The organism is Enterobacter sp. ECC-219, assembly GCF_043966805.1.
GTDB classification, from domain to species: Bacteria; Pseudomonadota; Gammaproteobacteria; order Enterobacterales; family Enterobacteriaceae; genus Enterobacter; species Enterobacter cloacae_N.
Genome location: NZ_CP143680.1, coordinates 2,687,981 through 2,745,107, shown reverse-complemented (window position 1 = coordinate 2,745,107; position 57,127 = coordinate 2,687,981). Strand labels below are relative to the sequence as shown.

Annotated in this window: 55 protein-coding genes, 1 other RNA gene and 1 other annotated feature (2 of these 57 cut by a window edge); of the genes, 23 read left to right on the top strand and 33 right to left on the bottom strand. The window is 56.4% G+C overall.

What is annotated here, in order from left to right:
- Together pykF and lpp are read left to right on the top strand one after the other, a co-directional pair.
- Positions 1–205, top strand: partial view of a pyruvate kinase PykF gene (gene pykF / locus V1603_RS13035; protein WP_045284943.1) — the 3' end only. 1,208 nt of this gene lie to the left of the window's left edge; only the last 205 of its 1,413 coding nucleotides appear in the window; its start codon lies beyond the left edge, outside the window; the stop codon is at positions 203–205.
- A 309-nt stretch (positions 206–514) separates the two neighbouring features.
- Positions 515–751: a murein lipoprotein Lpp gene (gene lpp, locus V1603_RS13030; protein WP_001082307.1), complete on the top strand. Its 237-nt coding sequence runs from the start codon at positions 515–517 to the stop codon at positions 749–751.
- 60 nt (positions 752–811) lie between these two features.
- On the opposite strand, the gene V1603_RS13025 is transcribed toward lpp, so the two are convergent.
- The 9 genes from V1603_RS13025 to V1603_RS12985 form a co-directional block, all read right to left on the bottom strand.
- Complete coding sequence (locus tag V1603_RS13025) at positions 812–1,825, bottom strand: L,D-transpeptidase family protein (protein ID WP_395312734.1); 1,014 nt, start codon at positions 1,823–1,825, stop codon at positions 812–814.
- 97 nt (positions 1,826–1,922) lie between these two features.
- Positions 1,923–2,339: a cysteine desulfuration protein SufE gene (gene sufE / locus V1603_RS13020; protein WP_028012869.1), complete on the bottom strand. Its 417-nt coding sequence runs from the start codon at positions 2,337–2,339 to the stop codon at positions 1,923–1,925.
- A gap of 14 nt (positions 2,340–2,353) precedes the next feature.
- A complete protein-coding gene (sufS, locus tag V1603_RS13015) occupies positions 2,354–3,574 on the bottom strand; it encodes a cysteine desulfurase SufS (RefSeq protein WP_395312733.1) in 1,221 nt (406 codons plus the stop codon).
- On the bottom strand, positions 3,571–4,842 hold the full coding sequence (gene sufD / locus V1603_RS13010; RefSeq protein WP_395312732.1) for a Fe-S cluster assembly protein SufD: 1,272 nt from the start codon (positions 4,840–4,842) through the stop codon (positions 3,571–3,573). The genes sufS and sufD overlap by 4 nt, the downstream gene beginning before the upstream one ends.
- Complete coding sequence (gene sufC, locus V1603_RS13005) at positions 4,817–5,563, bottom strand: Fe-S cluster assembly ATPase SufC (RefSeq protein ID WP_116340441.1); 747 nt, start codon at positions 5,561–5,563, stop codon at positions 4,817–4,819. Before sufC ends, sufD begins: the two co-directional genes overlap by 26 nt.
- Positions 5,564–5,572: 9 nt before the next feature.
- Positions 5,573–7,063, bottom strand: a complete 1,491-nt coding sequence (gene sufB, locus V1603_RS13000) for a Fe-S cluster assembly protein SufB (protein ID WP_032657798.1) — start codon at positions 7,061–7,063, stop codon at positions 5,573–5,575.
- 8 nt (positions 7,064–7,071) lie between these two features.
- A complete protein-coding gene (sufA, locus tag V1603_RS12995; protein ID WP_116340443.1) occupies positions 7,072–7,440 on the bottom strand; it encodes a Fe-S cluster assembly scaffold SufA in 369 nt (122 codons plus the stop codon).
- A gap of 310 nt (positions 7,441–7,750) precedes the next feature.
- Positions 7,751–8,482 (bottom strand): MerR family transcriptional regulator, encoded by a 732-nt coding sequence (locus V1603_RS12990; protein ID WP_192981576.1) that lies wholly within the window; start codon positions 8,480–8,482, stop codon positions 7,751–7,753.
- Positions 8,483–8,670: 188 nt separating this feature from the next.
- Complete coding sequence (locus tag V1603_RS12985; protein WP_395312731.1) at positions 8,671–9,891, bottom strand: diguanylate phosphodiesterase; 1,221 nt, start codon at positions 9,889–9,891, stop codon at positions 8,671–8,673.
- A 338-nt stretch (positions 9,892–10,229) separates the two neighbouring features.
- Between V1603_RS12985 and ycgZ the strand changes: the two genes are divergently transcribed.
- From ycgZ to fdhF, 4 genes are all read left to right on the top strand, one after another.
- Positions 10,230–10,469 (top strand): regulatory protein YcgZ, encoded by a 240-nt coding sequence (ycgZ, locus tag V1603_RS12980; protein WP_163328985.1) that lies wholly within the window; start codon positions 10,230–10,232, stop codon positions 10,467–10,469.
- 4 nt (positions 10,470–10,473) lie between these two features.
- On the top strand, positions 10,474–10,794 hold the full coding sequence (locus V1603_RS12975; RefSeq protein WP_116340451.1) for a hypothetical protein: 321 nt from the start codon (positions 10,474–10,476) through the stop codon (positions 10,792–10,794).
- 29 nt (positions 10,795–10,823) lie between these two features.
- A complete protein-coding gene (locus V1603_RS12970) occupies positions 10,824–11,102 on the top strand; it encodes a biofilm development regulator YmgB/AriR family protein (protein WP_116340453.1) in 279 nt (92 codons plus the stop codon).
- Positions 11,103–11,286: 184 nt separating this feature from the next.
- Positions 11,287–13,437, top strand: a complete 2,151-nt coding sequence (fdhF, locus tag V1603_RS12965; protein ID WP_395312730.1) for a formate dehydrogenase subunit alpha — start codon at positions 11,287–11,289, stop codon at positions 13,435–13,437.
- Between the two features lie 52 nt (positions 13,438–13,489).
- Here the strand turns inward: fdhF and V1603_RS12960 are convergent, their stop codons facing one another.
- The 6 genes from V1603_RS12960 to V1603_RS12935 form a co-directional block, all read right to left on the bottom strand.
- Complete coding sequence (locus V1603_RS12960) at positions 13,490–14,137, bottom strand: LuxR C-terminal-related transcriptional regulator (protein WP_116340457.1); 648 nt, start codon at positions 14,135–14,137, stop codon at positions 13,490–13,492.
- Between the two features lie 48 nt (positions 14,138–14,185).
- Positions 14,186–14,698, bottom strand: coding sequence for a fimbrial protein (locus V1603_RS12955; protein WP_395312729.1), 513 nt, complete (start codon positions 14,696–14,698; stop codon positions 14,186–14,188).
- Between the two features lie 11 nt (positions 14,699–14,709).
- A complete protein-coding gene (locus tag V1603_RS12950) occupies positions 14,710–15,672 on the bottom strand; it encodes a fimbrial protein (RefSeq protein ID WP_395312728.1) in 963 nt (320 codons plus the stop codon).
- A gap of 9 nt (positions 15,673–15,681) precedes the next feature.
- Positions 15,682–18,207, bottom strand: a complete 2,526-nt coding sequence (locus tag V1603_RS12945; protein WP_395313982.1) for a fimbria/pilus outer membrane usher protein — start codon at positions 18,205–18,207, stop codon at positions 15,682–15,684.
- Between the two features lie 51 nt (positions 18,208–18,258).
- On the bottom strand, positions 18,259–18,936 hold the full coding sequence (locus tag V1603_RS12940) for a molecular chaperone (protein WP_395312727.1): 678 nt from the start codon (positions 18,934–18,936) through the stop codon (positions 18,259–18,261).
- 61 nt (positions 18,937–18,997) lie between these two features.
- A complete protein-coding gene (locus V1603_RS12935; RefSeq protein WP_395312726.1) occupies positions 18,998–19,528 on the bottom strand; it encodes a fimbrial protein in 531 nt (176 codons plus the stop codon).
- A 406-nt stretch (positions 19,529–19,934) separates the two neighbouring features.
- Here V1603_RS12935 and V1603_RS12930 point away from each other — a divergent pair, with 406 nt between their 5' ends.
- Together V1603_RS12930 and V1603_RS12925 are read left to right on the top strand one after the other, a co-directional pair.
- Entirely contained in the window at positions 19,935–20,594 is a 660-nt protein-coding gene (locus V1603_RS12930) for a helix-turn-helix domain-containing protein (RefSeq protein WP_116340465.1), read from the top strand.
- A 69-nt stretch (positions 20,595–20,663) separates the two neighbouring features.
- Positions 20,664–21,293 carry a helix-turn-helix domain-containing protein gene (locus V1603_RS12925; RefSeq protein ID WP_233002401.1) on the top strand — a complete coding sequence of 210 codons (630 nt, stop codon included), beginning with the start codon at positions 20,664–20,666 and terminating at the stop codon, positions 21,291–21,293.
- 50 nt (positions 21,294–21,343) lie between these two features.
- Here the strand turns inward: V1603_RS12925 and V1603_RS12920 are convergent, their stop codons facing one another.
- From V1603_RS12920 to V1603_RS12910, 3 genes are all read right to left on the bottom strand, one after another.
- The gene (locus V1603_RS12920) at positions 21,344–21,538 is read right to left on the bottom strand and encodes a YdiH family protein (RefSeq protein WP_003857766.1); all 195 of its coding nucleotides are present in this window, start codon (positions 21,536–21,538) and stop codon (positions 21,344–21,346) included.
- Positions 21,539–21,623: 85 nt separating this feature from the next.
- Positions 21,624–22,034 carry a 1,4-dihydroxy-2-naphthoyl-CoA hydrolase gene (menI, locus tag V1603_RS12915; protein WP_028012841.1) on the bottom strand — a complete coding sequence of 137 codons (411 nt, stop codon included), beginning with the start codon at positions 22,032–22,034 and terminating at the stop codon, positions 21,624–21,626.
- Complete coding sequence (locus V1603_RS12910; protein ID WP_166710851.1) at positions 22,031–25,087, bottom strand: FAD-binding and (Fe-S)-binding domain-containing protein; 3,057 nt, start codon at positions 25,085–25,087, stop codon at positions 22,031–22,033. Before V1603_RS12910 ends, menI begins: the two co-directional genes overlap by 4 nt.
- Positions 25,088–25,285: 198 nt before the next feature.
- Here V1603_RS12910 and ydiK point away from each other — a divergent pair, with 198 nt between their 5' ends.
- Both ydiK and rprA read left to right on the top strand, forming a co-directional pair.
- A complete protein-coding gene (ydiK, locus tag V1603_RS12905; RefSeq protein WP_116340471.1) occupies positions 25,286–26,401 on the top strand; it encodes an AI-2E family transporter YdiK in 1,116 nt (371 codons plus the stop codon).
- A 209-nt stretch (positions 26,402–26,610) separates the two neighbouring features.
- An RNA gene (gene rprA, locus V1603_RS12900) (antisense sRNA RprA) lies at positions 26,611–26,718 on the top strand.
- 5 nt (positions 26,719–26,723) lie between these two features.
- Here the strand turns inward: rprA and V1603_RS12895 are convergent.
- The 3 genes from V1603_RS12895 to ppsA form a co-directional block, all read right to left on the bottom strand.
- Positions 26,724–29,099, bottom strand: a complete 2,376-nt coding sequence (locus V1603_RS12895; protein ID WP_395312725.1) for a glycoside hydrolase family 3 N-terminal domain-containing protein — start codon at positions 29,097–29,099, stop codon at positions 26,724–26,726.
- Between the two features lie 3 nt (positions 29,100–29,102).
- Positions 29,103–30,503, bottom strand: a complete 1,401-nt coding sequence (locus V1603_RS12890; RefSeq protein WP_116340475.1) for an MFS transporter — start codon at positions 30,501–30,503, stop codon at positions 29,103–29,105.
- A 234-nt stretch (positions 30,504–30,737) separates the two neighbouring features.
- Positions 30,738–33,116, bottom strand: a complete 2,379-nt coding sequence (ppsA, locus tag V1603_RS12885; RefSeq protein WP_023311316.1) for a phosphoenolpyruvate synthase — start codon at positions 33,114–33,116, stop codon at positions 30,738–30,740.
- Between the two features lie 335 nt (positions 33,117–33,451).
- Between ppsA and ppsR the strand changes: the two genes are divergently transcribed.
- The 8 genes from ppsR to V1603_RS12845 all read left to right on the top strand — a co-directional run bounded on the left by ppsR (position 33,452) and on the right by V1603_RS12845 (position 41,558).
- Positions 33,452–34,285 (top strand): posphoenolpyruvate synthetase regulatory kinase/phosphorylase PpsR, encoded by an 834-nt coding sequence (gene ppsR, locus V1603_RS12880; protein ID WP_014883510.1) that lies wholly within the window; start codon positions 33,452–33,454, stop codon positions 34,283–34,285.
- Positions 34,286–34,437: 152 nt separating this feature from the next.
- Positions 34,438–35,484: a 3-deoxy-7-phosphoheptulonate synthase AroH gene (gene aroH, locus V1603_RS12875; protein ID WP_116340477.1), complete on the top strand. Its 1,047-nt coding sequence runs from the start codon at positions 34,438–34,440 to the stop codon at positions 35,482–35,484.
- A gap of 184 nt (positions 35,485–35,668) precedes the next feature.
- The gene (hemP, locus tag V1603_RS12870; protein WP_116341154.1) at positions 35,669–35,857 is read left to right on the top strand and encodes a hemin uptake protein HemP; all 189 of its coding nucleotides are present in this window, start codon (positions 35,669–35,671) and stop codon (positions 35,855–35,857) included.
- A 72-nt stretch (positions 35,858–35,929) separates the two neighbouring features.
- Positions 35,930–37,912, top strand: a complete 1,983-nt coding sequence (locus V1603_RS12865; protein WP_395312724.1) for a TonB-dependent hemoglobin/transferrin/lactoferrin family receptor — start codon at positions 35,930–35,932, stop codon at positions 37,910–37,912.
- A gap of 35 nt (positions 37,913–37,947) precedes the next feature.
- Positions 37,948–38,976: a hematinate-forming heme oxygenase ChuS gene (gene chuS / locus V1603_RS12860; protein WP_395312723.1), complete on the top strand. Its 1,029-nt coding sequence runs from the start codon at positions 37,948–37,950 to the stop codon at positions 38,974–38,976.
- Positions 38,973–39,794, top strand: coding sequence for a hemin ABC transporter substrate-binding protein (locus V1603_RS12855; protein WP_395312722.1), 822 nt, complete (start codon positions 38,973–38,975; stop codon positions 39,792–39,794). The genes chuS and V1603_RS12855 overlap by 4 nt, the downstream gene beginning before the upstream one ends.
- Positions 39,794–40,786, top strand: coding sequence for an iron ABC transporter permease (locus V1603_RS12850; protein WP_116340485.1), 993 nt, complete (start codon positions 39,794–39,796; stop codon positions 40,784–40,786). Before V1603_RS12855 ends, V1603_RS12850 begins: the two co-directional genes overlap by 1 nt.
- A complete protein-coding gene (locus tag V1603_RS12845; RefSeq protein ID WP_163328955.1) occupies positions 40,779–41,558 on the top strand; it encodes a heme ABC transporter ATP-binding protein in 780 nt (259 codons plus the stop codon). Before V1603_RS12850 ends, V1603_RS12845 begins: the two co-directional genes overlap by 8 nt.
- Here V1603_RS12845 and V1603_RS12840 read toward each other — a convergent pair.
- The gene (locus tag V1603_RS12840; RefSeq protein WP_395312721.1) at positions 41,525–42,448 is read right to left on the bottom strand and encodes a LysR family transcriptional regulator; all 924 of its coding nucleotides are present in this window, start codon (positions 42,446–42,448) and stop codon (positions 41,525–41,527) included. The two genes, V1603_RS12845 and V1603_RS12840, sit on opposite strands and share 34 nt — an antisense overlap.
- A gap of 140 nt (positions 42,449–42,588) precedes the next feature.
- Between V1603_RS12840 and V1603_RS12835 the strand changes: the two genes are divergently transcribed.
- Genes V1603_RS12835 through V1603_RS12815 form a run of 5 tightly spaced genes read left to right on the top strand, consistent with a single transcriptional unit; the run spans position 42,589 to position 47,363 of the window.
- Positions 42,589–43,296, top strand: coding sequence for a CoA transferase subunit A (locus V1603_RS12835; protein ID WP_395312720.1), 708 nt, complete (start codon positions 42,589–42,591; stop codon positions 43,294–43,296).
- A gap of 2 nt (positions 43,297–43,298) precedes the next feature.
- On the top strand, positions 43,299–43,955 hold the full coding sequence (locus V1603_RS12830; protein WP_395312719.1) for a CoA transferase subunit B: 657 nt from the start codon (positions 43,299–43,301) through the stop codon (positions 43,953–43,955).
- A gap of 9 nt (positions 43,956–43,964) precedes the next feature.
- Positions 43,965–45,146, top strand: coding sequence for an acetyl-CoA C-acetyltransferase (locus V1603_RS12825; protein ID WP_395312718.1), 1,182 nt, complete (start codon positions 43,965–43,967; stop codon positions 45,144–45,146).
- A gap of 44 nt (positions 45,147–45,190) precedes the next feature.
- Positions 45,191–46,582 carry a GntP family permease gene (locus V1603_RS12820; protein WP_116340494.1) on the top strand — a complete coding sequence of 464 codons (1,392 nt, stop codon included), beginning with the start codon at positions 45,191–45,193 and terminating at the stop codon, positions 46,580–46,582.
- Between the two features lie 10 nt (positions 46,583–46,592).
- Positions 46,593–47,363, top strand: a complete 771-nt coding sequence (locus V1603_RS12815; protein ID WP_395312717.1) for a 3-hydroxybutyrate dehydrogenase — start codon at positions 46,593–46,595, stop codon at positions 47,361–47,363.
- Between the two features lie 43 nt (positions 47,364–47,406).
- On the opposite strand, the gene selO is transcribed toward V1603_RS12815, so the two are convergent.
- The 11 genes from selO to rplT all read right to left on the bottom strand — a co-directional run.
- Positions 47,407–48,849, bottom strand: coding sequence for a protein adenylyltransferase SelO (gene selO, locus V1603_RS12810; RefSeq protein WP_163328947.1), 1,443 nt, complete (start codon positions 48,847–48,849; stop codon positions 47,407–47,409).
- A 61-nt stretch (positions 48,850–48,910) separates the two neighbouring features.
- Positions 48,911–49,627, bottom strand: a complete 717-nt coding sequence (locus tag V1603_RS12805) for an EAL domain-containing protein (RefSeq protein WP_116340500.1) — start codon at positions 49,625–49,627, stop codon at positions 48,911–48,913.
- A 292-nt stretch (positions 49,628–49,919) separates the two neighbouring features.
- Entirely contained in the window at positions 49,920–50,384 is a 465-nt protein-coding gene (locus V1603_RS12800; protein WP_061098488.1) for an NlpC/P60 family protein, read from the bottom strand.
- A 74-nt stretch (positions 50,385–50,458) separates the two neighbouring features.
- Positions 50,459–51,214, bottom strand: coding sequence for a vitamin B12 ABC transporter ATP-binding protein BtuD (btuD, locus tag V1603_RS12795; RefSeq protein ID WP_166710837.1), 756 nt, complete (start codon positions 51,212–51,214; stop codon positions 50,459–50,461).
- Positions 51,214–51,765, bottom strand: coding sequence for a glutathione peroxidase (locus tag V1603_RS12790; RefSeq protein ID WP_163328943.1), 552 nt, complete (start codon positions 51,763–51,765; stop codon positions 51,214–51,216). The genes btuD and V1603_RS12790 overlap by 1 nt, the downstream gene beginning before the upstream one ends.
- A gap of 32 nt (positions 51,766–51,797) precedes the next feature.
- Complete coding sequence (gene btuC / locus V1603_RS12785; protein ID WP_116340506.1) at positions 51,798–52,778, bottom strand: vitamin B12 ABC transporter permease BtuC; 981 nt, start codon at positions 52,776–52,778, stop codon at positions 51,798–51,800.
- Positions 52,779–52,880: 102 nt separating this feature from the next.
- Entirely contained in the window at positions 52,881–53,180 is a 300-nt protein-coding gene (gene ihfA, locus V1603_RS12780; protein WP_003857805.1) for an integration host factor subunit alpha, read from the bottom strand.
- Positions 53,181–53,184: 4 nt separating this feature from the next.
- On the bottom strand, positions 53,185–55,572 hold the full coding sequence (gene pheT / locus V1603_RS12775) for a phenylalanine--tRNA ligase subunit beta (RefSeq protein WP_395312716.1): 2,388 nt from the start codon (positions 55,570–55,572) through the stop codon (positions 53,185–53,187).
- A 15-nt stretch (positions 55,573–55,587) separates the two neighbouring features.
- Positions 55,588–56,571, bottom strand: a complete 984-nt coding sequence (gene pheS / locus V1603_RS12770; RefSeq protein ID WP_020884406.1) for a phenylalanine--tRNA ligase subunit alpha — start codon at positions 56,569–56,571, stop codon at positions 55,588–55,590.
- A 62-nt stretch (positions 56,572–56,633) separates the two neighbouring features.
- Positions 56,634–56,758, bottom strand: a sequence feature (Phe leader region).
- The gene (gene pheM / locus V1603_RS12765) at positions 56,709–56,753 is read right to left on the bottom strand and encodes a pheST operon leader peptide PheM (protein WP_001386830.1); all 45 of its coding nucleotides are present in this window, start codon (positions 56,751–56,753) and stop codon (positions 56,709–56,711) included. (Overlaps the previous feature by 45 nt.)
- A gap of 116 nt (positions 56,759–56,874) precedes the next feature.
- Positions 56,875–57,127, bottom strand: partial view of a 50S ribosomal protein L20 gene (gene rplT, locus V1603_RS12760; RefSeq protein ID WP_000124850.1) — the 3' portion only. The gene runs 104 nt beyond the window's last position; the window shows 253 of its 357 coding nt (coding positions 105–357); its start codon lies off the right edge, out of view — the gene reads right to left on this strand; its stop codon occupies positions 56,875–56,877.

The window sequence follows — 57,127 nt, the reverse complement described above, 5'->3', positions numbered from 1 at the left end:
AACCACCGCACGTCAGCTGGTGCTGAGCAAAGGCGTGGTTGCGCACCTGGTCAAAGAGATCGCCTCTACTGACGATTTCTACATTCAGGGTAAAGCACTGGCTCTGGAAAGCGGTCTGGCGCAGAAAGGCGACGTTGTTGTGATGGTTTCTGGTGCGCTGGTACCAAGCGGAACGACCAATACGGCCTCCGTTCACGTGCTGTAGTAATTCAGGAACGAATTAGTTTTGATAAAAAGCGCCCAATGGGCGCTTTTTTTATTACCGTCATTAGCCAAATTCATTCAAAAAGCAAATCGGGTTTTTCTATTTAATTGCGAATTATCTAAGATGAATCCGATGAAAAATGCCTTTTTTTACATAGCTTTTTACTCAAAAAGGGCTGATTCGATGCTTCTTTGAGCGAACGATCAAAAATAGGCGTATTCCCATCAAAAAAATATTCTCAACCCAAAAAAGTTTGTGTAATACTTGTAACGCTACATGGAGATTAACTCAATCTAGAGGGTATTAATAATGAATCGTACTAAACTGGTACTGGGCGCGGTAATCCTGGGTTCTACTCTGCTGGCTGGTTGCTCCAGCAACGCTAAAATCGATCAGCTGTCTTCTGACGTTCAGACTCTGAACGCTAAAGTTGACCAGCTGAGCAACGACGTGAACGCAATGCGTTCCGACGTTCAGGCTGCTAAAGACGACGCAGCTCGCGCTAACCAGCGTCTGGACAACCAGGCTACTAAATACCGTAAGTAATAGTACCTGTTAATAAAATGGCGCACATTGTGCGCCATTTTTTTTGCCTGCGTCAAACGACTACTGCGTTACCTTCTCCCCTTCCTCTTCAGCTACCGCAGCCGACACCCGACTGTTCTGTACCGACAGCACGCTATTGCTGGCCGACGGGCCGCTACCCGCGGATACGTCAACCGGGATCCCCGCGCGGCGTGCCAGCGCTTTATCAATAAGCGCTTTGTCGCTTCCGGCTTGAGACACAAAGGTCGCAAAGTCTGCGGAGTGGTTAATGGGCGAAATCTGCGGGTTCTCGCCCTCCACCTGCGCCAGCGGACGGTGAACCTCAATATAACGCTTCCCGTCCGGCTCAACCGAGAACTTCACCGGCTCATTGATAATTTGTACCCGCGTGCCAACCCGTACCTGTTCGAACAGGGCTTTAATATCCGGGGCGTTCATGCGCATGCAGCCTGAACTGACGCGCAGGCCTACGCTGTCCGGCGCGCTGGTGCCGTGAATAAGATATTCCCCATTACCAATACCCAAACGCAGCGCGTAGCGCCCCAGCGGGTTATTTGGCCCGGCCGGGACGACCGGAGGCAATTTAATACCCTGTGCCAGCGAACGGGCTCTGATGCCCGCCGTAGGCGTCCAGGTTGGATTAGGGATTTTTTGACTTACGCGGGTGGTGCTCACCGGCGTTTCCAGCCCCAACTGTCCGATGCCGAGCGGGAATACCTGGACAATATTTTCTCCCGGCGGGAAGTAGTAGAGCCGGAGCTCAGCCAGATTCACCACAATGCCCTCGCGCGGGGTATCCGGCAGCAGCATCTGCGACGGAATCGTGATAACGGTACCCGGTGCCGGGTTCACCGGCGCAATGGTATTGTTCGTTTCAAGGATCACCTGCGCCGCCGTATTAAACCGACGGGCGATGGTCTGAAGCTTATTATCCCCTTCCTGTATCGTGTAGGTTTGATTTTGCCCAATCAGGCGACTGCCTGCGGGCGGCAACGGATAGTCCATCGCGCGGGCCGAATTAAACGTACCGAGCGAACTGACGAGTAATAGAGTTATTAGAGACGCGCGCTTCATGCTGAGATTCCTTATTCACTGGCAGGACGCCAGAAAGCTGAAAAACCAGCGAGGCGGGAACCACCTCGCGAAACAGAATGAATGCTGTTCTGTAAGTCTAGCTAAGGATTGCAGCTTTGGCGCGAATGGCGCGAATCATCGCTTCCAGCCCCTGGGAACGGGACGGGGTGAGGTGTTGGGTCAGGGCCATTTTTTCAAACCACGGGCGGACATCGAACGCAACGATATCCTGCGCCGACATCCGGTGGTAAAGAATAAAGACCACCGCAATCAGCCCTTTTACAATGGCCGCATCGCTGTCGCCGTGCAGTGCGATAGTGCCGTCGTCAGACTGCTCCATCACAATCCACACCTGGCTCTGGCAGCCCTGAATAATGTTTTCCGGGTTATGCGCCTCTTCGCCGAGCGGCGGCAGACGCTGCCCCAGCTCGATGATATAAAGGTACTTCTCTTCCCAGTTTGCGCAGCGCCCAAAGTTGCGCAGCAATTTATCTCTGTCCGGCAGTTCTGCCATCTTTTGCCTCTTCGTTAGCCCAGCAGCTGGTGAATGCGCTTAAGCCCCGCCACCAGCCTGTCGACCTCTTCCATTGTGTTATACATCACCAGCGACGCGCGGCACATTGCCGGTACCTGGTAAAAGGCCATCAGCGGCATGGCGCAGTGGTGCCCGGTACGGACGGCCACGCCGTAGTTATCAAGGAAGCTGCCCACGTCATAGGCGTGGTGTTTCCCAAGGTTAAACGCAATCACGCCCTGGCGGTCGGCCGGGCCATACAGGGTAAGATCCGGCACGCTGGCAAGCTCCTGCAGCGCGTAGTGCATCAGCAGCTGTTCGTACTCCTGGATGGCGTCCAGGCCGATTGCGGAAACGTAAGACACCGCCTCCCCCAGGCCGATAATCCCGCCGGTGTTGGGAGTACCCGCCTCAAAACGCCACGGCGCACGGGCATAGGTTGTCCCTTCCGAAAGGCTTACGGTGGCAATCATCGATCCGCCGCCTTCCCACGGCGGCATCGCCTGCAGAATGTCCTCTTTCACATACAGCACGCCGATGCCGGTTGGACCATAGAGCTTATGCCCGGAGAATACGTAGAAATCGCAGTCCAGCGCCTGCACATCCACCGCGTGGTGCATTACCGCCTGCGCGCCGTCAATCAACACCTTCGCACCGGCCTGATGGGCTTTTGCGATAATCTCTGCCACCGGGTTTTCGGTGCCCAGCACGTTAGAGACCTGTGTAACCGCCACCAGCCGCGTTTTATCGTCCAGCAGGGCGTCAAGCTGCTCAAGCTGCAGCGTGCCGTCCTCATTCATCGGAATGACCCGCAGCTGTGCGCCGACACGCTCGCAGAGCATCTGCCACGGCACAATATTGGCGTGGTGCTCCATCTGGGTGATGAGGATGTTATCCCCCGCGTGGACCTGCGCGTTGCCCCAGCTGTTCGCGACAAGGTTGATCCCTTCAGTGGTTCCGCGCACGAAGACCAGCTCTTCAGGCGAACGTGCATTGAGGAAAGCGGACACCTGCGTGCGCACGTTTTCCATGCGCTGGGTCGCTTCGGCGCTCAGGGTATGGATACCCCGATGCACCGCAGCATAACCATGGCGGTAGAACTCGGCTTCCGCATCCACCACTTGATTCGGTTTCTGCGCGCTGGCCGCGCTGTCGAGATAGGCCAGCGGCAGACCGTTCACTTCACGGGTCAGAACCGGGAAGTCGGCCCGCACTTTCTCTACGGGAAAACTCATGCTTCGCCTCCGGGCAGACGCTGACCAATGCGGGCCAGCACCTGCTGCTTCAATACGCCATCGTGTAGCGCTTCCGTAAGCTCCGCCGCAAAGGCGTAGATAATCATTTTCTGCGCCGCCTGCCGGTCGATGCCGCGGGAACGCAGGTAAAACATCTGTTCGTCGTCAATCCGCCCGACCGTCGCGCCGTGACTGCATTTCACGTCATCGGCGTAGATCTCCAGCTGCGGTTTGGTGTCCACCTCCGCCAGGCGCCCCAACAGCAGATTGTTGTTGGTCATCTGCCCGTCAGTTTTAATGGCGTGCTGGGCCACGTTAATCAGGCCGTTAAACACCGCCCGCCCTTTATCGCTGACGATGGTTTTATGCAGCTGGCGGCTGTTGCAGTAGCCCTTGTTGTGCTCAAGCCAGGTGCGCGTGTCGCACACTTCTGATTTGACCGGCATCGCCAGGCTGTTGATGCGCAGCGTGGTGTTTTCACCGTTAAGCTGCGTGCTGGTGTTGTGGCGCAGCACCGCGCCGCCGAGCAGAAAGCTGTGGCTGTACGCCGCGGCATCCTGACCCAGCGCTATATCGTTATGGGCAAAATGGTGGCTCTGCGGATTCTCAGACGCCAGCTTAATGTGGTGAAGCTGCGCATTTGCGGCGACGTTCATCGTCAGCCGCGACCCGGTAAAGTGGCGGGTCTCGTTGAGGCTGACGTAATGTTCGATTACCGTGGCCTCCGCTCCCTCCGCCAGATCAAGGTGATGGCGATAGTGCGCGGTGTTGATCTCATCGCCCTCCACGCCCTGCGTGATGTGCATCAGAAGCAGCGGTTTGGCCGGGCGCTGGTTACGCTTAACCTGAATATGCGTCACGCTGCGGGCCAGGCTCTCGGTCAGGTGGAGAAACACTTCCGGCTGAACCGGGGCGCTCAGGCTCTGGCGGTCGTCGCTAATCACGATATCGAACCCGCTCCCCTGAACGTCGTCGCTCAGTTCAGGGCGCCAGACGCCGTCGACAAAGACCAGACGCACCGCATCCACCGTCAGCGCCAGGCCGTCACGCCGGGCCGGGTCGATCTCCGCCAGGCGCGTCACAAACTCGCCGTTCAGCAGGCCGTCGAGCGGGGTGTATTTCCAGTTCTCATGCTTGCGCGTCGGCAGGCCGAGACGCAGCATCTGCTGGAGATGCTGCTGCGCCTGCTCGGAGCGCGTATTACCCTGCGCCTCAAACAGCCTGTGCCACTGCTGGAGTGCATTACTGCTGTTCGGTAAGCCAGCCATAACCCTGCTCCTCCAGTTGTTTAACCAGCGTAAAATCACCGGATTTCACAATGCGTCCCTGGTAAAGCACGTGCACGTAGTCCGGCTTGATATAGTCCAGAATGCGCTGGTAGTGGGTGACGATTATGAATGAACGCTTGCCGTCGCGCAGGGCGTTCACCCCGTCGGCGACAATCTTCAGGGCGTCGATATCCAGACCGGAGTCGGTCTCATCCAGAATGCACAGCTCGGGCTCCAGCACCGCCATCTGCAGGATGTCGTTACGCTTTTTCTCGCCGCCGGAAAAGCCAACGTTGACCGAGCGGGTCAGCAGGTCTTCCGGCATTTTCAGCAGCTTGATCTTCTCTTCCATCAGATCCTGGAAGTCGAAGCGATCCAGTGCCTCCTGGCCGCGATACTTGCGCACCGCATTCAGCGCCGTCTGGAGGAAAAACTGGTTGCTGACGCCCGGAATTTCCACCGGGTACTGGAAGGCCATAAAGATGCCCTCACCCGCGCGGTCTTCCGGCGACATCTCCAGCAGATCTTTGCCGTTAAATTCGACCGAACCGCCAGTCACTTCGTAATCTTCGCGTCCCGCCAGCGTTGCAGAAAGCGTACTTTTCCCGGAGCCGTTCGGCCCCATAATGGCGTGAACTTCACCCGGCTTGACGTCAAAATTGAGACCGCGCAGGATGTCTTTCTCTTCCACGCTAACCTGTAAATCTTTAATGCTTAACATGTGCTTTCCTTAACCGACGCTGTGTTCAAGACTAATGGCGAGGAGTTTTTGTGCTTCAACGGCAAATTCCAGCGGCAGTTCAGAGAACACGTCCTTACAGAAGCCGTTCACAATCATCGAAATGGCATCTTCTTCGCTGATGCCGCGCTGCAGACAGTAGAAGAGCTGATCTTCCCCAATGCGCGACGTGGTCGCCTCGTGCTCCAGCTGGGCCGTGTTGTTACGACACTCAACGTAAGGGAAGGTATGCGCCCCGCAGTCTGCGCCAATCAGCATTGAGTCACACTGGGTGAAGTTACGCGCGTTGGTGGCCGTCGGCATGATTTTCACCAGCCCGCGATAGCTGTTCTGGGAATGCCCGGCAGAGATCCCTTTCGAAATGATGGTAGATTTCGTGTTTTTACCGATGTGGATCATCTTGGTGCCGGTATCGGCCTGCTGATGCCCGCTGGTGAGCGCCACCGAGTAAAACTCACCAATGGAGTTATCCCCACGCAGGATGCAGCTCGGGTACTTCCAGGTAATAGCAGAGCCGGTTTCCGACTGCGTCCAGGACATTTTGCTGTTTTCACCTTCGCACAGCGCGCGCTTGGTGACGAAGTTCAGGATACCGCCGGTGTTGCCGTCGCCGGGGAACCAGTTCTGCACCGTGGAGTATTTCACCTCCGCGTCTTTATGAATGATGACCTCGACCACCGCAGCGTGCAGCTGATAGCTGTCGCGCACCGGTGCAGAACACCCTTCGATATAGCTGACGTAGCTGCCTTCGTCCGCAACCAGAATGGTGCGTTCGAACTGGCCGGTTTTTTCGGCGTTAATGCGGAAATAGGTGGAGAGCTCCATCGGACAGCGCACGCCTTTCGGCACGTAGATAAAGGTGCCGTCAGAGGCTACCGCGGCATTTAGCGCGGCGAAGAAGTTATCGTTACTCGGTACCACGGTGCCGATGTACTTCTTCACCAGCTCGGGATGGTCATGAATCGCTTCGCCAAAGGAGCAGAAAATAATCCCCTGCTCGGCCAGCTTTTCGCGATAGGTGGTCGCCACCGAGACGGAGTCGAAAATGGCGTCCACCGCCACCTCTTTGCCCTCGCGAACCGGGACGCCAAGCTGATTAAAGGCCTCTTCCACCTCTTTACTCAGGAAGCTGTTCTCGGCACCGGTCTGCTGTACCGCGCCGGGCTGCGAAGCGCAGGTATCGTCACAGCTGCCGCAGGAGGGCGCGGAGTAGTAGCTGTAATCCTGATAGTTCAGTTTGTCGTAATGGGCTTTCAGCCAGTGCGGCTCTTCCATCTCCAGCCAGGCGCGGAAAGCGCTCAGGCGAAATTCGAGCATCCACTCGGGCTCGTTACGTTTGGCCGAGATGGCGCGCACGACATCTTCATTAATCCCTTTCGCCAGCTCGTCGGTCTGCAGCTGCGTGAAAAAACCCTCTTTATAGTTGAGGTGTCCGCCGCTCCAGGTGTTTACATCACTCGTTGCTTCAGTATTACGAGACATAGTACCGCCTATACCCCAAAGCTTTCACCGCAGCCGCATTCGTTCTGGGCTTTCGGGTTATGAAATTTGAATAACTGGTTTAAACCTTCCCGTACGTAGTCCACCTCTGTACCGTCGATAAACGGCATAGCCTGAAGCGCGACGTACAGCTTTGCGCCATCGGTTTCAAACACCAGGTCATCTTTTTCCGGTGCGGTGACAGTATCCAGCACGTAGCCAAAGCCCGCGCAGCCGGTCTGCTTAACGCCTAAGCGTACGCCGAGGATCTCGGGCTTTTTCGCCACCAGCTCGTGGATATGCGCTGCCGCCGCAGGCGTGAGCGTTAAACCACGCCAGGCAAAATCGGCAGGATTGAAGGTTTCTGAATGCAGTTCCATAGGTCCACCTCATCTGATTAGCCATCAGGGCATAACACCATGTTAGTGATAACGATTATCACTTCAACCCTCTGTCAGCAGGGGCATTCGGCTAAACCGCCCTTTTTGTCTACTTTTATTAAGCATAGACCCTGTCAGGAGATGCGGGCGGGATGGATTTAATTGTTCAATACTTTGAAAATTAATGGATTATTGAACGGAGGAAACAGCGACGAAAGGAAAAGTAAAATATGCATCGGAAATGCCTATTTTTGAGATAGCTTTTGTTCAGGAAGGGACCAAAACAAAAAAAGGCCCTCAAGGCCTCTGATTATGAGTGATGAAATGAAACGGTAAAACCCTGTTCACGCCAGTGATCGAGCTGTTCCTGCTGACGCAGTGTTGGCGCTTTTCCCGTCCAGACGAAGATTTTTTGCCCCGGGAAGAGCTCAGGACGCGGGGAATCAATCGGCTCGGCCAGAACATCAATGTGCCAGCCCTTGTGCGATAAGCGCGCGGCTTCCAGCCACAGGTGGGTCCGGTCATCGCATTCCCAGCCGATAAGCAACGCATCGTTACCCGCTTTCTTGCGCGACTCCGCCAGGCTTGCAATCGCGAATTCAATCAGAACACCGTCAAGCATGCTCGCCATGTGGCGTACGGTATTTTGATCCTGATTCATTCGCTGGCGGACGGGGGAAATGATGTTATCGATCAGCGCATCCATCGCGTGGTCGCGGCGAAATTCGCCGATTTTGGCACGCAGCTTTGCCGGGCTGGCGTAGCGCAGAACGGTCATCATCTCTTCCTGGAACGAGGCCCAGTTACCCTGGGTCAGAACTTCTTTGTTTTCCAGCAGGGCTTTGACTTTTCCGACCGAAACGCCGCTTTTCATCAGGCGCTTGATCTCTTCGATACGCAGGATATCTTCATCGTCGAACTGACGATGACCCCCTTCGCTGCGCTGCGGCTTCAACAATCCATAACGGCGCTGCCAGGCACGCAGCGTAACGGGGTTGATACCGCATCGTTCGGCTACTTCGCCGATACTGTAATAGGCCATTAACTCCCTCACGCTCAGAACTTCCATACCTAACTGCACCAACCTTATCAGATTGTACAAACCATTTGTATAACTAAGACCGTATTTTGCCCAGGTGAATGGGGCATTCCACCATCCACCTGTTAATACATTGTTGTACAAAATTTGCCATTCGTACAGCCAGACCGACTCAATTGCGCCCGGCTTTATCAAAAGTCGAATTTTTTCTCTGGCCATGCAATGGCCGGAATACCGCCGTGCCGGGGGCTGGCAAAAAGATGTCCCTGGAACTGCGAAATCCCCGCAGACTCCAACCACATCCACTCTTCCGCCTTCTCCACGCCGACCGCGCAGAACTGAATTTCCAGCGAAGAACAGCATTTGATAATCGCCTGAATAATAGCCTGACGCGGACCACTTTTGTGCACGTTCGCTACCAGATCACGATTAATCTTAATTCTGTCCGGCTGGAACTGGGCCAGCAGCTGTAGCCCGGCAAAACCGGCACCAAAGTGATCGATCGTTACGCTGATCCCCGCACTTTTTAACTGCCTGACCGAGTCTGTGAACTCATCGAAACGGGAAATGGCTTCGCTCTCGGTGAACTCGACCATAATTTGCTCGGGCACAAAACCATTTGCTTCGATGGCGGTAAGCAGAAAGTCCACGGCGTTGGGGAGATTGACCAGCGTCATAGGCAGCAGGTTAAGAGACAACGTCTGGTCCTGTAACCCCAGCGCGCTGGCCATTGAGAGCGCTACCTGCTTGCTTTGCAAATCAGAGGTATACACGTCCTCGCGCGAGCGGTTGGCGAAGTAGACCCCCGGCGAGTCGCCGGACGGGGTGCGGAGAAGCGCCTCCCAGGAGACGACCCGCTGCATAAACGGATCGACTATCGGTTGAAAGGCAAAGCTACAATCCGCCCCTTTCGCGACCACCTCAGGTTGTGCAGATAAGTGCGTGTCTTCAGGAACAAAATCCCATGAATCTGCAGGAGGCAGTTCAAAATAGTTCGCTTTTTCTGTGGCCTCAACAAAGGTCCGAAAAAACTGCAGCGGGCGGTCATTATACGTCAGCTGGTAGCGCGTCGTGCCTCTGTTGAGCACCTGCTGCAGCACCTCATCCCTGTCGAACTGGCGTAAATCAAAAAGCTCCATGCCCACCTTGCCAAAACGCCGGACAGGCCCGTGATCCCGCATCAGCTCTACCACGTTATGGTGGCGGGTGTCGTTGCAGATCTGCTCATAAATAGCAGAAACATGATCCGCTGGCCCCTCAAGCAACTGGAAAAAATGTGTGCCGTTAAACAGCAAGATCCCCGTGACATTGGATTGCCGGTTTTTACTATTTGCAGCAGCGACCATTGTTTCCAGCGCTTTCACTGGAACGTCTTCGCAGATATGACTGCGGTAAATGATGGTTGTAAGCATGCTATTCCTGGGGGTTAGGGTTTTGGCCACAATAAAGGTGGGTAAGGATCATTTATAGCACATTAATTGGCTGACAAATAATTTACATCTCAACCATTTACGGCTTTTAATGAGACCTTTTTCCGTGCTGTACAACTTAACTGCAACGCACAGCTTTGTACAATATATCCTGTGATTTCACCGATGCACCACACCATCTTAACCACATGAATAAAAAGCACTTTATAAAATATATCATACTAAATTTAAAAAATTGTACATTTTTAATGTACAGATTTATAAATTGTGTATACCTTAAATGTAACGTTACTGATTACAAAATTTTACAGGAGCGAAACATGCAGCAGAAAGGTCACGTCGCAGATTCCGCAGCAGCAATCGCACAGTACTTCGAAAAAGCCTCTCTTCCTACCCAGCAAGAAACGCTCGGTCAGGTGGTTGTTGAGATCCTTAGCGACGGGCGGAACCTCAATCGTAAATCGCTCTGTACCAAACTATTAAGCCGCCTCGAAAGAGCCGATGGCCCGGAAGAGGAGCAGCATTACCACATGCTGCTTGGTCTTCTCTTCGAACGATAATGTTATGAAAAGCAGTGACGCAGACACGCTGACTGACCAGCTGATTGGACAAGCCGTTCTTTCACTTTTGAAGGAGCACGGTCCCGTTACAACGGAAGCGCTGGTTCTGCGTCTGCGGGATATGAAAGCACATGAAAAGGATCCCCGGCGGCGGGAGACACTTGCGAGGGTGATTGCCGATATCGGATCAAAAAGCCTCGGATTAAAACGTCGCAGAGCCGCACAAGGACGAATGAACAGAGAGGGACCTCTCAGTTATCAAAGAGACAATGTAGTGCCGTTATTTGGAAAGGGAAAACCGTCCGATCCCAAAAAAATACATTGACTGCAATTTAACAGCTACGGTGAGAACAAATGAGACAAAATATTCAGCTGCAACCCGAATACCATTCTGCTTTTTTAGAAAGCGCGCTGTCGGAGTATTTCCGTCATGCAGGCGATCGTTTTGCTGAAGAGTCTGCTGTTTTTTCTACTGCAGTACGCTGTGTTCTGGCTTCTGAAGGACATCTGTCCAATAAAGCCATCATTCTCTGGCTCATTCAGACGCTGGAAGCGACCAACGACGTTGTTCAGGCGGATGTTATTCGTAAGACGCTTGAAATCGTGGTGGGCTACACCATGGATGACGTTTAAGCACCCTGCCATTCCGCAATCGTGTCATCGTCAAAACTGACGAACGTTCTGACGATGACACGCTTTCTCTTCATAATCCCCTGTTAAATAAGCGCTATAAAGATGGCATGGTTTCTGCTTACTCCCTTTTACGGGACTGGGCTTACCAGTCATTTTGCTTCATTTCTTAACAGGTCTGTTATTGATGAAAAAAATCGCCAGCGTCTGCCCTTACTGTGGTGCAGGCTGCAAATTAAACCTTGTCGTTGAGAATAACCGTATCATCCGTGCCGAAGCGGCAGAAGGGGTGACAAACCAGGGCACTTTATGCCTGAAAGGATTTTACGGCTGGGACTTCCTCAACGATACCCGCCTCCTCACCCCACGCCTGACCCAGCCAATGATCCGCTACCGTAAAGGCGAAGCATTCACTCCCGTGACCTGGGAGGAGGCTATCCGATACACCGCCCAGAAGCTCAGCAGCATTAAAGCGCAACACGGGCCGCGGTCAATCATGACTACCGGTTCATCACGCGGAACCGGCAATGAAACCAACTACGTCATGCAAAAATTTGCCCGTGCGGTGCTGCACACCAACAACGTCGACTGCTGCGCGCGCGTCTGTCACGGTCCTTCCGTGGCAGGGTTACAGGAGACCCTCGGCAACGGTGCGATGAGTAATTCCATCAACGATATTGAGCACTCTAAATGTCTGCTGGTATTCGGCTATAACTGCGCAGACTCTCACCCTATCGTCGCCCGCCGCGTGCTTAAAGCCCGTGAAAACGGCGCGAAAATCATCGTCTGCGATCCGCGCCGCATCGAAACGGCGCGCATTGCCGATCAGCACCTGCAGCTGAAAAACGGCAGCAACATGGCGCTGGTGAACGCCTTTGGCTATGTGCTGCTGGAAGAGGAGCTGTACGACAAAAACTATGTCGCGCGGTTTACGGAAGGGCTTGAGGCCTATCGTCAAACGGTGAAAGACTATGCGCCGGAGAAGGTCGAGCATCTTACCGGCATTCCCGCCCGAGACGTACGTCAGGCAATGCGCACCTTCGCGGCGGCTCCTTCCGCCACCGTAATGTGGGGAATGGGCGTGACCCAGTTTGGTCAGGCCGTCGATGTCGTCAAAGGGCTTTCCAGCCTTGCACTGCTGACCGGCAACCTGGGCCGTCCTGCCGTCGGCGTCGGCCCCGTACGCGGACAAAACAATGTTCAGGGTGCCTGTGATATGGGCGTTCTGCCGAATATGTTCCCCGGCTATCAGGATGTGACCGATCCGGCGGTCAGGCAGAAGTTCGCCGATGCCTGGGGGATTGACGTCAATAAAATGGACGATCGGGTCGGGACGCGCATTACCGAGGTGCCTCATCTGGCGCTGGAAGGCAAGGTCAAGGCCTACTACATCATGGGGGAAGATCCGCTTCAGACGGAAGCCGATCTCGGTCTCGTCCGCAGCGGTTTTGACGCCCTCGATTTTGTGGTGGTTCAGGACATCTTTATGACCAAAACGGCGGAAGTGGCGGACGTTCTGCTCCCTGCCACTTCCTGGGGCGAACACGGCGGCGTCTTTACCTGCGCCGACCGGGGTTTCCAGCGTTTTGGCAAAGCCATTGAGGCCAGCGGCAACGTGAAGCGCGACTGGGAGATCATCAGCCTGCTCGCCACCGAGATGGGCTACCCGATGCATTATGACTCCAACCAGCAGATCTGGGACGAGATGCGCGAGCTGTGCCCTCTCTTCTATGGCGTGACGTATGAAAAAATGGGCGAGATGGGGCACGTGCAGTGGCCGTGCCCGACGCTCGATCATCCGGGAACGCCGTACCTGTACAAAAACAATCAGTTCGACACGCCAACAGGCAAGGGTCAACTGTTTGCCGCGCCGTGGCGCGCGCCGGCGGAAACCCCGGATGCAGATTTCCCGCTGGTGCTGTGTACGGTACGTGAAGTGGGACACTACTCCTGCCGCTCGATGACCGGGAACTGCGCCGCGCTGCAGAGCCTGGCCGATGAGCCGGGTCGGGTGCAAATGAATCCTGCCGATGCGGACAAACTGGGCATTACCGACGGACAGCTGGTCTGGGTACGTTCACGTCGCGGCAAGGTGATTACCCGCGCCAGCATCAGCGAGCGCATCAACGCCGGGGCGGTCTATATGACCTATCAGTGGTGGATTGGCGCCTGCAACGAGCTAACCCAGGATAACCTCGATCCCATCTCCAAAACCCCGGAAACGAAGTACTGCGCGGTGCAACTGGAGGCGATTGAGGACCAGCGCTGGGCGGAGGATTATGCGGCGTCGTCTTACCAGACGATGAAAACGCGGTTGATTAACGCAGTGAATGTCTGATGCATCTGCCGGGTGGCATCAGCACCACACCACCCGGCAACTACACCACGCGTTAGCTTTGCAGCTGATTATCAATTAGATAGTCACGCAACCGGTTCGGACAGGTATTCTTCTCTACCATCCGGTGGATCAAGGCCATGAGTTCAAAATCACTACGCAGGTCGAATTTCTGCATCAGCAGATATTTATGGGTAAAAATGGTTTTATCACTGGTGTTAAGCTTATCCGCAATCTGCCCTACCGATAATCCTCTGTAAAAATGCACCATAACGCGAATTTGCTGCAGCGATAATATCTTGTGCTGGCATTCATCGCAGCTTTTATTTTTCCAGCGAAAGCTGGGTAATTGGGTGCGATACCATGCGATAAACAGCGTCTCGGTCATTCTGTCAAGCGAGGTGCGCCGAGAGAGAAATATCATATCCTGATAACAGGACGGACATGCCGAGAAACGGTGCTCATCCTCGACCAGACCAACCACAATTCCTTTTTTGCGCGCCAGTAATTCAGGATAGCAGGTCAGGGTTTCCCCCTGACATAACGCGAGAAAAATAATATCGGCGGCACTAACATGTTCATGAGAAAGTTCAACGTCAAAATGGAGCGAATGCCTGAAATTATGGGTGAAGAAATCCACAAGAAAACGCTGCAATCCGTCTCTAAAAAATAAATCAGTCTCTTTAATGAGAATATTCAGCATAGCAGTTACCGCCAGCAGTCAATCATCACCATTATCTCCACGTAGCGATCAGTTGTACTGCATCGTCATGACAACAACTGCGCTGATGTTCCCCGGCGTCGCCCCGCCGGTAAAGGATGTCACCGCGGCCTGCATGGCCATCGTTGCGGTTCTGTCTGCTGCGATCGTCTGCGTAATGCTTGTCCCCGTCCCCTTTAACGCACCGGTTGCCGCCTCACTCATTGCTATCGCGACATTAGTGGCAGAACCGCTGTTCATGTAGTAATCCGCCCCCGCGACAGGATCGGGGTTACCGGTAAATGAGACCGTTACGCTGCCAGTGCCAGCCGGACACTGGGTAAACATCAGGTTAAACGGCACAGGATCGGAAGATGACCCCGGCGTAGACATGTTTGATGCCTGAATATTGCCGAGGTTAATATCCATATTGTCATTCCCTCCGTTAAATATGCAGGGCGAGGCAATAATATTTCCGGTAACGCTGACGTTAACAGCGTCCCCTGCAAAGGTATTGCAGCTTATTAACGTGGCGGCAAGCGCTGCCGCGTGCAAAATATTCATCGCGTTATCCATTACTGATACGTTAAGTCAAGGGTGGCTGATGCGTTGGCCTTGCCTGTTGAAACACTCGCCTGAGTCTGATAATAACGGGCGGTTATCGGGAACGTTTCCTGGCCACCCGCGGATTGTTTCAAAACAATTCGGTTATTTAACGCTAAAGGCGCCCCATTATATAGCAATTGTACGCCGACCCCCTTCGCCACGTCCGCGTTCCCTTGCCCAGTCAAGGCTAATACGCTGTCAGTGCTGACGTCCGGGTTTTGCATCCCCTGCAGCATGACGTTAATATTCGCATCGGCATCGCAATCAAGGCCCAGATTCTGCGTGCTTTGAGCACCAGAAGGAATGGTGCCGACAGTATTACCAAAAGCCGATGCCGATATATCACCGATAGGAAAAGTTAAATTAGGCGTTGTTATTGCGCATGCTAATTGCGTCACTTTATTGCCAGCATAGTTAACCGTTAACGATTGAACATTATCATCACCATGAGCCGTTGCCAGTAATCCAGAGCCGATCACGCCTGACGTAATATCCCCTGTCTTTATTAAAGTAACCTCCAGAGGATAAACAACGATTTTGGTCGGTACCGAATATGAATACTGTCTGACTTTGGAAAAGAACCAGTCTGTAGTAACAAATTGCAAACTAAGACCCACGCCTGGAACATTTGTATTATAATAATTAGTTATTGACGAAGGTGTACTGAACATACTCATTTCATAAGTAATCGTCCCCGGACCTATACAAAGATCCATATCACCACTGCCATTGGTAATGAAGCTGCTTATTACTGTGCCAACGGGAGCATCACGCTGAACCGTCACGGCGGGCTGCTGTATGTTAAACGGTTGTACTGGGTTAAATCCACCGCCCCCGAACGTACAGTCTGCTTCAGCACGTAGTGAGCATAACCATAACAGTGCCAGAAAAATGAATTGCCCATACGGCCGATATTTATTTGCTAAATACATAACGCTTCCTCAACGACAATCGTAAACAACGGCAGGGATACTGTCTGACCTGTCTTTTTCAGTAATCGCATAGTTGACCTGACATTGTTCTGAATTATCACTACCCCATTTAACCCATAACGTTCCGTTCGGACTCAAGCCGGTCAAATAAACCTGACCTTTATCCCCAACAATAAAACTGTTCCCGCTCTGCCCTTTGACAGTGGCAATAGCGCCAAACGGGACCGGCTGGCCATTACGGTATTGAAGCGTCATCAATACCCGCATGCCGACATTTGCCACATAATCCGCCCTGACCACCGCACCGCGGGTTGGTATCACCGTCTTGTTGGTCAGCTCCAGCTCCACGTCATCCGGTAGCGTCTCGGTCATCAGCGCCACGTCGTTCTTGCGATACGGCATTAAATTGCTCACCGCGGTGTAGCCACGCCAGTCGGTTTTTGCGCCGCTCTGATTCTGGATACTCACCCCTTTCGCGCCGGGTGCTTTTATCAGCACGTTGGTTTCACCTAGTGGCTGCGAGAAAGTCACCCCGTCGGCGTGGGCAAGGATCCCCCCCTGCAATCCATAGTTCAGACGATCGCTGCCCTTGTCATAACCGTACCCCGCATAGACTTCACCATACGTGCCTTTAAAATCAGCGCTGGCATTGCCGGTATATCCCACGGAATCCGTTCCGTAACCTTGCTGTACGTTCCAGCTGAGCGCGTTGTTTTCCAGCGCGGTGCCGTTAAGGCCGACGCTGTGCGTCGTGCCGTTGTTCTTGCTGGCGTTCATGCTGTAATTAGCCCAGGTACGCGGCAAGAAAGCCTCTAACGGCACGCTGACGTTCAGTGCAATCTGCTGATCCTTACCGTTGCGGGATGAACCACTGTTGCCGTCAGTACTGCCGTTTTCACTGTAGGTATAGGTGATCCCATAGCTCACGCTTTTCCAGGCGTTGTTGTACCCGGCGCTGTAAGACGCTGTGGTCCTGCCTGAATTCCAGTAATCTTCACGTACGGCGCTGAGCATGAGCGATCCCAGGTTCTGACCGATGTTCTGACTCATCGTCAGCTCGGCCCGGTTACGACGACGGTTCTGCAGCGCGCTGCTGTCGCCATAGGAATCCAGCACCTCCTGCATTCCGTAGTAGCCGCTGGTTGAATAGCGGTAGCCGGCAATGGCGAAGTTGGTTCCCGTCTCAACAAAGTTCTTGCTGTAGCGAATGCGCCAGGACTGACCGCTACTTCCCGGCAGATTTTGTGGGGTTGACCACGCCTGAGTAACATCCGTCGAGAAGGCGCCAAAGTCGCCCATGTTTTTACCGAACCCTGCTGCCAGAGACTGATACTTGCTCGATTCCTGGAAACCGCCGTAGAGCGTCAGGCCATGCGGCAGGCCGTAGATCCCGGTCAACTGTGCGAACGGGGTTTTATCAACTTCGCTGCTATAGGATCGGTACTGGCCTGTGGTTACCGCATACTTAAAACGCTCTTCACGCTGTAATACCGGCAGTGAAGCAAAGGCTACGGTGAAGTGCTGCTCGCTGCCGTCGCTCTCTTTCACGGTAACGTCGAGGTCACCCGCGCCGCCAGTGGGGTATATATCCGTAATTTCAAACGCCCCCGGCGCCACATCGCTCTGAGCAATCTGGTAGCCATTTTGACGAATGATGACCTGTGCATTGGTGCGGGCAATACCGCGCACCACCGGAGCATAGCCTTTCAACGAGTCAGGCATCATGTCATCGTCAGAGGCCAGCTGCGCCCCCCGGAATGGAATACTGTCAAATACGTCAGCCGGAGAGGCGCTGTCGCCGGTCGTGAGCTGAGCCTTCAGCGGCACGATCGCCCGCTGTACGTAGGTGTAGACCGTATCCCATTTGTCTTTACCGCTGCCGTCGCGGCTCCAGGTGGAATAGTTGCGGATCCGCCATGGACCGACGTTAATGCCCGGACGCAGGTTGGCATACTGGCTGTTCATGTTACTGCTGTTGCCGTCACGTCCCCAGCTGTTTGAGCCGCTCAGACTGTAGTTGAGCAGCGCGGCGGTGATCCCCTCGTCCCACATTTCTGGCGGCACATATCCGCGAGCCTGCGGTGACAGCGCCGCCTGTGGAATCGTAATCTCAAGGTGCTGGGCACTGAAAATAAACGCGGTAGACGCCTGCGGGATCGCCGAGAGCTTCGCACATTCGCCGCCTGAATCCAGGTCAGGGAATAGCTCGGTTTTTACCCCCCAGCTTTTAAGCTGCGCCACGCTCAGGCAGGGCTGCAAGGACGTCTCGCCTTCCGCGTTTTTTACCGCGTCAAATCTGATCTCGCGCGTGTCAACAACCTGCCCGCCGATGAGCACATCAACGCGATAGGTGCCGGGCAGTTGCGAACCGGATTCAAACGCCGAAAGATCGGCGCCTTTCATGCCAGGGTTGTCCAGTTCAATCAGCTCAGGGTTAAAATACTCACCTGCATAAGCGGTCTCGGTAACCGAACCGAGTACGACAGCGATTAACAGTGCCGGATTAAATAAAACCGCCTGCTTATTATGACTAATCACGACGTTACTCCATACCGAGAATAAAGAGGGCCTCTGGCACAATACGAATTACAGGGTGGCGTTATGCACATTTCCGGTACCACCGTAATCATTAATTAACCTGAACGTTACCGAACCGCCGGTAATACCTTTCGGCAAATCAAACCGTGCGCTAGCCCCGGGAAGTACATAAGTTACATCCTCGAGCTTTTTACCATTCACGCGGATTTCATTGAAATTCATTACCACGTTAGTTGGGTTAGTGACCTGAATCTGATCCCCGCTACGCTGCCAGGTTAATTTATATGCCAGCTCTTCAGGAATGACCCCTTTCAGAGCTGCTGGACGATAGATTAATTTAATGCGGGTTTTTACCGCAATTTGCAGCGTATTGTCTTTTCGCGATGCCGCAGGAATAGACTTAATATTTAGCCAGTAGAGCGACTCTTTATCCTGGGCAACCGAACCTGCTAATACAATACGTTCCACGTTCTGCTGGCCTTTATCCAGGCGGTAGAGTGGTGGCGTGATAATAAAAGGTGTTTTCTCAGCACTTCCGTTTTGCGACTCTACCCACGACTGAATTAAATACGGTGCCGTGTCTGGGTTCGTGACGCTAATAGAAGACTCTTTTTTATTGCCATCATAAATAACGCGCGTCCCGCCAATGACCACACCCGCAGTGGCTTGAGAAATACCGGCTGATAGAAACACGCAGGCAAGTAAAGTTTTACTCAGAAAATACATTTTATACCTCAATAACAAAGGGGCCAACAGACGGCCCCCCAATGGTTTCCGTCAAGAAAAATCAGTTATAGACAACGGAGAAATTAGCCACGGAATTTGCAGGACCGGCGGTTACCGTTGCTTCAGTGGAAATATACTGCGCGTAAAAATTCAGCGTATTATCCGTTGTACTACTGAGCACATAGGAATAATTATTGCTGCTGTGTAACGGCAGATCGGCCTTATCCGCTGACATCAGGTTAATCGCCACCCCTGTTGCCGCCCCTGCCACCGACGAATCAATTGCCAGCAGGTTGGCATTGGTTGGATCCGGCGTGCCGTCGAAACGGACTTTTGCGCTGGTAACCGTAACCGGACAGTTTTTCAGTACAATATCAAATCGTGTTGCAGCCGTTCTGGAACCCGTAACCGGGAATTCCGTTTTATTATAATCGCCCAGCACCACCACCTGGTTCTGAGAAGCCACATCTACATCGCAGGCAGAATCAAGAATATTACCGTTAAAATTAACGGTACCTGCCGCTGCGAATACATTTGTTATGGTCAGTACAGAACTGGCTGCAAACATTGCCATTATTAATTGCTTTTTCATAATGCTCTACCCTGTATCACTTTATTTATTACTGAGATTCATGCAGTAGAAAGCCGATAAAAAACCTGAAGGTTTTTATTCTCCAATAAACGGCTTAAGTATTTTCTTACTGCCTGGTTAAAATTTATATAATTCTTTTCACCAGGACAACGGTTATATGGTCTAGCTGTAGACTCAGATTTAACAAAAAAGAAACATTCGTTTTTTGAAAATTCTTATCACGTATTGCTTCAGGTCTATTAATAGACTTAAATAAATTCTCTCTAGCATTCAAACAGTTAGATAGAAAAAGCTCCCCGGTCTACTTTTAGACCTCTGCAGAATGTTCCCTGACTTATTAATTTTTAAGATAATTCTCTTCGCAGATCAAAAAATGATCACACAAGCAGTCGATGTGAGGTATCTTATGAATACACGTTTAACCACCCCGCTGAATAATCAGCCGTCATCCGCTCTGGATTTAAAACCGTTATTCCATATAGACACGCTGATTAACCATGTGGTCCCGGCAGCGAAGAGAATGATCATCGCCCGGGGTGAAACGGTTCATTATTATAAAGATGATGTTCGGCAGTGCTTTTTGCTTATCCAGGGCAGCGTGGCGCTTCATCGCCGCGGTGACGGTATTGTATTAAACTCTGAATCAGCGCCTTTTATTCTGGGCGTGAGCAGTCAATTCTCCTCTGAGCATCTTTACGTCAGGGCGCTGGAAACCGCGGAAATCGCCCGTGTGCCCCTGGAAAGCTTTAACCAGATTGTGTCGCAGCATGATTTATGGGAGCACTTTTCAAAGCTGCTTATTTATACCGCCTCGCGGGTATACGAACATTGCGCGCAAATATCGCAAATGTCTGCCTACGATATCATCCGGTTCCAGCTTGTTGAGCTGATGCAGGAGCCGGACGCCATACGGCACAATACGACGGCGGCAGCCTACATCAAAAGCCGGACGTATCTTTCACGTAGCGGAATTATGCGTATTCTGTCGGAACTGCGGACCGGCAAGTACATCACCATGGAGCGCGGTGTGCTGCGTGAAATTCACCATCTGCCACGCAAATATTGATTGCCACCGTGCCTGTATCAGCGAGAGACGCTATAATTAGCCAGGTTATTCTTAAGGTTACCGGCTACCATGTCCCTTCCAGAAACGTCTCACCGCGGCTCACCTTACGCACAAGAGCTTATTTCACACTTACTGCCTGATTGCACAACGCGACGCACCGCTCGCGGCGAGCGGCTTGACCTCCAGATCAACGGTCAGGGAATGTGCTATTTAATTCTTGAGGGGACGGTCGCCATCTACAGAAGAAGCGATGACATGATGCTGTCTACGGCCCGCAGCCCCGCCGTGTTCGGCCTCGCTAACCTCACCGATATCTATTTTAATGATTATATCAAGACGGTTAGCCCGTGCCTGATTGGCACGCTCACCACCGCGCGGGTGAATGAGATTATTAAAGATAAGGCGCTGTGGGGACTACTCTCGAAGCAACTCATGTTTGTGTATAGCCGTCTTTATAACAATGTAATGCCACAGGGCGCCCCGACGGCGTATGAGATGATTCGCCAGCAGCTGATAAAGCTGATGGAGGAAGATGAGAGCTATCGCAGCAGCGTGACGGCGGAAAGGTATATCCGGGAGAAAACCCAGCTCTCCCGCAGCGGCGTAATGCGTATTCTGGCGGATTTAAAAACCGGCGGATTTATCGAAATCGAAGAAGGCCGACTCATCAGGATCAACAAGCTTCCTGCCCGATACTGAATTCCGGGCACAAAAAAGGCCGCAGTCGCGGCCTTTTCAACAACACTCGCTCAATGGACGTGAACGCCCAACCGCCAGGCAAAGTAGATCTCTTCTTTCAGCTCATTCGAAGAGAGCGCCAGCAAATCCGTGAACTCCAGCTCAAGCTGTTTCAGCTTTTTAAGGTACTGCGCCGGAGACAGGTTGCTCTTATCGCGACGTAAATATTCAATTGCCAGCTGTGTTGGGGTTATTTCAGTATCCATGATGTCCTCGCTTATGTACAAATCCTGACCAGTATATCACAACATCCTGGCTAGTTTTTGACCAAAGCCAATTCATCTGAAAACTTTACACGACCGCCGTCGTCAGCCGCGACGAGCAGCACAGGCGATCCTGCTCATCAAGAATATCAATCTGCCACACCTGGTGGCGGCTACCTGCGTGCAGCGCGCGGCAAATACCGCGCACGCGTCCGCTGCGCACCGAGCGAATATGGTTGGCATTCACCTCAAGCCCGACCACCTTCTGCTCGCCTTCGGTGCAGAGATACCCCGCGACAGAGCCCAGGGTTTCCGCCAGCACGACGGAGGCCCCGCCGTGCAACAGACCAAACGGCTGGTGGGTGCGGCTATCGACAGGCATCGTCGCCTCCAGATCGTCTTCCCCGATGCGGGTGAACTGGATATCCAGCAGCCCCACCATATTCCCCTCGCCCATGGCGTTCAGCGCCTGCAGCGTCACGGCACGTTTCCAGATCATCCAATTATCTCCAGTAAAGCCTGCAATGGGTGGCGTACGCCGTTACCCTCTACCCGTTTGACCTGGCTGCGGCAGGAGTAGCCCGTCGCCAGGCAGCGGTTGCGCGGTAAACGCTGCATCGCCTGATGCCAGGACAACTCATAGATGCCGAGCGAGTTGGCGTGATTTTTCACTTCGTGGCCGTAGGTGCCGGCCATCCCGCAGCAGCCCACGCTGACGCTCTCCAGCTTCGCGCCGAAACGCGCAAAAATAGCGGCCCACTGCGCCGGGGCCCCCGGCAGCGCCGTCACTTCGGTACAGTGGCCGAACAGATACCACGGTTCACCGCCAGCCTCCTGAACGGTCTTCTCTTCCAGGGCCGACGGCAGCCACTCGTGCACCAGCATCACGTGGAAATCGCCCCGCTTCTCACCCAGCGTCTGTTTGTATTCATCGCGATAGCAAAGCACCAGCGCCGGATCGACGCCGACCATCGGTATTCCGAGTTGCGCCACGCGATTCAGGAAGTCAGACGTTTTCTGCGCTGTCTTCGCAAATCGGTTCAGGAAACCCTTGATGTGCTGCGCCTTGCCGTTAGGCGAGAACGGCAGCACCACCGGCTGGTAACCCACTTTCTCCGCCAGACGGACGAAATCGGCCACGACCTGGGCGTCGTAGTAACTGGTAAACGGATCCTGGACCACCAGCACCACGTTCGCTTTTTGCTCAGGGGTAAGCGCTTCGAGCTGCTCCAGGGTCATGTTTGCCGAGCGATGGCCGACGAGCTGGCGCTGCAGAGACGGCACCGACAGCGGCGGCAGATCGACCATGCCGATGTGTTTTTCGGAGAGCTTGCGCACCAGCGGCTGGTTGATAAAGAAGTTGAAGGTCTTCGGCGCGCGCGCCATCAGCGGCGCATAGCTTTCCACCGTCGCCACCAGATGGTCGCGCACCGGGCGCAGGTAGCGGGTGTGGTAAAGCTGCAGGAAGCGCGAGCGGAATTCCGGCACGTCGATTTTAATCGGGCACTGGGTAGAGCAGGCTTTACAGGCCAGGCAGCCGGACATCGCCTCTTTCACCTCATGGGAGAAATCATATTCGCCCTTGTTGGCATGCCAGCTGTTGCGGGTGCGCTCAATCAGCGAGCGCAGGCTGGCCCGTTTTTCCGGCAGTTCCTGCTCCAGCTTCAGGGGATCGACGCCGCGATCCGCAAGCAGACGCAGCCACTCGCGTACCAGCGTCGCCCGCCCTTTCGGCGAGTGAATACGGTTGCTGGTGATTTTCATCGACGGGCACATAGGGCTTTTCGCGTCGAAGTTAAAGCACAGGCCGTTGCCGTTACACTCCATCGCGCCGCGCCAGGACGAGCGCACCGCAATCGGAATCTGTCTGTCGTAGGTGCCGCGCTTGACGGCATCCACCTGGAGCATTGGCGCGTCCACGCCTTCTGGCGGGCAGATTTTCCCCGGGTTAAGGCGGTTATCCGGGTCAAATGCCGCTTTCACCTTACGCAGTTCCGCGTAGAGTTGCTCCCCGAAAAAGGCCGGGCTGTATTCCGCGCGGAACCCTTTCCCGTGCTCTCCCCACAGCAGACCGCCGTATTTGGCGGTCAAGGCCACCACGTCGTCGGAGATCTGCTTCATCAGGATCTCCTGCTGCGGGTCGCACATGTCCAGCGCCGGACGCACGTGCAGCACCCCGGCATCCACGTGGCCGAACATGCCGTAGCTCAGGCCGTGGCTGTCCAGCAGGGCGCGAAACTCAACGATATAATCCGCCAGATGTTCAGGCGGCACGCAGGTATCTTCGGCAAAAGGAATGGGCTTCGCCGCCCCTTTCGCATTGCCGAGCAGGCCCACGGCTTTTTTACGCATGGCGTAAATACGCTCGATACCGGCCAGATCGTTACAGAGCTGCCAGCCAATCACACCGCCTTCTCCCTGCGCAATCAGCTCATCCAGACGCTGGCAGAGCGTGGTGACCTGGCGTTCAATCAGCTCCGCATCATCGCCGGCAAATTCCACAATATTGAGACCGAGCATCTCTTTATCCGGCACGTCGGTAATGAGGTCACTAACGGAGTGCCAGACGATATCTTCCCGGGCCAGATTGAGCACCTTCGAGTCGACGGTTTCCACCGACAGCGCCTGCGCTTTCACCATAAACGGCGCATTGCGCAGCGCGGAGTCGAAGGAGTCATATTTGACGTTCACCAGACGACGCACCTTCGGCAGGCGGGTGATATCCAGCCGCGCCTCGGTAATAAACGCCAGCGTCCCTTCGGAGCCGGTCAGCACGCGGGTTAAATCAAACTGCGTCAGGTCGTCATTAAACACGTGGCGCAGGTCGTAGCCCGTTAAAAAGCGGTTCAGTTTGGGGAATTTGTCGAGAATAAGCTGGCGGTTGTCGCGGCAGCGCTCCAGCACGGTGCGGTAGATGCGCCCGCTGGCGGTGTTATCTTTGCCCAGCGTTTCCGCCAGTTCAACCGGCATCGGCTGGGTATCAAGGATGTCGCCGCCCAGCAGCACCGCACGCACGCCCAGCACGTGGTCGGAGGTTTTACCATAGACCAGCGAGCCCTGGCCGGAAGCATCGGTATTGATCATTCCACCAATGGTCGCGCGGTTGCTGGTGGAGAGCTCAGGGGCAAAAAAGTAGCCGTAAGGCTTGAGATACTGATTAAGCTGATCTTTGATGACGCCCGCTTCAACCCGCACCCACCCCTCTTCAGGGTTGATCTCAATGATGCGGTTCATATAGCGCGACATATCAATAATTATGCCCTGGTTCAGCGCCTGACCATTGGTCCCGGTGCCACCGCCGCGCGGCGTGAAGACCAGAGAGGCAAAGCGCTCCTGCGTTGCCAGCCGGGCGATAAGCGCCACGTCGGCCGTAGATCGAGGGAAAACGACGGCATCGGGAAGAAGCTGGTAGATACTGTTATCGGTTGCCATCGTCAGCCTGTCGGCATAGTTCGTGGCGGTATCACCTGTAAAACCCTGTTGCTCCAGTGCCTGCAAAAAATTAAGCACCAGCTGAACGACGCCAGGTGCCTGAGAAATCTGTGGGATCATTACTGTCGACCCTAATTAGAGTTGTGGGAATCGTTTGCGTGTATCTTAAAAGTTTTATCACATTTTTTTCTTATAATCTCTGCTGAATTACAGGCAGAATTCGCCTGTCAAAAATCGCTGATATCACTAATGATTAGAGAGATGCGGTTTACGTTCCCGCCAGCCCGGCTGGCGTTCATTTAAGGAAATGTTTCGTTTATGGTCAATCTTCGTCAGCCCAGGGATGTTGCGCAAATTCTGCTGTCGGTGCTGTTCTTAGCCCTCATGATTATTGCGTGTCTGTGGATTGTTCAACCCTTTATTCTCGGCTTTGCGTGGGCCGCGACCGTTGTCGTCGCAACCTGGCCTCTTTTATTACGCCTGCAGAAGCTGCTGTTTGGCCGCCGCGGCTTAGCCGTTCTGGTCATGACGCTGCTGCTGTTCCTGCTGTTTATTATTCCGATTGCCCTGCTGGTTAACAGCCTTGTCGACTCCAGCGGCCCGGTGATCCGCGCCGTGACCAGCGGCGACCTGACGCTGCCGGATCTTGCCTGGCTGAACAGCATTCCGGTCGTGGGCGCTAAACTCTACAGCGGCTGGCATAGCCTGCTGGAGATGGGCGGCAGCGCGCTGATGGCGAAAGTGCGTCCGTATATTGGCACCACCACCACCTGGTTTGTCGGTCAGGCCGCGCATATCGGCCGCTTTATGATGCACTGTACCCTGATGCTGGTCTTCAGCGCCCTGCTTTACTGGCGCGGTGAGCAGGTGGCTTTAGGCGTTCGTCACTTTGCCACCCGCCTGGCGGGAAAACGGGGCGATGCCGCGGTACTGCTGGCCGCGCAGGCCGTGCGCGCGGTCGCCCTGGGCGTCGTGGTGACGGCGCTGGTTCAGGCGGTGCTGGGCGGTATCGGCCTGGCGATTTCCGGCGTACCGTACGCCACCGTCTTTACCGTGGTCATGTTGATGACCTGCCTTGCGCAACTGGGGCCGCTGCTGGTGCTGGTTCCGAGTATTATCTGGCTGTACTGGACGGGTGATACCACGTGGGGAACGGTTCTGCTGGTCTGGAGCTGCGTGGTCGGCACCATGGATAACGTGATTCGCCCCATCCTCATCCGCATGGGCGCAGACCTGCCGCTGATCCTGATCCTCTCCGGCGTTATCGGCGGGTTGATTGCCTTCGGGATGATCGGTCTGTTCATTGGCCCGGTGCTGCTCGCCGTCACCTGGCGTCTGTTCTCCGCCTGGGTTCATGAAGTGCCGCCGCCGGGAACCGACCCGGACGTGATTCTGAGCGAGCTGGAAGAGCTGGAAGAGAAGAACACGCAGTAAGCCTTTTGGCCGGGTGGCGCTAACGCGCACCTGGTCTACATTACCCTCATCAACACTTAAGCATTACTAAACTATTTATTCGTCACTCACTGGTCAGACCCGCTATTTCAACAGTAAGTCCGCTATTATCCTCAAGAAATCTTTACGTCTCTTTAACTATTGAGACGAATCTGATCGACGCTAAATAACACAATGCCTACTATTAGCTCACGGTTATAAATCAACACCTTGGTTTATAAGCATGGAAATCCCCTGAGTGAAACAACGAATTGCTGTGTGTAGTCTTTGCCCATCTCCCACGATGGGCTTTTTTTTATCCTGACTACGCGCGCTTCACGTCACAGCGACTGAGCATTCGCCATTCAGCAGGCAGAACCCGCGTCTCTCCGGTTACGTTGACCGTCACGACCTCGCGGATATTCGCCGACGATGCGCCAATCTGCAGTTCAAACTCGCCAGGCTCAACGATGCGTTTCCCGTCACGACGGGTGAAGTTGAACATCTCAACCGGCAGCGTGAAGGTGAGCGTGGCGGTTTCGCCCGGCGAGAGCGTGACGCGCTGGAAGGCCTTCAGCTCCTGAAGCGGGCGCACCTGGCTAGCGACCCTGTCCCGCACGTAGACCTGCACGACTTCACTCCCGCTGCGCTCGCCGGTATTGGTGATATCCACACTCAGCGTCACCTCACCGTCGACCGGCACGCGGCTTTCAGCGACGCGGGCAGTGCCCCAGCTAAACTGCGTCCAGCCAAGGCCAAAACCAAACGGGTAACGCGCACCGAAATGGAACGCAAACGGCGTGCCGCCGCTTTTCAGCTTGTGATTGTAGTAATACGGCATCGCCCCGGCGCTTTTCGGCACGCTGACTACCAGACGCCCCTGCGGCTCCGCGCGACCGGTCAGCACATCGGCAATCGCCCAGCCCCCTTCCTGCCCCGGCGCCCAGGCCATCATCAGCGCGGCAACCTTGTCCTCCAGCCCCTGAAGGTTGTACGGGCGCCCGCCGGTCATCACGACAATCACCGGTTTGCCGGTGGCGACCAGGGCGTCCAGCAGCTGTTGCTGCACGCCGGGCAGATTCAGAGAATCGGTATCAGATCCTTCCCCGACCGTGCCGCTCTGGAACAGTCCGGCGAGATCGCCCACGCAGGCCACCACCACGTCACTCTCCTGCGCGGCGTTGACCGCCTCGGGGATAAGTGCGGTGCTTTGCGACACGGGAGACTGCTGCATCGGCTTGCCACCGCTGTCGCCGGGGAAGACCGGCGCACCCGCCATCCGTTTTTCGATAATGTGGCACCCTTTCGCATAGCGCACGTTCGATGCCCCCAGGTACTGCTCCAGCGCCGCGCGCGGGGTCGTCACCTGCGAGGTTTCCTCAACCATATCGCTGATGATCAAATGCACCGGGAAGCTGTAGCCGCTGAGTAACGCCAGCGGATCGTCTGCCGTCGGCCCCACCACCGCCACGCGGGGCTTACCGTTCAGCGGCAGAATGCCGTCGTTTTCCAGAAGCGTGATCGATTTGGTCGCTACCTCCCGCGCGACCTCTCGGGTCATCTCATTTTGCAGATCGATACCGTTTTCATCGGCATACGGGTTCTCAAACAGGCCGAGGCGGAATTTTTCGGTCAGCGTACGCGCTACGATCTCATCCACCTTCGTCATGGAAATCAATCCACGCTCAACGGCATCTGCCAGATGGCTCGCGCAGTCGTCTTTCGGCAGCTCAACGTCCAGCCCGGCGTTAAAGGCCAGCGCAGCGGACTCCGCTGCGTCGTGGGAAATCCCGTGATGCTGGTGCAGCAGGCTGACGCCGCCATAGTCCGCGACAATAATGCCGTCGAAGCCCCACTGTTCACGCAGGACGGTGGTCAGCAGGAAGCTGTCGCTGTGCCCCGGCTGGTTATCGATATCGTGGTAGGCGGGCATGACCGAACCGGCGTTTGCCAGCTTAACCGCCATTTCAAACGGCAGCAGGAAGGTGTCGTTCAGCTCGCTGAAGCCGAGATGAACCGGGGCGTGGTTACGCGCCCCTTCGCTGAACGAGTGGCCCACGTAATGCTTGAGCGTCGCCAGCAGATCGCGCTTATCGCCCTGTAAGCCTTTCACGTAGGCGGTGGCCATCACCCCCACCAGCCAGGGATCTTCCCCGAAGGTCTCTTCGGTTCGCCCCCAGCGCACGTCGCGGGAAACGTCCAGCACCGGGGCCAGCCCCTGCTGGCAGCCAACGGAACGCGCCTCTTTACCAATCTGCTCTGCCGCGCGCTGCACCAGTTCAGGGTCCCAGGTGGAGCCGTAGTTCAGCGACGACGGGAACAGCGTGGCGTCTTTGCACAGCAGCCCCACCAGGCACTCTTCATGGAACAATGCCGGAATGCCAAGACGCGTCTCCTCCATCATCATGCGCTGCAGGCGGTTAGCGGCGCGCACGCCGGTTTTCGCATCAACGATGTGGGTGCCCAGCGGGCGCGTAATTTGCCCGACGCCCAGCTTCAGCCGTTCGCTGAGTGCAGCCTGCTGGCTCACGCCGGCGAACTCATCGCTGAGGTCGCTGCGCTCGCGGTGGTTACCGTTTTCATCGAGGATCAGCCAGTACGCATGCATCTGGGCGAACTTCTCTTCCGGGGTCATACGCGCCAGTAAATCGGCGACGCGCTCGTGTACGGGACGTCCCGCGTCCTTATAGATAGCAGTCATATTTTACTCCTGTAGTGCGGAAGGGGTTGCCGGGCTTAGCTGCCCCGCGTCGGGTCTTACCTCACGCTTGCTCGCCAGTTCCCGGGCGATGGAATCCACCAGCCGGCTGTTGAGCTTGTAGATGGAAAGCAGCGCCACCATGCAAAGGAACAGCGCGCACGGAATAAGGGTGAACAGCGCGTTGATGGTGGAGAGCACGTGCGGCGCCTGGGCTGCCTGGCCCGGGGCGTAATCCACCATGCCGAGCACCCAGCCGACCACCGCCCCGCCCAGCGCCAGCCCAAACTTGATGGCAAACAGCGCGGTGGAGAAGACCAGCCCGTCCAGACGGCGGCCGCTGCGGTGCTCTTCGTAGTCGACCACATCTGAGAACATGGTCCACTGCAGCGGCGTGGTGAGGTTTTGTACAAAGCTAAAGACAATGTTGAGGCCAAAAATCAGCCACACCTGAGAAGGCGGCAGGAAGAAAATCAGCGCGCCGAAGATGACGAAGGAAATAATCGTCCACTGATAGGCGCGGACGCGGTCAAATTTCCCCAGCAGCCGTTCAGATAATAATGCGCCGCTTAAGGAGGCCACCATGCCGGAAACAATAAAGGCAAAAACCAGCTCCGGGCGCAACAGCACATAGTTGACGTAATACATGGTGGCAGAGCCGCGCGTCACCACCGCCGTTAACAGCAAAATATTAAACAGGAAGACAATACGCCACTGGCTGTTCCCGGCCAGCAGTTTTAAATCGGTTAGCATGGAGCCGGAGGTATCATTGCGTGGGGAATAACGCTCGCGGGTCATCAGGAAACAGCAGAAAAAAAGCACAATCCCCAGCAGCCCCATCAGGCTCATGGCGTAGAAATAGCCTTTCTGCACGTTGCCCTGTCCTAACAATGAGACCAGCGGCAAGGCGATAACCGTTACGATCAGCCCGCCGATAAACGACAAGCCAAAACGCCAGGACTGCAGGGAGTGGCGCTCGCGCGGATCCAGCGTCAGCGCCCCCGGCATGGCGCAGTAAGGCACGTTAATGGCGGAGTAAATCAGGCTTAAAATCGCGTAGGTCGCGCAGGCATAAACAATTTTTGCCGTCGGCCCGACGTCCGGTACGTAGAAGGTGATAAGGCAGCTTACGCCAAAGGGAATAGCAAACCACAGCAACCAGGGACGGAAACGGCCGTGACGCGTCTGCGTGCGGTCAACCAGCGCGCCAATGCACGGGTCGACAAACGCATCGACCACGCGCACCACTAAAAACATGGTGCCCATAATGGCAGCGGGTAAACCGAAAACGTCGGTATAGAAATAAGCAAGAAATAACGTGGCCGTTTGCCAGACCAGCGCGCTGGCCATATCGCCTAAGCCATAACCTATTTTATCTTTGGTACGCAATACAGAGGAAAGTGTCATTGTTATTTGCCTTTTTATCAGGTTAAAACGTATTTCAACCAGTTGCGCATCTTCCGAAGGGAAATGCGCAGTAAGGCTCAAGTATTAGCAACGCTTTGCGCACTAACAATTGTCTTAATTAACAGACAAATTATGATATTTGGTTTTTTAGTTTATTTGTGATGGGGAGCAAATTAGCGGTGAAATAAAAAAGGCGAGGAATAATATCCTCGCCTTTTTCCGATAGTGATGTCGTTACTTGTTCAGTTCTGCCAGGCTCAGCCAGGTTTGCACCACGGTGTCCGGGTTCAGGGACAGGCTATCGATCCCCTCCTCCATCAGCCAGGCGGCAAAGTCTTCATGGTCAGATGGACCCTGACCACAAATGCCGACGTATTTACCCTGCTTCTTCGCCGCACGGATGGACATGGAAAGCAGCGCTTTCACCGCCTCGTTGCGTTCGTCGAACAGTTCGGAAACCACGCCGGAGTCGCGGTCCAGACCCAGCGTCAGCTGCGTCATGTCGTTCGAGCCGATAGAGAAGCCGTCGAAGTGTTCCAGGAACTGCTCGGCCAGCAGGGCGTTGGACGGGATCTCGCACATCATGATGATCTTCAGCCCGTTTTCGCCGCGCTTCAGCCCCTGACGCGCCAGCTCGTCCACCACCGCTTTCGCCTGATCCACGGTACGCACGAACGGGATCATGATTTCGACGTTGGTCAGCCCCATGTCGTTGCGCACGCGTTTCACCGCCTCACACTCCAGCGCGAAGCAGTCACGGAAGCTGTCGGACACATAGCGTCCGGCGCCGCGGAAGCCCAGCATCGGGTTCTCTTCTTCCGGCTCGTAGCGCTCGCCGCCCACCAGGTTGGCGTATTCGTTTGACTTGAAGTCAGACAGACGCACAATCACGCGTTTCGGGTAGAACGCTGCGCCCAGCGTGGCGATCCCTTCGGTCAGACGGCCGACGTAGAACTCTTTCGGCGAGTCGTAGCCTTTCATCATCTCGCGGATTTCGTTCTGCAGCTTCGGATCCTGATCGTCAAACTCCAGCAGCGCGCGCGGGTGAACGCCGATCATACGGTTGATGATGAATTCCAGACGCGCCAGGCCAACGCCTTCGTTCGGCAGGCAGGCGAAGTCAAACGCACGGTCCGGGTTGCCGACATTCATCATGATCTTCAGCGGCAGGTCCGGCATGGTATCCACGCTGGAGCTCTTCACGCTGAAGTCGAGAATATCGGCGTACACGTAGCCGGTATCACCTTCGGCACAGGAGACGGTCACGTTCTGCCCGTCCTTCATGCGCTCGGTGGCGTCACCGCAGCCGACAACCGCAGGAATACCCAGCTCGCGGGCAATGATCGCCGCGTGACAGGTACGACCGCCGCGGTTGGTAACGATGGCCGCGGCTTTCTTCATGATCGGTTCCCAGTCCGGGTCGGTCATGTCGGTCACCAGCACGTCGCCTGGCTCAATACGGTTCATCTCGCTGATGTCGTGGATCACTTTGACCGGGCCGGCACCGATGCGGTGACCGATGGCACGGCCTTCCGCCACGATTTTACCCTGCGCGTGCAGCGTATAACGCTCCATCACCTGACCGCGTGAGCGGACGGTTTCCGGGCGCGCCTGCACGATGAAGAGCTTGCCGGTGTTCCCGTCTTTCGCCCATTCGATATCCATCGGACGGCCGTAGTGTTTTTCTATCTGCACCGCCTGCTTCGCCAGTTCCTGCACTTCGGCGTCGGTCAGGGAGAAGCGGTCGCGCTGCTCCTGCGGTACATCTTCAATTTTAACCTGCTTGCCATGCTCCTGGGTCGGGGCATAGATCATGCGGATTTTTTTCGAGCCCATGGTGCGGCGCACCACCGCCGGACGGCCAGCGGCCAGCGTAGGCTTGTGGACGTAGAACTCGTCAGGGTTAACCGCGCCCTGCACCACCATCTCGCCCAGGCCCCACGCGGAGGTGATAAACACCACCTGGTCGAAGCCGGATTCGGTATCAATGGAGAACATCACGCCGGAGGAGCCAACGTCGGAGCGCACCATACGCTGCACGCCCGCGGAGAGCGCCACGCCGCGATGGTCGTAGCCCTGGTGCACGCGATAGGAGATGGCGCGGTCGTTGAACAGGGAGGCAAACACGTGCTTCACCGCCACCAGCACGGCATCGTAGCCCTGAACGTTCAGGAAAGTTTCCTGCTGTCCGGCAAACGAGGCGTCCGGCATGTCTTCTGCGGTCGCGGAAGAACGCACGGCAAAGGAAGCCTGCGCATCGTCAGCGGAGAGCTGGTTGTAGGCGTCGTGGATGGCTTTTTCCAGTTCCGGCTGGAAAGGTGTGTCGATGATCCACTGGCGGATCTGCGCCCCGGCTTTTGCAAGCTCGGTGACGTCATCAATATCCGTTTTATCCAGCAGGTCGTAAATGCGCTGGTTTACACCGCTCTGGTCTAAAAACAGGTTAAACGCGTCGGCGGTCGTGGCAAACCCGTTTGGTACGGAGACACCCATACCGGACAGATTTGTAATCATTTCACCCAGGGAGGCATTTTTGCCCCCAACTCTGTCTACATCATTCATGCCGAGTTGGTTATACCAAAGCACCAGCGGTGACGAGCCATTGTTGGACATCGAAACAATCCTTTTGTGATATTTGATCGGAGTAAGTAACACCTGACTACGTATTTATACTGGCATAATTATTTGCGCTAAAAAAACGGTGAATCGTGTAAGCAATTTAAATTTTCAACTTTTCGGATAGTTTCCCACCAGCCAATAACCCGATGATTCCTCTATATTCAGCCAGAAACCCCAAAAATAAAGTCGCTATTTGAAAAATGAAATCCGCTTTTCAGGAAAATCAAAAACAGTGTTTCATTTATAATTAGGATAAGTTCTTTGCTGTGTAATTACCTTTTTTAATTTATGCTTTCAGACAATTACGTATGATATTCAGGGTGGGTAAAATGGATAATGCTGTCGATCGTCACGTTTTTTATATTTCTGATGGTACGGCGATCACCGCCGAGGTGCTGGGCCACGCGGTGATGTCGCAATTCCCCGTTTCGATCAACAGCATCACGCTGCCTTTTGTGGAAAATGAGAGCCGCGCCAAAGCGGTGAAGGATCAGATCGATGCCATCTACCAGCAGACCGGCGTGCGCCCGCTGGTGTTCTACTCCATCGTGATTCCCGAAATTCGCCACATCATTCTGCAAAGTGAGGGCTTCTGCCAGGATATCGTGCAGGCGCTGGTGGCTCCGCTCCAGAGCGAACTGAAGCTTGACCCGACGCCTATCGCGCACCGCACCCACGGGCTGAACCCCGGCAACCTGACCAAATACGATGCGCGTATCGCCGCCATCGACTACACCCTGGCGCACGACGACGGGATTTCGCTGCGCAATCTCGACCAGGCCCAGGTGATTTTGCTCGGGGTGTCGCGCTGCGGCAAAACGCCAACCAGCCTCTATCTGGCGATGCAGTTCGGCATCCGCGCCGCAAACTACCCGTTTATCGCTGATGACATGGATAACCTGGTGCTGCCCGCTGCTCTTAAGCCGCTGCAGCACAAGCTGTTCGGCCTGACGATTAACCCGGAACGCCTGGCGGCGATCCGCGAAGAGCGCCGCGAGAATAGCCGCTACGCCTCGATGCGCCAGTGCCGCATGGAGGTTTCCGAAGTAGAGGCGCTGTACCGCAAAAACCAGATCCCGTGGCTGAACAGCACCAACTATTCGGTTGAAGAGATCGCCACCAAAATTCTCGACATCATGGGACTTAACCGCCGAATGTACTAACAAGCTAGTACATTAGCTCGGATTCATGTATCATCCATTTCAACAGCGGGGCGGTGTCGCCCCGAACTTGAAATCAGCAGGGATTGGTTTAATGTGATGCCCATCACTTCCCGGTAGTCTGCCGATGAAGCAAAAATTTTCTGAGACAAGTCATGAATAAAACCGATGAACTCCGCACGGCGCGCATAGACAGCCTGGTCACCCCGGCTGAACTGGCCGAGCGGCACCCCGTTTCCGCCGCGGTCGCGGAACATGTGACGGCCTCCCGCCGCCGCATTGAAAAAATCCTCAATGGTGAAGACAGGCGTCTTCTGGTGGTGATTGGCCCCTGCTCCATCCACGATCTGGATGCGGCAATGGACTACGCAAAACGCCTTCAGGGGCTGCGGGATAAATACCAGCATCGCCTTGAGATTGTGATGCGCACCTACTTTGAAAAACCGCGTACCGTGGTGGGCTGGAAAGGGCTGATTTCGGACCCTGACCTTAACGGCAGCTATCGCGTGAACCACGGCATCGAACTGGCGCGCAAGCTGCTGTTGCAGGTCAACGAGCTGGGCGTGCCGACGGCCACCGAATTTCTCGATATGGTGACCGGGCAGTTTATCGCCGATCTGATCAGCTGGGGCGCGATTGGCGCGCGGACCACCGAAAGCCAGATCCACCGCGAGATGGCCTCTGCCCTCTCCTGTCCGGTCGGCTTTAAAAACGGGACCGACGGCAACACCCGTATCGCGGTAGATGCGATCCGCGCCTCGCGTGCCAGCCACATGTTCCTGTCGCCGGACAAAAGCGGTCATATGACCATCTACCAGACCAGCGGTAACCCGTACGGGCATATCATTATGCGCGGCGGGAAGAAACCCAATTACCATGCAGAAGATATTGCGGCGGCCTGTGAAACGCTGGCCGAGTTCGACCTGCCGGAACACCTGGTGGTGGATTTCAGCCACGGCAACTGCCAGAAGCAGCATCGCCGCCAGCTGGACGTCTGCGATGAGATCTGTCAGCAGATCCGCAGCGGCTCGACCGCCGTTGCCGGGATTATGGCCGAAAGCTTCATCAAGGAAGGCACGCAGAAAATCATTGCCGGCCAGCAGATGGTGTACGGCCAGTCGATCACCGATCCGTGCCTGAGCTGGGAAGACAGCGAGCTGCTGCTGGAGAAGCTGGCAGCTGCGGTTGATTCTCGCTTCTGATGTTATTGTCGGGTGGCGCCCTTCTCCCTCTCCCTTAGGGAGAGGGTTGGGGTGAGGGAATCAGGCCGCACCTCGCCCCCTGAATTTGATCCCGTCACACAATTTTCACAAAAACGCTTGCCGTGAATTTGCAGTTTATTGATAATGATTATCATTGTTACATTGATTGTTATTTATAAACATGATGTCACCTACGGATAACAGCGCGACAACGCCAGCAAAAACACACACAGCACCGTCCCCTGCCCCTGGCGATCGTCGCATCGACAGCAAAACTCTGCTGGGTGATGAGGGCCGGGTGATTATCGAGCATGACGGCCAGCACTACCTGCTGCGCCAGACGAATGCCGGAAAATTGATCCTCACAAAATAAACTAAAACCTTCGCCAGCCACCCAGGTCATCCCCAGGCAGCCAGCGCTTTCGATACTTTATGGAGAGTTGCTATGCCACACCTGCACACCGCACGTTTACGCCCGTCCCTTCTGGCGCTGGCGATTGTCAGCACCCTGCCGGGCGTCGCGTTTGCTGCCGCAGATGAAATAACCGTCACCGCCACAGGCAACGCCCGTAGCGCCTTCGAAGCCCCGATGATGGTGAGCGTGATTGACGCCACCGCCCCGGAAAAACAGACCGCCAGCTCTGCCGCCGATCTGCTGCGCAACGTCCCCGGCCTGACGCTTGACGGCACCGGCCGCACCAACGGTCAGGACGTTAACCTGCGCGGCTACGACCGTCGCGGCGTGTTGGTACTGGTTGACGGCGTGCGCCAGGGAACCGATACCGGCCACCTGAACAGCACCTTCCTCGATCCCGCGCTCATCAAACGTATCGAGGTGGTGCGCGGCCCGTCGGCCCTGCTCTACGGCAGCGGCGCGCTGGGCGGCGTGATTTCCTATGACACCGTCGACGCCAAAGACCTGCTGGAGCCGGGTAAAAACAGCGGTTATCGCGTGTTTGGTACCGGTGCAACGGGTGACCACAGCCTCGGCCTGGGGGCCAGCGCCTATGGCCGCACCGATACCCTGGACGGCCTGGTGTCGTGGTCCAGCCGCGACCGCGGCGATATCCGCCAGAGCGACGGTGCAACGGCGCCGAACGACGAATCCATTAATAACATGCTGGCGAAAGGCAGCTGGAAAATCGACCCGGCTCAGACGTTGAGTGGCGCCCTGCGCTACTACAACAACGCCGCACAGGAGCCGAAAAACCCGCAAACATCAGATGCCAACAGCAGCAACCCGATGACCGACCGCTCCACCATCCAGCGAGATGCGCAGGTTAGCTACCGCATTGCGCCGGAAGGGTACGACTGGCTGAACGCCGATGCGAAGGTTTACTGGTCTGAAGCGCGCATTAACGCCCAGAACATCGACAGCACCGGCGAGTTCCGCAAGCAGACCACCAAAGGCGGCAAGGTGGAAAACCGTACCCGCCTGTTCAGCGACTCCTTTGCGTCTCACCTTCTGACCTACGGCGGAGAATACTATCGCCAGGAGCAGCGTCCGGGCGGTGCCACGACCGGCTTCCCGGAGGCGAAAATCGACTTTAGCTCAGGCTGGCTGCAGGATGAGATCACCCTGCGCGATCTGCCCGTTACCCTTCTGGGCGGCACGCGCTATGACAACTATCGCGGCAGCAGCGATGGCTACGATGACGTCAATGCCGATAAGTGGTCTTCCCGGGCAGGGTTAACCATCAGCCCCACCGACTGGCTGATGCTGTTCGGCTCTTACGCGCAGGCCTTCCGCGCGCCGACCATGGGTGAAATGTATAACGACGCTAAACACTTCTCCATCGGCCGGTTCTACACCAACTACTGGGTACCTAACCCGAACCTGCGCCCGGAAACCAACGAAACGCAGGAGTTTGGTTTTGGCCTGCGCTTTGACGATCTGATGCTCTCCAACGATGCGCTGGAGTTCAAGGCCAGCTATTTCGATACCAAAGCGAAAGACTACATCTCCACCACCGTCAACTTCGCCGCGGCGACCACCATGTCGTACAACGTTCCAGACGCCAAAATCTGGGGCTGGGACGTAATGGCAAAATATTCGGCCGATCTGTTTAACCTTGACGTGGCCTATAACCGCACGCGCGGGAAAGATACCAATACTGGGGAGTACATCTCCAGCATCAACCCGGACACCGTCACCAGCAGGCTGGACGTTCCGGTGGCGCAAAGCGGGTTCTCCGTCGGCTGGATCGGCACTTTTGCCGATCGCTCAACTCACGTCAGCAGCAGCTACAGCAAGCAGCCGGGCTATGCGGTCAACGATTTTTACGTCAGCTATAAGGGCCAGGAGAAGCTCAAGGGCGTCACCACCACGCTGGTGCTGGGCAACGCCTTTGACAAAGCGTACTGGTCACCTCAGGGCATTCCGCAGGACGGGCGTAACGGCAAGATTTTCGTAAGCTATCAGTGGTAATTCCCTTCGGGGCCACTCTTCAGAAGGATAAGACAATGAATCACTACACACGCTGGCTTGAGCTAAAAGAAGAACATCCGGGTAAGTACGCGCGAGACATCGCAGGGTTAATGAACATCAGCGAGGCGGAGCTGACCTTCGCGCGCGTGGGCCATGACGCCTGGCGACTGCACGGTGACATCCGCGATATCCTGGGCGCGCTGGAAGCCGTGGGTGAAACCAAATGCATCTGCCGCAACGAGTATGCCGTGCACGAGCAGGTTGGCAGCTTCACCAACCAGCACCTGAAGGGCCACGCCGGGCTGGTGCTGAACCCGCGCGCGCTGGATCTTCGCCTGTTCCTCAACCAGTGGGCGAGCGCGTTTCACCTCAGAGAAGCCACCCCACGCGGCGAGCGGCAGAGCATTCAGTTCTTCGATCGCCAGGGCGATGCGGTGCTCAAGGTCTATACCACGGACAACACCGACCTCGCTGCCTGGGGCGATGTGCTGACCAGCTTTATCTTTGCCGATAATCCGCCGCTTGAGCTGGGCGCTGCGGATGCCCCGGCTCACGCCGAAAACGCGGATGCCGCTCTCGTGGATAAGGAGTGGCGTGCCATGACTGATGTGCATCAGTTCTTCAGCCTGCTCAAACGCCACAATCTCAGCCGTCAGCAGGCGTTTCGCCTGGTGGGCGACGACCTTGCCTGTAAGGTGGAGAACAGCGCGCTGGCACGGCTGCTGGAAACGGCACGTCAGGACGGCAACGAAATCATGGTATTCGTCGGTAACCGCGGCTGCGTGCAGATCTTCACTGGTGTAGTGCAGAAAGTCGTGCCGATGAAAGGCTGGCTGAACATCTTTAATCCCGCCTTTACGCTGCATCTGCTGGAAGAAACCATCGCGGAGAGCTGGGTGACGCGCAAACCAACCGCAGACGGCCACGTCACCAGCCTGGAGCTGTTTGCCGCCGACGGCACGCAAATCGCGCAGCTTTATGGCCAGCGTACCGAAGGCGAGCCGGAGCAGAGCCAGTGGCGCAGCCAGATTGACGCCCTGACGCCAAAAGGGCTGGCCGCATGAAAACGTGGTTAGCCCTGCTGTGCGCCCTGCCTCTGGTAGCGTTTGCCGCCGCGCAGGAGAAAATTGTCGCCCTTGGCGGCGACGTGACGGAGATTGTCTATGCACTTGGCGCGCAGTCTTCTCTGATCGCACGCGACAGCACCAGCCAGTGGCCGCAGGCGGCAAACGATCTGCCTGACGTGGGATATTTACGTCAGCTCAACGCCGAAGGCATTTTGTCCATGCGCCCCACGCTGGTGCTGGCCAGCGACCAGGCGCAGCCGTCTCTTGCGCTGAAGCAGGTCGAACAAAGTCACGTCAGGGTGGTTACCGTTCCTGGCCGCAACGACCTGAGCGTCATTGACGAAAAGGTTCGGGTGATTGCCGACGCCACGCACCGTGAAGCCGAGGGGGAAGCCCTGCGCAACACGCTGCGTCAGGCGCTGGCGGCGCTGCCCGCAGCGCCCCTTAACAAGCGGGTGCTGTTTATCCTCAACCACGGGGGAATGACCGCGATGGCCGCCGGGCTGCAGACCGGCGCAGACGCCGCCATCCGGGCCGCCGGGCTGCAGAACGCGATGCAGGGATTCACCCGCTATCAGCCGCTGTCGCAGGAAGGAGTCATTGCCAGCCGGCCCGACCTGGTGGTGATTTCGCAGGACGGCGTGAACGTGCTGGGCGGCGAGGAAAACCTGTGGAAGCTGCCCGGCCTGGCGCAAACCCCGGCGGGACGGAACAGGCAGATGCTGGCGATTGATGATATGGCCCTGCTGGGCTTCAGCGTGCGAACGCCGGATGCCATCCAGAAGCTGCGCGCCAAAGCGGAGCAACTGCCCTGATGTCCCGGCGGATCGCATTGTCGTTGTGGATGCTGGCCGCGATCCTGAGCATCATGACGCTCACGGCGACGGGGTTTGGGGCATTGCACCTGCCGGTCAGCCTGCTGTGGAGCGGCAGCGATGAGGCCATGCGTCAGATCTGGCTTACCATCCGCCTGCCCCGCGTGCTGCTGGCGCTGGTGATTGGCGGTGCGCTGGCGCTGGCCGGCTGTGTGATGCAGGGGCTGTTCCGCAACCCGCTGGCGGACCCGGGTTTGCTGGGGATCAGCAGCGGCGCGGCGCTGGCGGTGGCGCTGTGGGTGGTTATTCCCGCCGCTTTACCTGCCCTGCTGATGCTGTATGCCCCGATGCTTGCGGCGTTCCTCGGCGCGCTGGCCGCAACCGTCCTTATCTTCCTGCTCAGCCAGCAGCGTCACGGCTCCTTGTCCCGCCTGCTGCTGGTGGGGATCGCCATCAACGCCCTGTGCGGCGCGGCCGTCGGGGTGCTCTCCTGGCTTAGCAACGATGCCCAGCTTCGCCAGCTTTCGCTCTGGGGAATGGGCAGCCTCGGGCAGGCGCAGTGGTCCACCCTGCTGGCGGTAACGTCGCTGATGGTGCCCGCGGTGCTGATTATCTGGCGGCTGGCCGGCCCGCTCAATTTGCTGCAGCTGGGCGATGAAGAGGCGCACTATCTCGGGGTGGATGTTGCCACTGTGCAGAGGATCCTGCTGCTGTGCAGCGCCCTGCTGGTTGCCGCGGCGGTGGCCGTCAGCGGCGTGATTGGCTTTATTGGCCTTGTGGTGCCGCACCTGATGCGCATGTGGCTGGGAGCCGACCACCGGGCCGTCGTTCCCGGCTCGGTGCTGGCCGGCGCGCTGCTGCTGCTGGTTGCCGACACGCTGGCGCGCACCCTGGTCTCCCCGGCGGAGATGCCCGTCGGGTTATTGACCAGCCTTCTCGGTGCGCCGTGGTTCCTGTGGCTTATCTTTCGTCGCGGAGGTACGCATGGCTGAACGCTATTGTGCGGAGAACATTTTCTTTCACGCCGGGCAGCGGACGCTGATCGACGATGTGTCGCTTACTCTCTCTCAGGGTGAGCTGGTCGCACTGATTGGCCCCAACGGTGCCGGGAAGTCGACATTATTGCGGCTGCTTACCGGCTACCTCAAGCCCGCAAGCGGACGCTGCACTCTGGCCGGCACGCCGCTTGCGGACTGGCCGCCGGATACCCTCGCCCGCTACCGGGCGGTGATGCGCCAGAATACACAGCCTGGATTCGACTGGCCGGTAGAAGCGGTGGTCGGTATGGGCCGCGCGCCCTGGACTCGCGCCCCTGAAGCATCGGTGGTTGAGGAAGTAATGGCGATTACGGGCTGTTTACCGCTGGCGGGCAGACACTATTCGACGCTCTCCGGCGGCGAGCAGCAGCGGATCCAGCTCGCCCGCGCGCTGGCCCAGCTCTGGTGCGACGGGGCACCGCGCGGCTGGCTGTTTCTTGATGAACCCACCTCCGCGCTGGATCTCTACCACCAGCAGCATCTGCTGCGCCTGCTGAAATCCCTGACCCGTCGGGGACATCTCCACGTCTGCGTGGTGCTGCACGACCTCAATCTGGCGGCGCTGTGGGCAGATCGCATTCTGCTGATGCACAACGGCAGGCTGGTCTCCCGCGGCGCGCCGGAGGACGTGCTGCAGGCCGGGACGCTGGCGCGCTGGTACGGCGCGCAGGTGTGCGTTGGCAGCCACCCGGATCACCCCGTACCGCAGGTATTTCTCGCCCCCTGAGCGGGCTGGTAAAAATCCTTCAGCGTTTCCAGCAGGGCATGCGCCGCTTTAGAGAGCTGCGTGTGCCCTGGATGGATTGCTCCGATGCACTTTTCAATAGGCGGGCTATCCAGCGGGATACAGACCGCGCCCAGTGCCGTCATCTGCGCCTCGCAGAGCGCCGGTACGGCGCTGCCGCCCAGTCCGCTGGCGACCATGCGCCCTACTGTCACCAACTGATGACTCTCCAGCGCCACGTCCAGCTTTCTGCCGCTTCGCGCCAGCTCCTCCTCCATCATCAGACGTACCGCCGAAGGGCGCTGCAGGGTAATGAAATCCAGCGTCAGCAGCTCTTCCCATGCCAGCCGCTTTTTGCCCGCCAGCGAGGAATCTTTCGGCACAATGGCAACAAACCTGTCGAGCCCCAGCGGCGTAAACAGCAGGTTGTGCGTGGGGGCCGGTTCGAAGGCGATCCCCATCTCAACCCGCCCTTCACGCACCATCTCAATCACCTGCTCGTTGATGACGTCATGCACGGTGACGTTGATCCCGGCGTGGCGCTCGCGAAACGCTTTCAGCACCTCGGGCAGGACATTCGCGGCAAACGACGGCATGGCGGCGACCGAGATTTTACCGCGCTGCAGGGTAAAGCACTGGTGCATCGCCTCTTCGACGTTATCCCAGTCGGCAAGCAGCTGGCGCGCCATCGGCAAAAACGTCTCTCCCTCCTGCGTCAGCGCGACCTTGCGCGTGCTCCGCTGCAGCAGCGGGCCACCGAGCGCGTCTTCCAGACTTTTAATCGTCAGGCTCAGCGCCGGCTGGGAGAGATTTAAGCGTTCGCTGGCGTGCGCGAAATTGAGAGTGTGAGCTACCGCTAAAAACGCGCGTAACTGTTTGACACTCATTCTCATTTTTCATCCTGTTAACTAATTGAAAAGAATTAGTTAACAGTAAATTAATAAGAAAACCAAATGAGTGGGTCACAAATTCAAAATTAACAAATGAGTCGCCGCCCCTAATGATACCGGCACGGTTAACGGGAGGGATGACTATGGCAGGATTGGATAAGCGCGTCGGCAGCTATGCGCAGGCGCTGGATGGGCTGACGGACGGAATGACCTTGCTGGCAGGCGGCTTCGGTCTGTGCGGCATTCCGGAGAACCTTATTGTAGAGGTCAGACGCCGTCAGGTGAAAGATCTGACCGTGGTGTCAAACAACTGCGGCGTGGACGGTTTCGGTCTCGGGATACTGCTCGAAACGCGGCAGGTGCGCAAAGTGGTGGCCTCTTACGTCGGCGAGAACGCGCTGTTCGAGCGGCAGGTGCTGAGCGGCGAGCTGGAGATTGAACTCACGCCGCAGGGCACGCTGGCGGAAAAGGTGCGCGCGGGCGGCGCGGGCATTCCGGCATTTTACACGGCCACCGGCTACGGCACGCCCGTGGCTGTCGGTAAAGACGTGCGCCAGTTTGCGGGGAAGCACTACATCCTTGAAGAGGCTATTACCGGTGATTTCGCGCTCATTAAGGGCTGGAAAGCGGACTGGTACGGCAACGTTATCTATCGCCATACCGCGCAAAACTTCAATCCGCTGATGGCAACGGCAGGCCGGATCACGGTGGTGGAGGTGGAAGAGATTGTTCCGCCGGGTGAGCTGCCCCCCTCGACCATTCACACCCCGGGAATTTACGTCGACAGGCTGATTGTCGGCCAGTTTGAAAAACGCATTGAACAGCGCACGCTGCGCCCCGAAGGAGTGTGACGATGTTAACCCGTGAACAGATGGCCATGCGCGTCGCCCGAGAGCTGCGCGACGGTTACTACGTCAACCTGGGGATCGGCATCCCTACCCTGGTGGCGAACTACATTCCGGACGGGATGGATGTGATGCTCCAGTCGGAAAACGGCCTGCTGGGGATGGGCGCGTTTCCTGATGAGCAGAGCCTTGACGCCGACATGATCAACGCCGGTAAACAGACCGTGACCGCGCGGACCGGCGCGGCCATTTTTGACTCGGCCCAGTCGTTTGCCATGATCCGCGGCGGCCATGTCGACCTGACCGTGCTGGGCGCGTTTGAAGTGGACGTGGAGGGCAACATCGCCTCGTGGATGATCCCCGGAAAGATGGTGAAGGGCATGGGCGGCGCGATGGATCTTGTCGCCGGGGCACAGAACATCATCGTGGTGATGACCCACGCCTCAAAAAGCGGTGAGTCAAAGCTGCTGCCGCGCTGCACGCTGCCGCTCACGGGCGCGGGCTGCATCCGTCGGGTCCTGACCGATCTTGCGCTGCTGGAAATCGAGGACGGCGCGTTCATCCTGCGGGAATACGCCCCGGGCGTCAGTATTGACGAGATCGTGCGTAAAACGGCAGGGAAAATCATTGTGGCGGATGACGTGCGCGAGATGCGCTTCAACTGAGGGGTCAGCATGAAAAAGGTCATGATTGTCGGGGCAACGCGAACCCCCATAGGCAGTTTTCGCGGATCGCTCTCGTCCCTTTCTGCGGTTGAGCTTGGGGCCGTCACGGTACGGCACCTGCTTGAGAACAGCGGTCTCAGCACAGAGCACATAGACGAACTGATTTTCGGACAGGTGCTGACGGCCGGATGCGGGCAAAACCCTGCGCGCCAGACGGCCATCAGCGCCGGATTGCCTGTCAGCACGCCGGCGACCACCGTAAACCTGGTGTGCGGCGCGGGCTTAAAAGCGGTGCAGCTCGCCGCCCAGGCGATCCGCTGCGGCGACGCGGAGGTGGCTATCGCCGGCGGTCAGGAGAGCATGAGCAACGCGCCGTATCTGCTGGACGGCGCACGTGCCGGGCTGCGTTTCGGGCATGCGGGCCTTAAGGACAGCATGATTACCGACGGCCTGTGGGACGCCTTCAACGATTACCACATGGGGCTCACCGCTGAAAACGTCGCCCGTGAGTATGACATTTCCCGCGAGCAGCAGGACGCCTTCGCCGCCCGGTCGCAGCAAAAAGCGGCCTCCGCCATCGAAGCGGGTCGCCTTGACGACGAGATAGCGCCGGTGACGGTGAAACAGGGTAAAAAACCGCCGCTTATCGTCAGCCGTGACGAACAGCCCCGGCCAGGCACCACCGCTGAGAAACTGGCCCAGCTGCGCCCCGCATTTTTACACGAGGAAGGCACCGTCACAGCGGGGAATGCCTCCACGCTCAACGACGGTGCTGCCGCGGTGCTGCTGATGAGCGAGGAAAAGGCGCGGGAGAGCGGATTGCCTGTTTTTGGCCGCATCGTAAGTTACGCCGTGACGGGCGTTGATCCGTCGGTAATGGGTATCGGCCCGGTCAGCGCCTGCCGGACGGCACTGGCGCGGGCGGGCTGGACGCTCGACGAGGTGGACCTCATTGAAGCTAACGAAGCCTTTGCCGCCCAGGCGCTGGCGGTGGGCCAGCAGCTTGGCTGGGATGAACGCAGGGTGAACGTTAACGGCGGCGCTATCGCCCTGGGTCATCCGATTGGCGCCTCCGGCTGCCGCATCCTCGTGACCCTGCTGTACGAAATGCAGCGCCGTGACGTTAAAAAAGGGCTCGTCACCCTGTGCGTAGGCGGCGGGCAAGGCATTGCTCTCACCGTCGAGCGTTAAGCCTCTCGTTGGTACCCGAATAATAATTAAAGTGAGGAGTCGTAATGAGTGTGTTAATAGCCCTGGCGGCGCTGGCGCTGCTGATGCTGGCGGCCTATCGCGGATATAGCGTTATTTTGTTTGCGCCGATCGCGGCGCTCGGCGCCGTGCTGCTGACCGATCCGGGTGCCGTCGGCCCGACGTTTACCGGCCTGTTTATGGAAAAGATGGTGGGCTTCGTCAAGCTCTACTTCCCGGTGTTCCTGCTGGGTGCGGTGTTTGGCAAGCTGATTGAGCTTTCCGGTTTTTCACGCTCCATCGTCGCCGCCGCGATCCAGATCCTCGGTCGTCGCCACGCTATTCCGGTGATCGTCCTGGTGTGTGCGCTATTAACCTACGGCGGCGTTTCACTGTTCGTGGTGGCGTTTGCGGTGTACCCGTTTGCCGCCGAGCTGTTTCGCCAGAGCGGCATCCCTAAGCGGCTGATCCCGGCCACCGTCGCGCTGGGGGCGTTCTCGTTTACCATGGACGCTCTGCCCGGCACGCCGCAGATCCAGAATATCATCCCCACCAGCTTCTTTGGTACGAACGCCTGGGCCGCGCCGTGGCTGGGGCTTATTGGCTCACTGTTTATTATCGTCTTTGGCCTGCTCTGGCTGGAGCGCCAGCGGCGTAAGGCGCTGAATAACAATGAAGGTTACGGCACGGATCTGAAAAATGAGCCCGAAACGCCGGATAACATTAACCTCCCGCATCCGCTGATTGCTATCTCCCCGCTGCTGCTGGTGGGCATACTGAACCTGCTGTTTACCCGCTGGATCCCCGGCTGGTACGGCACGACCCACGAGCTTACTCTGCCAGGTCTGGCGAAACCGATTGTCACCGAGGTGGGAAAGATCACCGCCATCTGGGCCGTGGAAGCGGCGCTGATCTCCGGTATCGTGCTGGTGCTGATTTTTGGCTTTCGCAATATCCGGGGGCGTCTGGCTGAAGGCAGTCGGACCGCGGTGAGCGGTGCCATTTTGGCGGCGATGAATACCGCCTCTGAGTACGGTTTCGGCGCGGTTATCGCCGCCCTGCCCGGGTTTCTGGTGTTATCCAAAGCGCTGGCGACTATCCCGAATCCGCTGTTGAATGAGGCCATCAGCGTGACGGTGCTTGCGGGGATCACCGGCTCGGCGTCCGGCGGAATGAGCATCGCCCTTGCGGCGATGGCCGATACCTTTGTTGCTGCCGCCCACGCAGCCAATATCCCGCTTGAGGTGCTGCACCGCGTGGCCTCGATGGCGAGCGGCGGGATGGATACGCTGCCCCATAACGGCGCGGTGATTACCCTGCTGGCTATCACCGGCCTGAGCCATCGCCAGGCCTACGGCGGCATTTTCGCAATCACCATCATTAAAAGTCTGGCAGTGCTTTTTGTCATTGCCGTGTTCTATCTGACCGGCATTGTGTAAGGAGAGAAAAATGAATCTGAACGGTAAAACCGCCCTGGTGACCGGCTCGACCAGCGGCATTGGCCTGGGGATCGCCCGCGTGCTGGCAAAGGCGGGCGCGCAGCTGATCCTAAACGGTTTTGGCGACAGCGCATCGGCACGGGAAGAAATTGCGCAACTGGGTAAAAAGCCGGGCTATCACGATGCGGATCTGCGGGACGTATTGCAGATTGAAGCCATGATGCGCTACGCCGAATCGCAGTTTGGCGGCGTGGACATTCTTGTGAACAACGCCGGGATCCAGCACGTGGCCCCGGTCGACGCCTTTCCGGTGGAGAAGTGGAACGACATTATCGCCATAAACCTCTCCGCAGTGTTTCACACCAGCCGGCTGGCGCTGCCGGCCATGCGCGAGAAAAACTGGGGGCGCATTATCAATATTGCCTCCGTTCACGGGCTGGTCGCGTCGAAAGAGAAATCGGCCTACGTTGCGGCCAAGCATGGCGTAGTGGGCTTTACCAAATCGCTGGCGCTGGAAACCGTCCGCACGGGTATTACCGCCAATACCATCTGCCCCGGCTGGGTACTGACGCCGCTGGTACAACAGCAAATTGATAAGCGCATCGCGGATGGCGTGCCGCCGGAGCAGGCTCGCGAACAGCTCCTTGCAGAGAAACAGCCTTCAGGGGAGTTTGTTACCCCGGAGCAGTTGGGTGAACTGGCGCTGTTTTTGTGCAGCGAGGGCGCCGTGAACGTTCGCGGCGCCGCGTGGAATATGGATGGCGGCTGGGTTGCTCAGTGATGAACAGGCCGGGTAAGGCGACCCTGCCGCCCGGCCAAAATCCTTAACTTGAGCAGCTGACTTCCAGCCGCTTGCCCCAGTCGGGCGGGCGGCTGACGTAATCATCATCCCGGTCGGCAAACGGCGTGCGCAACGCCAGATGCAGACGGTGTAGCTCGTCATACTCGCCCTGCTCTGCCTGCTCAATCGCCCGCTGCGCCAGCCAGTTGCGCAACACCATTGCCGGATTCGCTGCGTTCATCTGTACCTGACGTGTAACATCGTCTACCTGCTCCTGCTGCAGCCGCGTGCGGTACTGTGTAAACCAGTCGTCAAACGCCTGCCGGTCAATAAACTCGTCGCGCAGCGGCGAGGCGGCGCTGTGCTGCTCCGTCTGGCCCAGCATGCGGAAGGTGCGGGTGTAATCGCTCCCTTCACGCGCCATCAGGGCAAACAGTCCGTTAAGGATGTCGTTATCACCCTTCTCCTGGGTCATCAGCCCCAGCTTGTTACGCATCAGCGTGCCGTATTCCCGCAGCAAAAGGTCCTGATAGCTGTCGAGCGCATCGTTCAGGGCATCGACGTCGATAAACGGCGATAATGTTTGTGCAAGCCGCTGGAGGTTCCACAGCCCAACCGCGGGCTGATTGTCAAAGCTGTAACGCCCCTGATAGTCGGAATGGTTGCAGATATACCCCGGCTGATAATCATCCAGGAAACCAAACGGACCGTAATCAAAGGTCAGGCCAAGAATCGACATATTGTCCGTGTTCATGACCCCGTGAGCAAAGCCTACCGTTTGCCAGCGCGCAATCATCGTGGCGGTACGGGCAACCACGTCCCGGAACCAGAGAACGTATTTATCCGCCTCATCCTGCAGATGCGCCCAGTGGTGGCGAATGGCGAAGTCCGCGAGCTGGCGAACCTTGTCCGGCTCGCGGCGATAGTAAAAGTGCTCAAAATGACCAAAGCGCAGATGGCTTTGCGCAATGCGCATCAGCATCGCCCCCTTTTCCACCGTTTCGCGCGTCACCGGCGTGTCGCTGGTGACGATCGACAGCGCGCGGGTAGTGGGAATACCCAGCGCATGCATCGCTTCGGATGCCAGGCTTTCGCGTATTGTAGACCGCAATACCGCCCGCCCGTCGCCCATCCGTGAATATGGGGTAAGACCTGCGCCTTTGAGATGCCAGTCAACCGTCTCTCCGTTGGGAAGGCGTTGTTCGCCGAGCAGGATCCCCCTGCCGTCGCCCAGCTGCCCCGCCCAGACACCAAACTGGTGTCCGCTATAGACCTGAGCCAGAGGCTGCATACCGGGGAGAAGCGTATCTCCTCCCCAGACGCCAGCGCTGTCTGAACGCTGAAACATATCAGGCGGAATGGCCAGCTCATCGGCCAGCCGATCGTTATGCCAGATAAGACGTGAATTATGTAACGGTGTTGGTTTGAGTGCGGTGTAAAAGCCAGGCAACTCGTCATGCCAGTGAGCGGTAAAAGACAGGGTCATAAGTCCTCCTGCTTTTAGTGTAGAGGGTTTACCCGGACTTAAACACGGGCGAAAGGCAGGGTTATCGCTGCTGAACGAGCGTTGTGACGTGCTCCGGCGAGACGGCTGGCCAGAGCGCGCCCTGCATGGCACCAAAATTAAAGGACAGGACGCGCTGCAGCAGAGCGTGGTCGTCAATGCCGGAGACGATCACCGACTGGCAGTGCGGCGTTATTTGCCAGAGGATCGCGCGCATAAAAGGCTCGAAAGAAAGCTCTGAAGCACGCTGCTGGATGAATCCTTTATCAAGAATAACCCGTTTAAATAATCCATCATAGACGGCCTTGAGCGATGCAGCACCGGCACCAAAGTTTGCCAGGACCAGCGGAAAATGGATCGCCATTCTTGCCAGTTGCAGATCGTCCTTTCCGTTATTTAAACCTGGATAGTTCTCATTAACAGTAAACTCAAGAAACGGATAACGCTCAAGAATTGAAACAGCATTCCCATTACTTAATAAAAACTCAACAATTGCTGGTGTAATATTGATCCATGCAATTAACTGATGCTGAATAAAAAACAGTTTACAGGTATCAAGCAATTGCAGTTTTTCGTTAAACAGCGCTAACTCTTCTGCCGCTGAAAGCCGGGGGATAACGAGCTCGGTAGGGATCCTCACATCGGTGCCGACGCCAGTAAAGTTAACCAGTATTTCTAAACCTTTTAGCTCGCCTGCACTATTACGGGCAGGCAGAAGCATCAGTTCAGACTGGTAAGCATTATCTAGCGTAATAATCATTGCACTCGCCCCGCATTAAAGATGAGAGAGGACATCCTGGAGCAATTGCTGACACAATTCCACTGTCTTGATTTTAATAAGTTTAATTTCATTAGTTCCGTATTAATTTTCAGATTTATCCCTGAATCTAAAATAATCTTATCCTGGTTACAGAGTAATAGCCAGTTTTAGATAAAACAGACACATAAGGATGTTGCTAATTTAGGTAAATTTAACTTTAATCAGCTTATTTGAGAAAAAACGGCATGGTTTAATAGTTACCATGCCGACATAAAAAACGTGTCCGGGCAGACTAAATACGTCGCGCCTGCCAGAAATTTTTACGCCAGTACACGTTATCGAGAGAAGAGCGCATCACGCCGCGGCTGGTAGAGGCATGAATAAACTGGTTGTCTGTATCATATATGCCAACATGCAAACCGCTTTCTCCCGAGCCGGTTTTGAAAAAGACCAGGTCCCCGGGAAGGAGATCGTCTTTATCAATTTCTGTTCCTATTTCCGCCTGTTTGCGCGTGTCTCGCGGAAGCTGTAGATCAAACTTGTCACGAAACGTCATCAGGACAAAGCCTGAGCAGTCCACCCCGCCGCGGCTCATGCCGCCGTAGCGATAAGGCGTACCGCGCCAGTTGCTCAGCTGATCGTTAAGGCTGGCAATGACGGTGATAGAATCTGATAGCCGCGGGTTAGGCGGCGGTGCACGATGGCTGCTACATCCCGCAAGAAAGAGTGCCGCCACGAGGAGAAACCAGAATCGCATTTTCAGACGAATCCTCTGCTTTTATTGTTCTTTCGGTAATTTAGCGTGCAATTATGTTCACAGGCAAGAAACGGTTACTCCTGCCCGGTAGAAATCAGCATCTTATGTCCCTCTATATCCAGCCTGCGGAACGACATGCTGTAGGCGCGGGCGAGATTTGGCGGCGTAAGGACCCGATCCCGCGTGCCGCTGGCAATCATTCTGCCGCGCGACAGGAGCCATACCCGATGGGCGTGACGCAGCGTATGGTTAAGATCGTGGCTGCTCATCACTACGGCGATACCTTTCCTGCTCAGAGTGCTTAACAGGCTATCCAGCGCCGCCTGCTGGGCAACATCCAGACCGCTCATCGGTTCATCCAGCAGCAGCAGCCTCCCGTGAGGATTGCCCGCGGGATGGATCTGCAGAATGACCGCCGCCAGACGCACCCGCTGCCATTCACCACCGGAAAGCTGGCTGGCATGCCGGGACAGTTTATCTTCCAGCCCTAACGCCGCAGCCACTTCCTCCAGCAGTGCCGTATGCTGTTTGTCGTGCAGATGCAGCATCAGATAATGCCAGACCGGCATCGCAAAAGGCGGTACCTGCTGCTGCACCAGGTAGCTGCGCCGGTGGGCCAGCGAGGCGGGTGACCAGTCGGCCAGGGCATGTTCCAGCAGCGTAATCTGCCCAGGCCCGGTGGTCAGCCCCGCCATCCGCGCCAGCAGCGTACTTTTACCCGCGCCGTTTGGTCCGACGAGATGCAGGATTTCGCCCGAATCGATGCCGCAGGTTATCGGCTCCAGACGCCCCTTCTCGGCGACGTCCGTGAGCTGCATCAGGAGTGGCATTATTTCGCCAGCGCCAGCTTGATAGATTCCATGACGATCGGATCCTCAGGCGTCATATCCGGCGAAAAACGCTGAACGACCTGGCCATCACGACCAACCAGGAATTTTTCGAAGTTCCACAGAATGTCGTCCGGATAGAGCGGCGCACGGCCTTTGCTGGCCATACGCTCGTAAAAACCGCTTTCTTCCGGCGCAACGGCCTTCGGCGCGGCAGCAATCAGCTTCGCATACAGCGGATGGCGGTTTTCACCGTTGACGTCAATTTTGCTGAACATCGGGAACGTCACGCCATAGGTAGTGCTGCAGAAGGTTTTGATCTCTTCTTCGCTGCCCGGCTCCTGGCCCAGGAACTGGTTGCACGGGAAGCCCAGCACGGTAAAACCGTCTTTCTCCCAGGCCTTCTGAATATTCTCCAGCTGCTCGTACTGCGGCGTCAGGCCGCATTTCGATGCCACGTTGACGATGAGCAACACCTTGCCTTTGTAGCCTTCCAGCGTGGTGTTATCCCCATCAATGGTGGTCACTTCGGTATTCAGGATATCTGACTGCATAGCATTCCCTCAGGTTGTCTTACGGGTAGTTTTTAACGTCCGGCTTTTAATAGTAGCCAGATAAAGACTGGCGCGCCCAACGTAGCGGTCACCACGCCAATCGGCAGCTCTGCGGCCGTCAGGGCAAGCCGGGCGATGATATCGGCCACCAGCAGCGTGGCGGCCCCGGCAACCGCCGAGGCCGGAAGCAAGGTTCGATGATCCGTGAAACCGCACAGACGCAGCATGTGCGGAATGACCAGCCCGATAAAGCCAATCGCCCCCGCCAGGGCCACGCTCACGCCCACCAGCCAGCCAATGGCAATGACCAGTACGTTACGCCAGAAACCAATCGGCATGCCGAGCTGGCGAGCAGAGATTTCCCCCAGCGCGAGCCGGTTCAACGGCTGGGCCTGCAGAGCAGCCCACGCGATGACAGGCACCAGCAGCGCCATTAGCCAGCCCTGCTGCCAGTCAACGCCGCCAAAGCCGCCCATCATCCAGTACATCAGCTGACGCAGGTCAAAGGACGTCGAGAAGTAGACCGCCCAGGTCATCAGCGCGCTACAGATGATCCCCAGCGCGACGCCGGCAAGCAGCAGCCGGCTGGTCGACAGGTGCCGTCTGGCGAAGCGAAGAAGAATGACGGTGATCAGCAGTGCGCCGAGAATGGCGCTCAGGCTAATACTCCAGCCGGACAGCTCTCCCCCGCCCAGCATTACCGCCGCAATCAGCCCGACGCCTGCACCGTTCGACACGCCGAGCAGGCCGGGCTCCGCCAGCGGGTTTTCGAACAGCGCCTGCATAATGGTGCCAGACAGCGCCAGCGCGGCGCCGACCAGGATCACCGCGACGGTGCGCGGCAGACGAATCTGCCAGACGAAGAGCTGCCCGTCAGGCCCCATCCAGCTTTCAGGCCCGATCCAGCTGTCGCCTGCGCAGAGGCTGATACCCGCGGCGAGAATAAGCAGCAGCACCAGCAGAAGCAGGCGACGCCGATCGGAACGGTGCTGACGATGAGCATAATCAAGCATGTGTACGGTTTGTTAGCGAGTGATGTAATTGATTTTACGGCGGCTTTGCCGAAGAGCGCAAAGAAAAAAGGCCGCGTGGGCGGCCTTTTTGGTTAGTTCATATTACTCTGCTTTAGGCGTTGCGTTTTCGACGCGGCTCTTTAACTTCTGGCCGGGTCTGAAGGTCACCACGCGGCGGGCTGTAATGGGAATATCTTCCCCCGTCTTCGGGTTACGGCCCGGACGTTGGTTTTTGTCTCGCAAATCAAAATTGCCAAAACCGGAGAGTTTTACCTGCTCACCATTTTCCAGAGCACGACGGATCTCTTCGAAAAACAGCTCTACCAGCTCTTTGGCATCCCGTTTGCTAAGCCCAAGCTTATCAAACAGATATTCTGACATTTCAGCTTTTGTAAGCGCCATAGGTTCAATCCCTCAATGATGCCTGGAATCGCTCTTTTAATGCCTCTACACATTTGGCGACGGTAGCGGCAATCTCCTCTTCTTCGAGTGTACGGCTGGTATCCTGAAGGATAAGGCTAATAGCGAGGCTCTTGAAACCTTCTGCTACGCCCTTGCCGCGGTACACGTCAAATAAGTTTACGCCAACTACCTGATTTACGCCAACTTTCTTACATTCGGCCAAAATATCTGCTGCGGGCACGTTTTCAGCGACCACAACCGCGATATCACGGCGGTTCGCCGGGAAGCGAGAGACGTCCTGCGCCTGAGGAATAACGCGGTCTGCAACCGGGTTCCACTCCAGCTCGAACACGATGGTACGGCCGTTCAGGTCCAGCTTACGCTCCAGCTCAGGATGAACAACCCCAATGAAACCAACGCGTTTGCCCTCTAAATAAATCGCCGCGCTCTGGCCCGGATGGAGCGCAGGAATCGCTTCCGCGCGGAATTCAATTTCAGATAATTTACCGGTCAGATCCAGAATCGCTTCCAGATCACCCTTCATATCGTAGAAATCAACCGTGCCTTTTGCCAGGTCCCAGTGCTCTTCGTAGCGGTTACCGCTGATGGCGCCAGCCAGCATGAGATCCTGACGGATGCCTAAATTTGCCTGATTATCCGGCACAAAGCGTAAACCGCTTTCGAAAATGCGCACGCGGTTCTGCTGGCGGTTCTGGTTGTAAACGATAGTCCCAAGCAGGCCCGTCCACAGGGACAGACGCATCGCGGACATTTCGCTGGAGATTGGGCTTGGCAGGATCAGCACTTCCTGACCCGGGTGGATCAACTGCTGCAGCTTAGGATCAACGAAGCTGTAGGTGATCACTTCCTGGTAGCCTTTGTCATTCAGCATGGTTTTCACACGCTTCAGGGACAGGTCAGCTTCACGGTGGGTACCCATTACCAGACCCGCCTGGACAGGCTCGTCAGGGATGTTGTTGTAGCCGTAAACGCGGGCCACTTCTTCCACCAGATCTTCTTCAATTTCCATGTCGAAACGCCATGATGGCGCAACGGCTTTCCACTCGTCCTGGCCTTCGGTTACTTCACAGCCCAGACGCTTCAGGATGTCGGTCACCTGCGCATCGGCAACGTGATGGCCAATCAGGCGATCCAGCTTGCTGCGGCGCAGGGTGATGGTCGCACGCTTAGGCAGCGTCGCTTCGTTGGTGACGTCAATAACCGGCCCCGCTTCACCGCCGCAGATGTCGATCAGCAGGCGGGTCGCACGTTCCATCGCTTTGTACTGCAGCGCCGGGTCAACGCCGCGCTCGTAGCGGTGAGAGGCATCGGTGTGCAGGCCGTGACGGCGTGCGCGAGCGGTGATGGAGAGCGGGCTGAAGAACGCGCATTCCAGCAGGACATTTTGCGTCTCATCGTTCACGCCAGAATGCTCGCCCCCGAAGATACCGCCCATTGCCAGCGCTTTGCTGTGGTCAGCAATCACCAGGGTGTCGGCATTCAGTTTGGCTTCAGTGCCGTCCAGCAGCACCAGGGTTTCGCCCTCTTTCGCCATGCGCACAACGATGCCGCCTTCAATGCGATCTTTATCGAACGCGTGCATCGGCTGGCCCAGCTCCAGCAGAACGTAGTTAGTGACGTCAACCACGGCGTCGATTGAACGGATACCGCAGCGGCGCAGCTTCTCTTTCATCCACAGCGGGGTTGGCGCTTTAACGTTGATGCCTTTCACCACGCGGCCGAGGTAGCGCGGGCATGCGTCAGCAGCGTCAACCTGAATCGGCAGCACGTCACTGATGGTCGCTTCAACCGGCGCAATGTCCGGCGCGTTGAGTTCGGTCTGGTTCAGTACGGCCACGTCGCGCGCCACGCCGATAATGCCTAAGCAGTCGGCACGGTTTGGCGTGACGCTGATTTCGATAGTGTTGTCATCAAGCTTCAGGTATTCGCGGATATCGGTGCCAACTGGTGCATCCAGCGGCAGCTCAATGATGCCGTTGTGATCGTCGGAAATACCCAGCTCGGAGAAAGAGCACAGCATGCCTTCAGACGGCTCGCCGCGCAGCTTGGCGGCTTTGATTTTGAAATCACCCGGCAGCACGGCACCGACGGTCGCCACGGCCACCTTCAGGCCCTGACGGCAGTTTGGCGCACCGCAGACGATATCCAGCAGACGGTCACCGCCCACGTTCACTTTTGTCACGCGCAGTTTGTCAGCGTTAGGGTGCTGGCCGCACTCTACCACTTCGCCGACGACCACACCGTTGAAGGCACCGGAAACTGGCTCAACGCCGTCAACTTCCAGGCCCGCCATGGTGATCTGGTTGGAAAGCGCTTCGCTGTCCAGCGTGGTGTTCACCCACTCGCGTAACCACAGTTCACTGAATTTCATTGTTCTGTCCTGCCCTTATTTAAACTGTTTGAGGAAACGCAGATCGTTTTCGAAGAATGCACGTAGGTCGGTGACGCCGTAGCGCAGCATGGTCAGACGCTCCATGCCCATACCGAACGCAAAGCCGGAGTAAACTTCCGGATCGATACCCACGTTGCGCAGCACGTTTGGATGCACCATGCCGCAGCCCAGCACTTCCAGCCATTTGCCGTTTTTGCCCATCACGTCAACTTCCGCAGACGGCTCGGTGAACGGGAAGTAGGAAGGACGGAAACGAACCTGCAGATCTTCCTCAAAGAAGTTGTTCAGGAAATCGTGCAGCGTGCCCTTCAGGTTGGTGAAGCTGATATTTTTATCAACAATCAGGCCTTCCATCTGGTGGAACATTGGGGTGTGGGTCTGATCGTAGTCGTTACGATAGACGCGACCCGGCGCGATGATGCGGATTGGCGGTTCCTGCTCCTTCATGGTACGGATCTGAACGCCTGAGGTCTGGGTACGCAGCAGACGCGTAGCATCAAACCAGAAAGTGTCGTGGTCAGCGCGTGCCGGATGATGGCCTGGAATGTTCAGGGCGTCGAAGTTGTGGTAATCATCTTCGATTTCCGGGCCAGTCGCCACGGTAAAGCCGAGCTCACCGAAGAAACTTTCAATGCGATCGATGGTGCGGGTGACCGGGTGCAGACCGCCGTTTTCGATACGACGGCCCGGCAGAGAAACGTCAATGGTTTCTGCCGCCAGACGTGCGTTCAGCACCGCGCTTTCCAGCTCGGCCTTGCGTGCGTTCAGCGCCTGCTGGACCTGCTCTTTGGCTTCGTTAATCACCGCACCCGCTGCCGGGCGTTCTTCAGGCGGCAGTTCACGCAGGGTTGTCATTTGAAGGGTCAGGTGCCCTTTCTTCCCAAGATATTCGACGCGGACATTGTCTAACGCGGCAACATCTGAGGCCTGATTAATGGCGGCTGTTGCACTGGCAACCAGCTCTGCGAGATGTGACATGATTTTCCTCATTATGTCGGTGCAGACACCGATTTGGTGGAGTTATTCTCTCAAATTCAGGCACAAAAAAAGCCTCCATCGGGAGGCTTATCTGGCGCTGTTTTTCGTTTCATCTTTCACGCGCTAGCCTCCTGAGATCAGGTGCTAAAGTAAAAGAAGAAGCGGAAAATAGCAGCATTCATGCTTGCGTTACCTTGTGTGGTAAAACCGTTAAGACCTTATTGAAAAGCCTGGACGGATAAATGTCAATCTTCTGATGGTGTTAAATGAAAAGAGGGAGCAAAGCCCCCTCTCTCAACTGGCTTATGCCAGTGCTGCTTTCGCTTTTTCGACCAGAGCGGTGAACGCTACTTTGTCGAATACTGCGATGTCAGCCAGGATCTTACGGTCGATTTCAACAGAGGCTTTTTTCAGGCCGTTGATGAATTTGCTGTAAGAAATACCGTTCTGACGTGCTGCTGCGTTGATACGCGCAATCCACAGTTGACGGAACTGACGCTTACGCTGACGACGGTCACGGTAAGCGTACTGACCTGCTTTGATAACAGCCTGGAAG

Excerpts from the sequence above, each read along its gene's own strand:
- V1603_RS12925 (WP_233002401.1), top strand. The coding sequence starts at position 20,664 with ATGTCCCTTCCAGAAACGTCTCACCGCGGCTCACCTTACGCACAAGAG.
- chuS (WP_395312723.1), top strand. The coding sequence starts at position 37,948 with ATGAATCACTACACACGCTGGCTTGAGCTAAAAGAAGAACATCCGGGT.
- V1603_RS12970 (WP_116340453.1), top strand. The coding sequence starts at position 10,824 with ATGAGACAAAATATTCAGCTGCAACCCGAATACCATTCTGCTTTTTTA.
- pheT (WP_395312716.1), bottom strand. The coding sequence starts at position 55,572 with ATGAAATTCAGTGAACTGTGGTTACGCGAGTGGGTGAACACCACGCTG.
- V1603_RS12805 (WP_116340500.1), bottom strand. The coding sequence starts at position 49,627 with ATGATTATTACGCTAGATAATGCTTACCAGTCTGAACTGATGCTTCTG.
- ycgZ (WP_163328985.1), top strand. The coding sequence starts at position 10,230 with ATGCAGCAGAAAGGTCACGTCGCAGATTCCGCAGCAGCAATCGCACAG.
- V1603_RS12930 (WP_116340465.1), top strand. The coding sequence starts at position 19,935 with ATGAATACACGTTTAACCACCCCGCTGAATAATCAGCCGTCATCCGCT.
- btuC (WP_116340506.1), bottom strand. The coding sequence starts at position 52,778 with ATGCTTGATTATGCTCATCGTCAGCACCGTTCCGATCGGCGTCGCCTG.
- V1603_RS12920 (WP_003857766.1), bottom strand. The coding sequence starts at position 21,538 with ATGGATACTGAAATAACCCCAACACAGCTGGCAATTGAATATTTACGT.
- hemP (WP_116341154.1), top strand. The coding sequence starts at position 35,669 with ATGTCACCTACGGATAACAGCGCGACAACGCCAGCAAAAACACACACA.
- V1603_RS12960 (WP_116340457.1), bottom strand. The coding sequence starts at position 14,137 with ATGCTGAATATTCTCATTAAAGAGACTGATTTATTTTTTAGAGACGGA.
- V1603_RS12830 (WP_395312719.1), top strand. The coding sequence starts at position 43,299 with ATGTTAACCCGTGAACAGATGGCCATGCGCGTCGCCCGAGAGCTGCGC.
- V1603_RS12825 (WP_395312718.1), top strand. The coding sequence starts at position 43,965 with ATGAAAAAGGTCATGATTGTCGGGGCAACGCGAACCCCCATAGGCAGT.
- pheS (WP_020884406.1), bottom strand. The coding sequence starts at position 56,571 with ATGTCACATCTCGCAGAGCTGGTTGCCAGTGCAACAGCCGCCATTAAT.
- V1603_RS12990 (WP_192981576.1), bottom strand. The coding sequence starts at position 8,482 with ATGGCCTATTACAGTATCGGCGAAGTAGCCGAACGATGCGGTATCAAC.
- ydiK (WP_116340471.1), top strand. The coding sequence starts at position 25,286 with ATGGTCAATCTTCGTCAGCCCAGGGATGTTGCGCAAATTCTGCTGTCG.
- ppsA (WP_023311316.1), bottom strand. The coding sequence starts at position 33,116 with ATGTCCAACAATGGCTCGTCACCGCTGGTGCTTTGGTATAACCAACTC.
- sufB (WP_032657798.1), bottom strand. The coding sequence starts at position 7,063 with ATGTCTCGTAATACTGAAGCAACGAGTGATGTAAACACCTGGAGCGGC.
- V1603_RS12950 (WP_395312728.1), bottom strand. The coding sequence starts at position 15,672 with ATGTATTTAGCAAATAAATATCGGCCGTATGGGCAATTCATTTTTCTG.
- sufS (WP_395312733.1), bottom strand. The coding sequence starts at position 3,574 with ATGAGTTTTCCCGTAGAGAAAGTGCGGGCCGACTTCCCGGTTCTGACC.
- menI (WP_028012841.1), bottom strand. The coding sequence starts at position 22,034 with ATGATCTGGAAACGTGCCGTGACGCTGCAGGCGCTGAACGCCATGGGC.
- V1603_RS12800 (WP_061098488.1), bottom strand. The coding sequence starts at position 50,384 with ATGCGATTCTGGTTTCTCCTCGTGGCGGCACTCTTTCTTGCGGGATGT.
- sufD (WP_395312732.1), bottom strand. The coding sequence starts at position 4,842 with ATGGCTGGCTTACCGAACAGCAGTAATGCACTCCAGCAGTGGCACAGG.
- fdhF (WP_395312730.1), top strand. The coding sequence starts at position 11,287 with ATGAAAAAAATCGCCAGCGTCTGCCCTTACTGTGGTGCAGGCTGCAAA.
- V1603_RS12890 (WP_116340475.1), bottom strand. The coding sequence starts at position 30,503 with ATGACACTTTCCTCTGTATTGCGTACCAAAGATAAAATAGGTTATGGC.
- ihfA (WP_003857805.1), bottom strand. The coding sequence starts at position 53,180 with ATGGCGCTTACAAAAGCTGAAATGTCAGAATATCTGTTTGATAAGCTT.
- V1603_RS12935 (WP_395312726.1), bottom strand. The coding sequence starts at position 19,528 with ATGAAAAAGCAATTAATAATGGCAATGTTTGCAGCCAGTTCTGTACTG.
- V1603_RS12850 (WP_116340485.1), top strand. The coding sequence starts at position 39,794 with ATGTCCCGGCGGATCGCATTGTCGTTGTGGATGCTGGCCGCGATCCTG.
- selO (WP_163328947.1), bottom strand. The coding sequence starts at position 48,849 with ATGACCCTGTCTTTTACCGCTCACTGGCATGACGAGTTGCCTGGCTTT.
- V1603_RS12910 (WP_166710851.1), bottom strand. The coding sequence starts at position 25,087 with ATGATCCCACAGATTTCTCAGGCACCTGGCGTCGTTCAGCTGGTGCTT.
- V1603_RS13025 (WP_395312734.1), bottom strand. The coding sequence starts at position 1,825 with ATGAAGCGCGCGTCTCTAATAACTCTATTACTCGTCAGTTCGCTCGGT.
- V1603_RS12985 (WP_395312731.1), bottom strand. The coding sequence starts at position 9,891 with ATGCTTACAACCATCATTTACCGCAGTCATATCTGCGAAGACGTTCCA.
- V1603_RS12975 (WP_116340451.1), top strand. The coding sequence starts at position 10,474 with ATGAAAAGCAGTGACGCAGACACGCTGACTGACCAGCTGATTGGACAA.
- V1603_RS12820 (WP_116340494.1), top strand. The coding sequence starts at position 45,191 with ATGAGTGTGTTAATAGCCCTGGCGGCGCTGGCGCTGCTGATGCTGGCG.
- V1603_RS12845 (WP_163328955.1), top strand. The coding sequence starts at position 40,779 with ATGGCTGAACGCTATTGTGCGGAGAACATTTTCTTTCACGCCGGGCAG.
- V1603_RS12840 (WP_395312721.1), bottom strand. The coding sequence starts at position 42,448 with ATGAGAATGAGTGTCAAACAGTTACGCGCGTTTTTAGCGGTAGCTCAC.
- sufC (WP_116340441.1), bottom strand. The coding sequence starts at position 5,563 with ATGTTAAGCATTAAAGATTTACAGGTTAGCGTGGAAGAGAAAGACATC.
- sufA (WP_116340443.1), bottom strand. The coding sequence starts at position 7,440 with ATGGAACTGCATTCAGAAACCTTCAATCCTGCCGATTTTGCCTGGCGT.
- V1603_RS12895 (WP_395312725.1), bottom strand. The coding sequence starts at position 29,099 with ATGACTGCTATCTATAAGGACGCGGGACGTCCCGTACACGAGCGCGTC.
- V1603_RS12790 (WP_163328943.1), bottom strand. The coding sequence starts at position 51,765 with ATGCAGTCAGATATCCTGAATACCGAAGTGACCACCATTGATGGGGAT.
- V1603_RS12855 (WP_395312722.1), top strand. The coding sequence starts at position 38,973 with ATGAAAACGTGGTTAGCCCTGCTGTGCGCCCTGCCTCTGGTAGCGTTT.
- aroH (WP_116340477.1), top strand. The coding sequence starts at position 34,438 with ATGAATAAAACCGATGAACTCCGCACGGCGCGCATAGACAGCCTGGTC.
- ppsR (WP_014883510.1), top strand. The coding sequence starts at position 33,452 with ATGGATAATGCTGTCGATCGTCACGTTTTTTATATTTCTGATGGTACG.
- btuD (WP_166710837.1), bottom strand. The coding sequence starts at position 51,214 with ATGCCACTCCTGATGCAGCTCACGGACGTCGCCGAGAAGGGGCGTCTG.
- sufE (WP_028012869.1), bottom strand. The coding sequence starts at position 2,339 with ATGGCAGAACTGCCGGACAGAGATAAATTGCTGCGCAACTTTGGGCGC.
- V1603_RS12865 (WP_395312724.1), top strand. The coding sequence starts at position 35,930 with ATGCCACACCTGCACACCGCACGTTTACGCCCGTCCCTTCTGGCGCTG.
- V1603_RS12940 (WP_395312727.1), bottom strand. The coding sequence starts at position 18,936 with ATGTATTTTCTGAGTAAAACTTTACTTGCCTGCGTGTTTCTATCAGCC.
- lpp (WP_001082307.1), top strand. The coding sequence starts at position 515 with ATGAATCGTACTAAACTGGTACTGGGCGCGGTAATCCTGGGTTCTACT.
- V1603_RS12955 (WP_395312729.1), bottom strand. The coding sequence starts at position 14,698 with ATGAATATTTTGCACGCGGCAGCGCTTGCCGCCACGTTAATAAGCTGC.
- V1603_RS12815 (WP_395312717.1), top strand. The coding sequence starts at position 46,593 with ATGAATCTGAACGGTAAAACCGCCCTGGTGACCGGCTCGACCAGCGGC.
- V1603_RS12835 (WP_395312720.1), top strand. The coding sequence starts at position 42,589 with ATGGCAGGATTGGATAAGCGCGTCGGCAGCTATGCGCAGGCGCTGGAT.